A 57671-nucleotide genomic window follows, 5' to 3' on the forward strand; every position below is an offset into this window, starting at 1 on the left:
TTTGACTGGAAAGAATATGAAAAATGGAGAACAATTGAATTACTTAAAAAGATTAAATCCGGTAAAATTGAAATTGTTTTGGCAACTCGAAAATTAAGAGAATTATATCTTGAACAAGAAGAAAAAATTAAAAGACCATTTCTGACAATTGGTCTTGCAATTGGTTATGAAAGCGTACTTGATAATTGTCCAATAGAAACTGAATATAATCAATGGAATTCTGACGCTTTGAAAAAACAACTTGAACCTGTCGAATGGTATCAAAACCGAATTTTAGAAGACGTTGAACAAGAACTAAACGAATTACTAAACCCCGAAATAAAAATTATTGACCTTGGAAAAATTGTGAGTATTAAAGATTTTCACGACACTTTTTCGGAAAGACTTTACTTCCCTGAATTTTATGGAAATAATTGGGATGCTTTTTGGGATTCGATAATTGGAATCGTTGAAATGCCAAAAAAATTGACCTTAACGAATTGGGGAAAATTCGAAAAAACATTTAAAAAAGATTCGAAAATTTTGAAAGAAATTATAAAGGATTATAACAATCAAAATACTGAAAATAAAAAAATAACTGTTGGTAACACCGTATAAAATTAATTGCTGGTTTTAGCCAATTTACGAAAGTCCTCGCGGACTTTCTATCTGTGATTTATTTGCTAACTTTAGTGCTTAAAACACGCAACTAATCTTATACAACAACGTTGTACAAAATTATGAAAAAGCTACTTCTGATAATTTTCCTAATTCCGATTTTAATTATTGCTCAAGAAAAAAAGGATGCTGAAGCACAAAATAATTGGTATAAGAAGGCTGAAATGGAATTAAATGAACGTCAAATAAATAGAGCTTTTTCTTCTTACAGGTTTGCATATGAATTGCTTCCTGAAAGTAAAACAGGAAAAAAATCTTTGAAATTATCTGACTCTTTAAAATCTACTTTAAGGAAAAAGTTAATTAGAAATATAGAAGGAAATTGGAAAATAAAGATATTAAGTAAAATAAAAAGTGAGAAAGATAAAAAACACTATGAAAAACTTGGAAAATTTTTACGTATAACTAAAGATTCTATTTTTTATTACACAAGTAAACAAAATTTAAAAGCAAACGATCCTAATATCAGTTTGAAAATAAAATTTTGTGAATTAATGAATTATTTCCCAAGTTATTCTGACTTTTTACATTCAAATAATGAAATTTGGAATTATAATATTGATTCTACAAAAAGCAATTTAACAATTCTAAATTATGGAAAAATAGATAATGGTGGAGAAAGTAGAACTGGAAATATTAGTCATCCTTCTGGATATACATACAATCGAATAAAATAAAAAAACTTTGTACAACACCGTGTATAATTAATTGCTGCTTTTAGCTCACTTGGAAAATCCTTCGGATTTTCGCCGTTCGTGATTTATTTAGTAGATTAGTTGCTTAAACGCGCAACTAATCATAACACAAACACGTTGGCATTAATATGAGAAAATCGCTAAAAAAAGAGCTTTTAGTTTTTGAAAAAAATTAAGTTTTTTAAACTGAATGTCGCTATAAGCTGGATTTGAACGAAAATTTTTAGTGTTGTTTAAGTGAGAAATTATTTCATCTCTTTTGTTAATTGAATTTGAGTTTTTTTGAACATAATATAGATTTTAAAAATGAATAATAATATTAAAGATTACGTAGTGAATTGGCTGAAAGAATATGATGACATAACTATGAATGGACTTCAGAGTCACGAAGAATTTAAAGAAATTTCATCTGGAAACTTCTCTTGGACGGTTTCAGGAAAAAATGGAGAAGAAACGAACATTGTAATGATGAATGATATTTCAAGAAAATGTATTGATAGTTTCATAGATTTAATAGATAATGATATTATTAAAATAAAACCGACAACTTTATTTATTGCAATGATTGACGGAAATGTATTTAAAGTTCCTGTAGCAAAAAGTATTAGGAATTATAAAACACCACGTTGGATTCCTATGCTGATTGAAAAAGGTAAAAACTTTAAAAAATACTAATGCCAACACCATATATAATTTATTGCTGGCTTTTTGTTTACTTTCGAAAATCCTCGCGGATTTTCTTGGTTAGTTTTTATTTATTAAATTCATTGCTTAACCACGCAACAAACCATATATAAACACGTTGGGCACAAGCTGAAAAACAGAATGGCGAAAAAAATCGGACTTTTAATTTTAATAATTTTTCTATCGATAATTTTCGCTTCGATTTACGGATTTTTACACAACCAAATTTCCTACTCAATCTCAACTGAATATTTTACAGAATTTAAATTTGAACAATTTTGGTCAGTTAAATATACTCTTGACTTTCCTCGTATGAGTGCAGGATTAATCGGAATTGCCTCAACTTGGTGGTTTGGACTTTTAATAGGACTGATAATTGGAATCGTTGGACTTTTTCAACCGACTGCTAAAATTATGTGGAAAAGCTCTTTCGGAGCAATAATTCGGATTTTGGGAATCGCAATCGGAATTGGAATCGCGGGAATTTTGGTTGGTCAGTTTTTAATCTCAAACTTAAATGCTAATTGGAATCTTCCAGCGGAATTGAATGACCGAAAAAGTTTTTTGACTGCTGGAACAATGCATAATTTTAGCTATCTTGGTGGAGTAATCGGACTGATATACGGAATAATATATCAACTAAAAATAAAAAAAGCCAATGCCCAACAAAGAACTGAGCTAAAAAACAACTATTTTCTTCGTTAAATCTATTCAATATTATTTTAGACTCAAAATGCTTTTACTTGGTATTTTGAGCTTTATTTTTTTTTAAACTTATTTATTTAGACAATACAGAAACATAAGTTTCATCATATGCTAATCCAGATTTGGCAATTGCAAAACTCTGTTTTAACAACTTATTAGAAACCGCAATTAAAGCTAATTTCTTACTCTTACCTTTGTTTACAATTCGCTCATAAATTTCTCTACAACCTTTATTATGCTTACAAGCTGTAAATGAACACAAAAACAAAAGATTGCGTAGCTTTCTATTACCCACCTTACTAATTCTTGCTCTACCCCTCACACTACTTCGAGACTCTCTTATTGTTGGTGTGATTCCTACATAACTACAAAGTTGAGCCGCTGTTTCAAACTTTTCAAAACCACCTGTCACAACGATTAAAAATAATGCTGTCTTTAATCCTATTCCTGGAATACTGGTTAAAAGTGTTAATTGAGCTTGTTGTTCTTGCTTTACTAAAGTAAGTAACTTTTCTTCTATGCCTTTAATCTCTCTTTCTAAATGTTTTTTAACACGAATTAAAGAGCGATAGACCCATTTTGATGGAACCCCTAACACTTCTTCTCCATGAATTTTATTCTTGGTAGCTGTTCGTTTTTTTATTAAACTATCTAACCACCTAAAGAGCTGTAAACATTCACTTTGAACATCTGTAAGAGCATTGTATAATGGAACTTCATTTATCATTCCATAATCACAAATTGCTTTGGCATCACTTTTATCTGTTTTAACTTTTGCCAATTTCATTTGAATAAAACGCTTTATTGATAATGGATTTACAACAGAGACAATAACACTTTGCTTGTATAAAAATTGAGCTAACCTGTAATGATAATAACCTGTGGCTTCCATAATTACTAATGAGTTTTTAGGAAGATTTTTTAGAAAAAATTAAATCCGGAGGCATCATTTTTAAATTGATTATGACCACTTGTACTTCCATAAACATCAAACACATCTTTGCTAATGTCAACTCCAAAAATTTCCTTATATTTATTCATAAGAACTGATTTATGAAAGAATAACCTACCATGACTCACAACAACTTGAAAACGAGATCTAGGTCTCACAGAACTGAACGTGGTTTATAGTAGAAAAGAGAGAGGATTACCAATGTTGTCGAAGTCGAAAGCTTCACCGTATATATTAACCTTAATTCTCTCTTTTATTCTTTCTGATTAGATATCAAATTTATTAAAAGACAAACTTAAGCCGTATATAATTTATTGCTAGTACAAGCCTACTTACGAAAATCCTCGCGGATTTTCTATTCGGTTTTTATTTGCTAAATTAGGTGCTTAAACCACGCAACAAACCATATACAAACACGTTGCAAGTAATAGCGGAAATCACTCAAACTAAAAAAATGTGATTTAAAATTCTAATTTTAGAAAGCGGAAAAAAGCAGATTAAAAAAATATGAAAAACATAATTTACATTTTATTTTTAATAGTTGGAATTTCTACTTATGGTCAAAATACTTCCTTCGAAGATAAATATAAAGTAGAATTTAAATTTGTTCAAGAAGAGACTAAGGAACTTTTACCAGGATCAATAATTGAAATATTTTCTGGAAATGAGAGAATTGATGTCGGAATTTCAGACTTTTCCGAAATCAATACTTCTATCTTAAAAAAAGGAAAATAAAGCATAATAAAATTAGTATAATAGTTTACGGAATTAAATGTAAAGTACATAAGCAAAAACTCATTTTAAAGAATAATTTGAAAAAAACTATTTTCCTAAAATATGGAGAAACTGAATATGTTAATCGTAAAGATTTAGGAAAGTTTATTAAAAAATTGAATTTCCCAGAACCTGAACCTTTTTTGTGTGGAACAATAGATTGAAAAAACTAAAACTTGCAACAACGTGTATAAAAAATTGTTTACTTTTAGCTTAATCAAAAGTTAGTCTGTATTTGCAAACTTCAATTTTTCCTGCGGAAAATTTGCCGTTCACAAACACACAACTTTTCATAACACAAAGACGTTGGCAACAAGCTGAAAAAAACATCAGAACTTTCAACGAAACACAAAAATATAATTAATAATTGAAACAAATAAAGAATAAAACTGAACGAATACACTCATTGGATTCTTTGCGTGCGATAATGATGCTTTTAGGATTAGTTTTGCATTCTGCGTTAACCTACAACGTGACAAATCACGGAAATGCTTGGGAAATAAAAGACCCTGAATCGAATTATATTTTGACTGACTTTATTGTGCTTTTAATTCACTCATTCAGAATGCCTATTTTCTTTCTTGTTGCAGGCTTTTTTGGCTCTATGTTATTTTATGAAAGAGGTGTTATACAAATGTTCAAAAATCGGATATCGAGAATAGTTTTTCCTTTTATTGTTTTTCTATTTATACTATCACCAATAATATATTTTTCTTTCAGTTATACTATTGCTGTCTTTGAAAATCAAGAAAATCCATTCGTAAATTCTACACAATTATTTTCAAACATCTTTGTTTTTATACCTAAAGGAACTTCTCATTTGTGGTTTTTATATTATCTGATATATGTAACTTTAATTACGTCTTTACTTGGTTTGTTATTAAAAAATCAAAAAAAATAAGCAACAAAATAACTAACATCTTTAATTGGATAATTAAAAGGTCAATTACACGTTTAGCATTCTTTTCAAGTTTCACATTTTTAATATTGACCTATTTGGAAACTTCAATGGTGAATGCCTCAACCTCCTTAATACCTGACTTAAATACATTTGTATTTTACTTTTTCTTTTATATCGTAGGCTGGATACTATTTAAATCAAAAGGTCTATTGAATAGTTTTATGAAATATGATTGGCAATTCGTAGCCTTTGCAGTTTTTCTAATAATTACTCAAGGCTTACTAATTCAATATTCTGGAATGGAGTTAAAACCAAATTCGAATTCTGCAATTTTGATTTCATTCAATTCGATAATAGTTTGGTTATTCATTTTTGGAATAACTGGATTATTTATTCGATATGGTAGTAAACACTCGAAAAGAATGCGCTACATTTCTGATTCTTCATATTGGGTTTATTTAATTCACTTACCATTAACCGCAATCATTCCAGCATTTATTTGGGAATTTCCACTACCAGCTTTAGTTAAATTTATAATCGTACTTTCCTTAACCACTTTAATTTGTTTTGCGACTTATCATTATTTAGTGAGGAATACTTTTATTGGAAAATTTCTAAATGGAAAAAAATATCCGAAAAAGATAAAAGAAACGCCTGTTGCCAACAAAGAACTGAGCTAAAAAACAACTATTTTCTTCGTTAAATCTATTCAATATTATTTTAGACTCAAAATGCTTTTACTTGGTATTTTGAGCTTTATTTTTTTTAAACTTATTTATTTAGACAATACAGAAACATAAGTTTCATCATATGCTAATCCAGATTTGGCAATTGCAAAACTCTGTTTTAACAACTTATTAGAAACCGCAATTAAAGCTAATTTCTTACTCTTACCTTTGTTTACAATTCGCTCATAAATTTCTCTACAACCTTTATTATGCTTACAAGCTGTAAATGAACACAAAAACAAAAGATTGCGTAGCTTTCTATTACCCACCTTACTAATTCTTGCTCTACCCCTCACACTACTTCCAGACTCTCTTATTGTTGGTGTGATTCCTACATAACTACAAAGTTGAGCCGCTGTTTCAAACTTTTCAAAACCACCTGTCACAACGATTAAAAATAATGCTGTCTTTAATCCTATTCCTGGAATACTGGTTAAAAGTGTTAATTGAGCTTGTTGTTCTTGCTTTACTAAAGTAAGTAACTTTTCTTCTATGCCTTTAATCTCTCTTTCTAAATGTTTTTTAACACGAATTAAAGAGCGATAGACCCATTTTGATGGAACCCCTAACACTTCTTCTCCATGAATTTTATTCTTGGTAGCTGTTCGTTTTTTTATTAAACTATCTAACCACCTAAAGAGCTGTAAACATTCACTTTGAACATCTGTAAGAGCATTGTATAATGGAACTTCATTTATCATTCCATAATCACAAATTGCTTTGGCATCACTTTTATCTGTTTTAACTTTTGCCAATTTCATTTGAATAAAACGCTTTATTGATAATGGATTTACAACAGAGACAATAACACTTTGCTTGTATAAAAATTGAGCTAACCTGTAATGATAATAACCTGTGGCTTCCATAATTACTAATGAGTTTTTAGGAAGATTTTTTAGAAAAAATTAAATCCAGAGGCATCATTTTTAAATTGATTATGACCACTTGTACTTCCATAAACATCAAACACATCTTTGCTAATGTCAACTCCAAAAATTTCCTTATATTTATTCATAAGAACTGATTTATGAAAGAATAACCTACCATGACTCACAACAACTTGAAAACGAGATCTAGGTCTCACAGAACTGAACGTGGTTTATAGTAGAAAAGAGAGAGGATTACCAATGTTGTCGAAGTCGAAAGCTTCACCGTATATATTAACCTTAATTCTCTCTTTTATTCTTTCTGATTAGATATCAAATTTATTAAAAGACAAACTTAAGCCGTGTATAAAAAATTGCTATTTTTAGCTTAATAAAAGTTTGTTGCTTTTTTGCAATCTTATATTTTCCTGCGGAAAATAACGATGGCACAAAATCGCAACTTTTCATAACACAAACACGTTGTAGGTAATTACCAAAGAAATATGAAAAAGAAATATTTAATAATTTTATTACTAATTACAATAAAATTATTTTCACAAAAAGCAACTGACGCACATTTAAAATATACTCTTACATTAAATGTCGGAAATTCAGCAAATAATGAATTATTAAAAACTTTATATGAAGACGTTAAAAATAAAGAAGATAGTTTATTGGTTGAAAAAAATTCTAAAGGGCTTTTAGAAGTAACGAAAAAATTAAATAAATTATCTTCGGAAACTGATATTTACATTTATCCTGATTCTGTATTTATAAAAACTATTGATAGTGATATTATATTTATTCCTGAAAAATTCAAGAAAAATAGAATTTTATATAAAGAAAATAAAACTTACAAAAGTAGTTTTGAAATAACTGAAAAATTAAGACAAATATGGAAAACGGAGTATAAAATAGAAATAAATAAAAACGAGAAAAAATCTATAAATGAAATTGAAGGTTATAAAGTAACTATCACAGAAATAAGACAATCATCAATTGGTGAACTTATAGATGTAAACGAAATTTATGTCAATGATAAAATTAAAATTCCTTTTAATTATTACGAAATACTTGATTTAAAGAAAAAAATTGATCTAAGTGGTTTGATTTTAGAAGTAAAATCTTATGACAAAGAAAGCCCGAGTTTGTTTAATCATTACATATTGAAAAGTTATAATCTTGAAAAACAAGATAAAAATTTAATAAAACAAAAGGAATAAAAAACTACCTACAACACCGTGTATAATTAATTGCTACTTTTAGCTCACTTGGAAAATCCTTCGGATTTTCGCCGTTCGTGATTTATTTAGTAGGTTAGTTGCTCAAACACGCAACTAATCATAACACAAACACGTTGGCAAACATTATGAAAAAGATTCTGCAAACAATTTTAGTTCTAACTTCAATATTGACTTTTTCTCAAGAAAAGTTAAATGGAAAATATTGCTCTATTCCACTTGGAGAATCTGATGTTGTCTGCATTGATTTTAAAGATAATATTCATTTTGAATATACTGTTTCTGGTTGTTTAGGTATCTCTCAAATTGGAACTGGAATTTTTGAATTAAAAAATGAAATTTTAAAACTAACATTCGACAAAAAAGAACAACTAACGAAACATAAAGTAAAAATTATTGAAATAAAATCAAGATCTGAAAAGACAGTAGAATTTGAATTTATAATCAATGATGAGAAAAATTTGCCTGTTTTTGCTAACGTAATTGAAAAAAACTATGATAGAGGATTTGAAGTTTATGAAGAGAGAAATAAAATTAAGGTTGAGAAAAAAACTCTAAAATAAAATACGAAATTCGCTCATTAGGTTATGGAACTGTTCAATTAGAATTGAATCATAATTCAAATAAAAAAATTGAAATAACAATGTTTCCTGATCAACCTGAAGTCATTTCTGAAAAAGTGTACGAATGGAAATGGTCAGAACATAATGAACAAGAATTTAAAACTGGACCAAAATCTTGGAATAAATTTAGGAAAATAAAAGAGTAACGATTTGCCAACACCGTGTAATAAAAATTGCTTAATTTTAGCTTAAACAAAAATTGCTGCTTTTTTATTCACTTTCTATTTTCCTGCGGAAAATAGCCGTTCACTTTAAACGCAACTTTCCATAACACAAACACGTTGGCAACCATTACCAATCATGTAAAATCCTGAAATAGGTTGACTAAAAATTAAACAACTTTAGTTAAACTATGAGCACAAAAACAAAACAACCCTGCCGAAAAAAGAACTACAATAAAGTCGGTTTCGAACTCAAATTATTCATCATTGACCAAATTCATAATGGACGGATTTCTGTAAATTATGCAGCTAAAAAATACGATATTTCTAGAGCAACTATTCAGTACTGGATAAAAAAATATAGTACCTTAGATCAAAAGAAATTAGGTATGAGTAAACAAGACGAAATTAAAAAACTCAAAGAAAAAATTGAGGAACTGGAATTTGTAAAAGACTTCCAACAAGATATAATTGCAGACATGGAAATCATTACTGGAGTCGATATGTCAAAAAAGTCATTGCCCAAAACATTAGCAGAAGAGATTCAGAAAAAGAAACAAAACCGTTTAAAAGAAAATGGTTAACTCAATGTTTTGGGATTACTAAACAAGCTTTTTATAAACGCTTAAAATCATACAAAATAAAGCAAAACAACGAACGTATTTTAATCCAATTAGTTAAAAAATGTCGTGACAAAATTGGACAGAAATTAGGCGCTAAAAAACTATATCATGAATTGAAAAACGACATCAAAAAACAAGGAATTAAAATAGGGAGAGATAAGTTTTACACATTCTTAAGAAACCATAAACTATTGATCTCTAGAACTAAAAACTATCATACAACCACTAATTCTAATCATCATTTTTATAAATACAAAAACCTAATTACTAATAAAACCCCTACAAGAGCTGAACAACTTTGGGTAACAGACATAACCTATATTAAAACTCAAAAAGGACATAGTTATTTGGCTTTAGTTACAGATGCCTATTCTAAACAAATAATGGGATATAAACTAGATTCACATATGAAAACATCTCTTTGTATAGATGCTTTAAAAATGGCGCTTAAAAACCGTAAATACCCAAATCAAAAATTAATACATCACTCAGATAGAGGCTTACAATATTGCAATCCAACTTACGCTGGTTTTGCTGAATCAAATGGATTAAAAATGAGTATGACTGAAAAACATGACCCTTATGAAAATGCTATTGCGGAAAGAATTAATAGAACTTTAAAATATGAATATGGTTTGAAAACAATAATAAAAAACACTAAATTAGCACAAAAGATTACTAAAAGAGCCGTTTATATTTACAACAACCTAAGACCACATCTAAGTCTCGATTTATACACTCCTAAACATGTGCATATAAATCAAAATATTGAATATAAATCGTATCGAAAAAATAAAAATAATCTGGAATTATTAACCTTTTAAACATCAAAAAAAGGTCAACCTATTTCAGGACAATACAAACTAATGCCAAGAAAGTGCATAATTAATTTATAGTTTTAGCTAACTTGGAAAATCCTTCGGACTTTCGCCGTTCGTGATTTATTTAGTAGATTAGTTACTTAATTTACATAACCAACAATACATAAAGACCTTGTTGTAACTAAAAAACAATAATGAAAACACCTTTTAAGTTATTACTATTACTCTTTCTTACTACTTTAAGCACGAAATCTTTTTCGCAGAAAATAATTAAAGATTACGAACCTGTAAAAAATGATAGCCTAAAAATTGGAATAGGAGAAAATGACTTTTTACCCTTTATTCAAAAAGGATATACTCTAATGCTTCCCGAAAATAAAAAGATAAAAGGTGTACTTATTTTCTTAGAAGATTCAAAATACAACAAAAAGAATTTTAGTTCTAAGCAGATATATAATCAAGCATCTATAAGTAATTTTGGGGTATTATCAATTTCTACCGAAATACCTCTAGATTTTTATTTTTCTAAATCTTCGATTAAATCTACTCATAATTTAATTCAAAAAATTTTTAAAAAATTCAATCTCCCTAATGAAAATATTTTCTTTTTGGGTGCAGGTTTAGTTGGTCATAGAGCAATGAAATATATTGAATTTATCAATAAAGAAGATTCCGATTTTAAGATTAACATTAAAGGTGTGGTTATTTGTGATTTTACATTAGATTGGATAAGAAAATGGCAACAACATAAACGAGACATTAAAATAAATCGAATCAATCTTTGGGAGCCGACTTTTATGAATTTTATGTTGGAAACCTACCTGAAAGGTACACCCAAAACTGCTCAAGATAATTATCATAATTTCTCGACTTATAGTTACTCTAATCAAAATAATGAAAATATTAATTTTTATAAAAATTATGCTGTAAGAGCCTATATCGAGCCAAAAATAAAGTACAGACTTAAAAAATATTACAGAACTTTATATGAAAATAATGCTACTGACATTGTTGGATTTTTAGCCGAATTAGAACTTGCAGGAAATAAAAATACAGAATTAGTTATTTTGCAGCCTGAATATAATCAATCTGAAAATCGAAATACACAGACTACTTGGAATAAAATAGATAAATATGAATTAATGAATTGGATCAATAAACAAACGGAAAAATAACTTTGTAAACATCATACATAATTGATTCCTATTTTTAGATTTTATTAATTTTTCTATAAACCTTAAAACTTGGCAAAACTCTAGCTTTACTCACTATTTTAGAACTTGAGTTAGCTTAATATTAAATACAGAAGTACAACTCTTGAACGTTAAAATAACCTGATTAAGAATTAATTCACAAATCAGAAAGAGAAGTATAATTTTACAATTCATTATAAAATACCGACTCTATTAACAGAATCAGAGAAATTTATAATAAGCACAATGATACAAAACTAATCAAAACAGAATTGTATTGAGTATCAATAAAAACATATCTAACCGATAGATTTTTATACTTTACAGAAATACAAAAAAATACAATAACCATTTTTTTCTTCTTTTATTTAATAACTTTGAGCCTGCAAATATGCTATGTTAGTTAAAGTAAATCTCATTTTTAATTAAACAACTGAGTATAAATAATGGAAAATAAAAAATATAAGAAATTATCAAATTGGTATAGAAAACTTCAAATTAGCAAATCACCACAAATGAATTTAGTTTGGGGTTTCTTCTTGTACACTTTAACCGGATTTATTCTACTGTCTATTCCATTATTTCACAAAACTGATATCGCTTTTTTAGATAATTTATTTATTTCTACTTCTGCTATTTCTACTACAGGTCTCGGTAACTGTTAGTATTTTTGATTCCTATAATTTTTTTGGCCAATTTATAATTATGGGATTGATACAAATTGGCGGAATTGGATATATGACATTAACAACATATTATTTAATATTTACCACAAAAAAATAACCCACTGGCACAGTAAGTTAATAGGTACAGAATTTACGTTACCTAATACAATTCAAATTAAAGATTTCATCAAAAGTGTTATAATTTTTACTTTGGTGATGGAAATTATTGGAGCAATTCTTTTTTACTTTGCCTTTACTAATGCCGGAATGGATAATTTAAAGGCTGTTTGGTTTTCGATTTTTCATAGTGTCTCTACATTTTGTACAGCTGGTTTTGGCTTATTTAATAATGGCTTCGAAAGCTACCAAGACAATACTTTTATCAATACAATTATTTCTATATTAGCTATCTCTGGTTCGTTGGGCTTTATTGTTATTACAGATCTTTGGTATCGAATAAGTGGTAAATCAAAAGAAATTTCGTTTACGACTAAAATTATTATTTACGGCTTTTTATTTTTACTGATATTAGGTACTTTACTAATTTACTCTTCAGAATCTTTATCTATTTTAGGATCAAGTAGCACACTAATGACATCTTTTTTTCAAGCAATGTCTGCAATGACAACAGTTGGTTTTAACACGATAGCTATTGGTGAATTTTCTTTACCAATACTACTACTTATAACTTTTCTGATGTATATTGGCGCCTCACCTTCAGGAACAGCTGGCGGTATGAAAATTACAACTTTAACAGCAATGTTAGCAATATTAAAAAGTAGATTATTTGGTCAAACAAAAATTACATTTTTAAATAGATTAATTCCTTTTGAAAGAATATATGTTGCTACCTCAACTTTTATGTTATATACCAGTTTAATTTTCTTGTTTTCATTTTTACTTTCTTACTTTGAAAAATTTTCTTTTGAAAGCATCTTATTTGAAGTTGCATCTGCTTTAGGAACCGTAGGTTTAAGTACGGGTATAACCGGAGATTTATCTAATATTGGAAAAATATTGATTATTATTTTGATGTTTATTGGACGTGTTGGTGTATTAACTTTTGGTTTTGCATTATTACAACAAAAAAATAAGGGAATTAAAAAAATTAAACTTGATGATTTAGCTGTTTAAAAAGTTAGAACCTACCTTATCAGTAAATCCTCATCTAAGTATTACATCTTACTGTGCTACAGTAGCTAAGACGTAATATAAAAAACTACTTAGGTAGGTTCTCTTTAATTAAGGTTGTTGCTTATTCGAAGAAAATAAACACCAAATATCCGTCAACTATCTGTATTACACCTTTAAATCCCCGGACTTTTATAGTTATCCCAAAGGTTATTAATTGTTTAAATATTTCCGCTAATTCAATATGTGAGTACACCTTTATACTATGATTCTCTTTTTTGAAGTATTTAGCATTTTTAAATAACAAACCTAATTTCTTAAAACACAAAAAACACTAAAGCTTTCCCTAGCATAAACAATTATATTGCATAAGAATTTTAAATCAAACCAAAATCTTTAGCTATTGCAACCAAATGTGTAGGATTATTGGCATTAAAATGTTCTTTTAAAAACTTTAATCTTTTTTCTATAGCACTTGTACTTGAAGGTGTTATTCCTTTTTCTTTTAATTTTTCACTAATAACCTCCTGTAAAAAACCTAGCGAAAGGTATTTGATCAAAGAGAGATCATAATCTGTAATTTCTACAGCTTTTTTAGGATGAATTGCAGCATGTAACTCGAGAAATGTAAAACTCACTAGAAGTAAAAGATTTATAAATTGCTTTTTTTAATTCTTTTAATCCGTTTCTATTTTTCCAAATATAACTTTGGATCTTTAAATTTTTATATAAATTTTGTATTGTGTACGGTTTATCTTCTACAGAAAAAACTATAATTTTTAAATCAATAAATTCTTCTCTAATTTTGGTTATCAATTCTTCTCCGGATTTTAATTGTTGAGGTGTACCATCGTTTTCAAAAGATAAATCTGAAATAATTAAACCGTAAGGTTCTCCTTTTAAAAAAGCGCTTTTAATTTTTAAAAAAGCTTCATCACAATAAGAAATATAATCTACATGATGAATTCCTATTTCATCTAAAGCAATTTTAATACCGCTATTTATAACATCAAAATCTTCTACAACTAAAACTTTTTTAAACATTTTTAACTTTTAAAATGAATACTAACTTTTAATCCTTTACCTGGTTTGTTTTCAAAATTAATAGTTCCGTTAATAGTTTTTATACGGGTTTCCATATTTTTAAGTCCATTTTTATGAACAATATTCTCTTTTTCAAAACCAATTCCGTTATCAAAATAAATCATTTCTATTCTACTATTCTTTTTTGTAAAAGTCAACATTACCAAACTAGCTTTACTATGCTTCTTCATATTTACAAAAAGTTCATTAAATATTCTGTAAACCACAATTTGCTTTTCAGCAGCTAGGTTGTTTAGATGAATGTCAGATAACCCTTTTATAATAATCTTACAATCATTTGTATTATAACTTGCTACTAAATGTCTAAAATAACTTTCGAATTTATCTCCAGTTTTAATAGCATTATTTTCATGTGAAATGGAACGTGTTTGATGGTAGATTTTATCTAAATCATCTATAATCTCTAATGTATTGATCTTTGGATTCTGAACTTTTACAAGCGTATTAAAAACATCATTACCCAATTCATCATGTAATCTCTTTGCTATTCTTGTTTCAGTATTATAACTCTCTTGTAAAACTCTTTTTTTATGTAATTGTTTACGTCTGTATAATAAAAATAACAGACCAGAAATTAAAAGAATTCCGATAATTATACTATTCTTCTTTTGGCTATTCTCTTTTTCTACTTTTAATTCATTTTCAATTGCTAGGTTTCTAAACTTTTCTTTTAGTTTTTCTTCTTCGTCGTAATTATATTTAATTTTAGCAAACCTAAACTGTCTTTTAGTCTCTGCTTCTTGTAAACTATCTCTTAAATTAATACTTTCTTTATAATATGTAATAGCCTTTTCAGGCGGCTGTCTTTCTACAATCTTATCTATAGCTTCTAAAACATCTTGAATGCTTTTTACTTTTCTTGAAATTTTATACATTTCTATAGCATATTGCAATGATTTTTTTCTGTTTTTTTCTTGAAAATAATCGGATAAATGACTGTAATTTGCTATTAAACCATAATTATCTTTAAGCTGAAGTTTTTTAGAATTAGCAAACAACAATTCTTTTAATACATTTACATCTGAATTTTCTAACCACTTTACATATGCTAAATTATCTATAACTCTTGTCTTTGTTTTTTGACTTGTAATAGTGTCTTGCAACAACTCTTCAAAAATTAAAATCGATTTTTTATAATTCTTTAACTCTTTGTGTGCAATCGCTAAATTATTTCGAAACCTAATTTTAGAGCTTTTTCTTGTGGTAATTTTCAAAGCAGAAATATAGTAAGCAATAGCTTCGTTATAAAATGATCTTTTTTTAGCATTAATGGCTAAACAATTTAAACTAGAAGCCATTGTTTTTGGTTCTTTTCCATTAAAAAACTTTAAAGATTCTACAGCCAAAGAATCACTTAAAGAATAGCTTCCAAAATTTGATTCTATTATTGCTAAATTAGATAAGCTTTTCCCAACAGATACACTATCCTTTAATTTTAAAAACTCATTTTTAGATTTAGCATAGAAAAAATAAGAACTATCCTGTGCGTTTTTTTGTACTGATAAATCCCTAGCTTATAATAAACTTTTCCTTTTAGATTTATATCATTTTCTACACTAGGCAGTCTCAACATTTTTTTTGAATAAAATATTGCACTGTCTATTTTGTTTAATTTACTCGATAAATAGCTGATATTATTGTACATCAAATACTTATCAGTTGAATTTAACTTATTATCAGAAATAAATATTTTTGAATTTTCTAATCTTTTGGCATTACTCGATTTTTTATAATCTGCACTTTTAAAGAATTCTTTTGCTAGGGATTTTTGTTTTGAATCATTCTCTAATTTATCATCTTGTTTTTCACATGATAAAAATGAAAATAAAACAAAAAAGAGGAATGCTACTTTTACTTGTTTCATTCCTCTAATGTACTATAATTTCTTAAAGTCACTATCTTACATTAGTTGGGTTTTCATCTTCACTTGGATCTTGTTCATCTTCTCCTCCTATTGATAAAATTTCATTTTCAATTGAACTATTTTCTATGTTTTCATCTAAATCTGCACAAAAAGTAAAAAACACTTTTTCACTTCATGTAACTTATTTTAAATGGAAAAAAATTGCAGATAATTTTACAAACAAACAAACAAACTGTGCACGTTTTGCGGTATAGTAAAGCAAATAAAAGTAAAAAAATTAAGCACAAAAAAAAGCTTCATATTTCTATGAAGCTTATACTTAGTAGCGGGAACTGGACTCGAACCAGTGACCTTCGGGTTATGAGCCCGACGAGCTACCTACTGCTCTATCCCGCGTTGTGATTTCAGAAAAACGACTTAGCTTTAAACTTTCGACTCATAAATTCGACACGTTATTTCCGGGTTGCAAATATACAACATATTTAAAGTACTAACCAAATTTTTATTGAAAAAATTTTAATCTTTTTTTAATCCTCTAAATTCTAATCCGATATAAAATCTATTTATCTTTGCATTATGACACATAAAGCAGGTTTTGTAAACATCATAGGAAATCCTAACGTAGGAAAATCGACATTAATGAATGCTTTGGTAGGAGAAAAACTATCAATAATTACTCCGAAAGCTCAAACGACTAGACATCGTATTTTGGGCATTGTAAATGATGAGGAGCATCAAATTGTATTTTCTGACACGCCAGGTATCTTAAAACCAGCTTATGAGCTTCAATCTTCGATGATGGATTTTGTGAAATCTGCTTTTGAGGATGCCGATATTTTAATCTACATGGTAGAAATTGGCGAAAAAGAATTGAAAAACGAAGCTTTCTTCAATAAGATAATCCATAGTGAAATTCCTGTTATTCTTTTATTAAACAAAATTGATAAATCATCTCAAGAAGATGTCGAAGAAAAAATAAAATACTGGCGAGAGAAAGTACCCAATGCAGAAGTTTTTGTAATTTCTGCATTAGAAAGGTTTAATGTTGCTGCCGTTTTTAATAAAATTAAAGAACTTTTACCAGAAGGACCTCCTTTTTATCCGAAAGACCAATTAACTGACAAACCAGAACGTTTTTTTGTAAATGAAAAAATTAGAGAAAAGATTTTAATTCATTATAAGAAAGAAATTCCGTATTCTGTAGAAGTAGAAACAGAAGAGTTTATAGAAGAAGAAAATATTGTTAGAATAAGATCTGTAATTATGGTCGAGAGAGAAACTCAAAAAGGAATAATTATAGGTCATAAAGGTTCTGCCATTAAAAGAGTTGGTGCAGAAGCTAGAAAAGATCTAGAAAAGTTTTTTATGAAAAAGGTTTTTATAGAACTTTACGTTAAGGTTAATAAAAACTGGCGTAGCGATAAAACGCAATTAAAACGCTTTGGTTACAATCAAAAATAATATTACATTTAATTTACATTAGACAACTATCTTACAACCCTAATAAACAATTATTTTACAAATAAATGTAAAATCTAATGTTTACTTATATTTCATTTAACACGATTTTTAGTTTTTGAGTTCATTTTTGCAAAAACTAAAATCAAACAATGAAAACATTACAAAAAATTACTTTATTCTCTTTATTAGCTTTTACTTTTAGTTGTAAAGACGATGTTAATCCTGTTATCACTCCTGTAGATACATCAGTTAATTTTACTCATAAAACTACCATCAAAGTAGGTGGTGAAGGTGCATCAGAAATTACAGCTTATGACAAAATCTCGAAAAAACTTTTTACTGTAAACGTAGATTTAAACGAGATTTCTATTCATGATATTTCAAATTTAGACACACCTGTAAAAGAAAACTCTATAAGTTTAAATGCTTACGGTGCACCTAATAGTGTTGCTATTTTTGAAGGAAAATTAGCAATTGCAGTAGAAGATAACGTAAAACAAAATCCTGGGAAAATATTACTTTACAATACAGTAGACAATTCTTTATTAAAACAATATACTGTAGGTTCTTTGCCGGATATGGTAACTTTTTCACCGAGACGGAAAGATGATTGTTTCTGCAAATGAAGGTGAACCAAATGATGACTATACAGTAGACCCGAAGGAAGTATAAGTATCATTAACCTAGAAAACGATGCTGTTACAACTTTAAATTTTAATGCTTTTAACGCACAAGAAGCTTCTTTAGAAAGTGAAGGTTTTAGAGTTTTTGGACCAAATGCAGATTTAGCGAAAGATGTAGAACTAGAATATGTAGCAATTTCAGAAGATTCTAAAACTGCTTGGGTTTCTTTACAAGAAAACAACGGAATTGCTAAAGTTAACTTACAAACAAAAACAATCGAAGCCATTTATCCTTTAGGTTTTAAAGATTACTCTTTAGCAAAAAACACTTTAGACGCAAGTGATAAAGACGACGTAAAAGAATTAAAATCTTGGCCAGTGAAAGGTATTTACATGCCAGATGCTATTGTATATGTTAAAATTAACGGAGTAGAATACATTATTTCTGCAAATGAAGGTGATGCAAGAGATTACGATGGATTTAGCGAAGAAGTTAGAATGGACGATTTAACTTTAGACGAAACTGTATTTGATTATGATAAAGATTATTTAAATGAAATGAATCTTGGTCGTTTAAAAACTACTACAACTTTAGGTGATGCAAATAACGATGGTAAAGTTGAAGAACTATATAGTTATGGTGCAAGATCTTTTAGTATTTGGTCTGATAACGGTAATTTGGTATACGATTCTGGAAACAGCATCGCAACTCAAACTTTAGCATTAACTACAGATAGATTTAATGATAACGATAAAAGAAGTGATGATAAAGGTGCAGAACCAGAAAGTGTAGAAGTTTTAAACATAGGCGATCAACGTTATATTTTATTTGTTGGTTTAGAAAGAAACGATCAAGTTATGGTGTATGATATTACAAACCCAAATGCTCCAGAGTTTTTACAAATACTTTCTAATGCTGATGATGAAGCGCCAGAAGGATTATTAGTTATAAAATCAGAAGATAGCCCAAACGGTAAAGACTTATTAGTAGTTTCTAATGAAGATAGCGGAACTGTTACTATTTATCAGAACAACTAATTACTACTTTTAATTAAAATAAAACCAGCAATTTAACTTGCTGGTTTTTTGTTTTTTAAAGACTTCTTTTTTAGTATCTTTCTTACAACCTTAAATTGTATCTTTGCAAAAAATTAGAATTCAAAATGAATAGTATTGTTGCCATTGTAGGAAGACCAAATGTAGGAAAGTCGACACTTTTTAATAGACTTGTACAAAGAAGAGAAGCAATTGTAGATTCTGTAAGTGGAGTTACACGTGATAGACATTATGGAAAATCTGACTGGAACGGAAAAGAATTTTCTGTTATAGATACAGGTGGTTATACTATTGGTTCTGATGATATTTTTGAAGAAGAAATTAGAAAACAAGTAGCTTTAGCTATAGAAGAAGCAGATATTATTGTTTTTGTTGTAGATGTAGAAGAAGGTATAACACCTATGGATGCTGAAGTTGCAAAACTTTTACGTAAAGTTAAAAAACCAATTTTCTTAACAGTTAACAAAGTAGACAATGCAATGCGAGATGCAGATGCTGTTGAATTTTACAACTTAGGTTTAGGAGATTACCATACAATTTCTTCTATTAACGGTAGTGGTACCGGAGACATTTTAGATGCAATTACAGAAAAAATGCCCGAACCAGAAGAAGTTGATTTAGAAAAAGAAGAGTTACCAAGATTTGCCGTAGTTGGTAGACCAAACGCAGGTAAATCGTCATTTATAAATGCCTTAATTGGTAAAGACAGAAATATAGTTACCAATATTGCAGGTACAACTAGAGATTCTATAGATACAAAATATAATAGATTTGGTTTCGATTTTAATCTTGTAGATACTGCCGGAATTAGAAAAAATCTAAAGTTAAAGAAGATTTAGAGTTTTACTCTGTAATGAGAGCTGTAAGATCTATCGAATATTCTGATGTAATTGTTTTAGTTGTAGATGCTACTCGTGGTTTCGAAGGGCAAGATCAAAATATTTTCCAGTTAGCAGAAAAAAACAGAAAAGGTGTGGTAATCTTAATTAATAAATGGGATTTAATTGAGAAAGAAACCAATACAATGAGAGATTTTGAAGCAATGGTTAGAAAACAAATCGAACCATTTACAGATGTACCAATTGTATTTATTTCTGCATTAACAAAACAACGTTTATTTAAAGCAATAGAAACGGCTGTAGAAGTTTTTGAAAAACGTAAATTTAAAATACCTACAAGTAAACTAAACGATGCCATGTTAGACATTGTTAAAAGTTACCAGCCACCAGCAATTAAAGGAAAGTTTGTAAAAATAAAGTACTGTATGCAGTTGCCAACTCCTACTCCGCAATTTGCATTCTTTTGTAATTTACCGCAGTATGTAAGAGATCCTTATAAAAGATTCTTAGAAAATAAACTAAGAGATTTATATGATTTTTCTGGTGTACCAATTACAATTTATTTCAGACAAAAATAATAAAACACTTTATTTAAGACTTAAAAATAATTTAGCAATAAATTATAAAGGACTACTTAGCTATTTTTTTATATCTTTAAGAGTAAAACCTTGAAAGTTATTGTTGCTATAAACGACCAAATAGGCACAATTTTGTAAATTTGCACCCTAAATTTAAAAGATGAAAATCATAAAATCTAACATAGAAACCGAAGTAGAATTACCGCTACAGCTAAACATTTCTTTTAGAAAGGTTTATGATCTTTATGAAAAATACACGCATGAATCTTATAAAGGGCATCCGTTTTACAGTTCTGCTTTAGAAATGGTAAAGCTGTTTAAGCAGCATCCAGAATTAAATGATGGTTTTTCAGATTATTCTCTTTTAGATAAATATGAAGAAGAAATAGAGTTAGTATTAAATCCTTTATTTCCGAACCTTTACTTTTAAATGAAATTAAAGCAGCAAGTATACCGTTTTCATTTACTTCCTTTAAATTTACAGATCGTTTTAAAAACATTTTAGACAACGCTGGCGAAGATTACGAACTTTCTGTTAGAAATTTTCAAGACGAAAGCATGTACATTCTAGCATGTACTTTTATTCTAAGTTTTGTTTATGGATATAAAATCGATTTAAAAAGACCTTTTTATTTTGATATTCCGAGATAGAACTTCGGTACAATGAAATATTATAGAGCAGCTTTTAATGGTGACTTTTCTGAAATTACACCAACAAAAATTGCACCTAAAATTACAAAAGAAGATTACAGAGAATTATTAAATAATTTTGATAACATAGATATTTGGAAAGAGAAATTTCCACCAAATAGTTATATTTTTAAAGGGTTTGGGCTTATCAATCTTTTTGATGTTACATCAGAAGAAATGTTGTCTTCTATAAAAGCAAATTTATTAGCAAGTGATGATAGTTTAATCTTTAAACTTCAAAACAACTTAAGAGATTTTTATGCTATTAAAGATTTAAAATTAGGCTACTCTATTTTCGACAATTTAAACGACAAGTTGTGCGAAACTATCGTAAACAAATCAAATAGCATCATTTTAAATAATAAAGAAGAAATTAATTGTTCTTCAAATTACTTTTGTGAAGAAGTAATGCAAAAGGTTTTTGTAAATCATGAAACTTTTATCATTTCTGATATCGAAGAATATGGTAAAGCTACAGATAAAAATCCTTTTTATCATAATTTATATGATGGCGGAATTCAAAGTATTATTTTAATACCAATTAAAGCTACCAAAAGTGGCGACTTGGCATTATTAGAAATTGCGTCGCCAAATGCTTACGATTTAAACTCGGTAAACATTAACAAATTAAAAGATATTATTCCTGTTTTTGAAGCTGCGGTAAAAAGAACATCAGAAGAAAGACAAAATGTTTTAGAAGCTACAATTCAAGAAAACTATACTTCTATTCACGAATCTGTTAAATGGCGTTTTTATGAAGCTGCAGAAAAATATCACACAGAATTTCAAACTAACGACAATGCAAAGTTAGACGAAATTGTGTTTAAAGATGTGTATCCGTTGTTTGGTCAAAGTGATATTAAAGGTTCCTCTGATGCAAGAAATACAGCAATTAAAGAAGATTTAATTACACAATTATCTTTGGCAATTTCTGTTTTAAAAGACGCTTGTAAAAAGGAAAAATTACCAATTTACAACGAGTTGATGTATAGAGTATCAACCTTTTTAAAAGATGTTAAACAAGATTTAAATGCTGGTGACGAGGTTAATATTTTAGATTTTTTACAAAGAGAAATATATCCTGTTTTTAATCACATTAAAGAATTAGATAAAAATTTAGCCAAAAAAGTAGATATTTACATGAACCGTTTAGATGAAGATTTAAATGTGGTTTATGAAAAAAGAAAAGACTACGAAAAAAGTGTAAATCTTATCAACGAAAAATTAGCTAAATATATCGATAAAAAACAAAAGGATGCTCAAAAAATGTATCCTCATTATTTTGAAAGATATAAAACCGATGGTGTAGAGTTTAACATGTATATTGGTGAATCAATCACTAAAAAGAATTCTTTCGACAATATTTATCTATACAATTTGCGTTTATGGCAACTGCAAACAATGTGCGAAATGGAAAATATTGCATATACTTTGGTAGATACAATGCCACATAACTTAAGAGTTGCGTCTTTAATTTTAGTTCACAGTAATCCTATGGCTATTAAGTTTAGGATGGATGAAAAACAATTTGATGTTGATGGTGCTTATAATATTAGATACGAAATAATTAAGAAAAGAATAGATAAAGCAAATATTAAAAATACAGAAGAAAGGGTTACACAGCCTGGTAAAATTGCAATTATATATTCTCAAGATAAAGATGCTTTAGAATATATTAAATACATAAACTTTTTACAATCTAGAAAACAATTAGGTAAAATTGAATTTTTAGAATTAGAAGATTTACAAGGTGTTTACGGTTTAAAAGCATTAAGAGTAGAGGTTATTTATCAAAAAGATTTTGATGAAAAGAAAACCATAACTCTTAACGACTTAATAAGACAAATAGAATCTTAAGCAACAACTGTTTGATATCTAAACGAAATTGCAAAAGCTAAAACACTTACAATAATACCTACCATAAAAACAGTGTAGGTTAATCTTAATATTTTATATTTTCTATTTAAAACCAATCCTAAAAAGTATAAATCTTTTGTAAGCGAGCCGTATAAATAATCTCTGTCGGTCATCATTTCTGAAATCCCCCACTCGAAATCGTCCAATTTCATTTGGTGAAAATTTCCGAAGAACAATAAATTCACCTTTTTATTTGCAACATCTTGCTTTGTAAACTTACCCTCTGTTACGTTTGGTCTTGTAGCTATAATTGATAAAACTATAGAAACAACTGTAAAAGCTATAAAAATAATTGTAGGTATTAACAAGTGCGAGTTAGAAGGATTGTCTAATTTTGGCAATAAACTAGAAAGTGCCAAAGAAACGATAATAGCATTTACAGAAAGTAAAATATTCGCCTTTGTATCTGCAATATCACTTAAGGTAATATGATTTCTTAGTGCAACTCGAAACATAGTTTCTACTCCTCTTTCGGGTACTTCACTTTTATTTTTCTTTAAATCTAAAGCAACTTTTTTCTGCTTAAATTTTTTACTTTCTTTTTTTAATTTCTTTTTATTCTTTAATAGTTTAGCTATATTTTTTCTTTCCCCTCACTCCAATTACGTAAAGCAAAATCTGTATAATATCTATGTTTTTGTGTTAAAAACGCAAGATTAAGATTAATCCATTCAGGGTTGGTATATTTTTTCTCTAAAGAAAGTTCCCATTCTCTTCGAAGTAAAGAAGTATAATCTATAAAATCTTTAGATGCTAAATGTGCACAATCTGCATCTCTAATAATTTCTTCTAAAATATTTTTAGGTACAGAGTTCATTTCGGTTGCTAAAATAACTTCAGAAACAACTTGTATTCTTTTCTCATCAAAGTTATTTTCTTTTAAAAATTTTGCAGCAATTTTTATACTTTTTTGTTCATGATTATCAGAACCCTCTACATAACCTATATCATGAAACCAAGCTGCAATAACTAAGTTTTCTAGAGCAATGTTATCTAACTTTAAACTTTCTGCAATTTCTTTTACGCTTTCTACTACTCTTTGTGTGTGCGCAAGATTATGATACACAAAATTAGAGTGTATATTTTTACTTAAAAAACTAAAAACAAATTTTTCTACTTCTATAATTAATGCGCTCATGGTAAAATTTTAAACAAAAATAAACAATTAAAAATGGTTTTCTCTAATTGATTTTTGTTGTAAATTTAAGTATTGATTTTAGCATATACAAAAATTGTGAATTTGTAAGCTATTGCTACATTTTTCGTCTATATAAAGACAATTAATAATTAAAAAATAGATTAAAATGCTTACTTGGAAAGATATTATAAATTTTACAGTAAAAGGAAATCCAACCCCGAGAGAAACGTGTAGAAAAATCTGAGGCAGAGTGGAAAGAAATACTAAGTTCTGAACAATATAGAATTACAAGATTAAAAGGGACTGAAAGACCGCATACAGGCGAATTATGTTCTACATACGAAGAAGGAAAATACAATTGTGTTTGTTGCAATACACCATTATTTGATTCTACAATAAAATTTGAGTCGAGTTCGGGTGGCCTAGTTTTACGCAACCTATTACAACAAATGCTATAAAATATCACAAAGATGTTTCTTTTGGCATGGTAAGAGTAGAAGTTTTATGCAATACTTGCGATGCACATTTAGGCCATATTTTTCCTGACGGACGTGAACCAAGCGGTTTACGCTATTGTATTAATTCTGAATCTATGCAATTAGAAAAAGAAAATTCTTAAAAAATGAGTACAAACTTACAAGTTGCAACGGTTGGTGGCGGTTGTTTTTGGTGCACAGAAGCTGTGTTTCAAGAAGTAAAAGGTGTCGAAAAAGTAGTTTCTGGTTATGCTGGCGGAAATGTACCAGGAGAACCAACTTATAGAGAAATTTGTTCGGATTAACTGGTCATGCAGAAGTAATTCAAATTACTTACAATCCAGATATTATTACTTACCAAGATATTTTGGTCATTTTTATGACAACACACGATCCTACAACATTAAATAGACAAGGTGCCGATAGAGGTACACAATATAGATCGGTTATATTCTATCATGATGATAATCAAAAAGCATTGGCTTCTGAAGTTCTTAAACAAATTCAGTCTTATTATGATGATAAGATAGTTACAGAATTAAGTGCTTTACCAATTTTTTACAAAGCTACAGAAGAACATCAAAATTATTATAGAAACAATACAACACAAGGTTATTGTAGTTTTGTAATAGAACCAAAGCTTGCCAAATTAAGACAGTTACACGCAGACAAATTAGCATAAAAAACACAATGATTTCTAGATGAAAAATCTTACTATTAAAAGTGAATTTACTGACAATCTACCAGCGGATAAAATTTTAGAAAACACAAGAAGACAAGTAGAAAATGCAGCTTATTCTTATGTAAATCCTAAACATACTTCCAATCCAAAAGTTGTGCATACTTCAAAAGAAATGGCATCAGAACTAGGTATTTTAGAAAAAGATTTAAATACAGATTTTTTTAGAGATATTGTTACGGGTAATCAAATTTATCCGAATACAAAACCTTTTGCAATGTGTTATGCTGGTCATCAATTTGGTAATTGGGCAGGACAATTAGGAGACGGTAGAGCAATCAATTTATTTGAAATTGAACATCAGAATAAAAACTGGAAAGTTCAATTAAAAGGTGCCGGAGAAACACCATATTCTAGAACTGCAGATGGTTTGGCTGTACTTAGATCTTCTATTAGAGAGTATTTATGCAGCGAAGCAATGCATCATTTAGGTATTGCAACCACAAGAGCACTCTCTTTAAGTGTTACTGGCGATAGCGTTTTAAGAGACATTATGTACAATGGTAATGCGGCTTATGAAAAAGGAGCTATCGTTGCTAGAGTTTCACCTTCTTTTTTAAGGTTTGGTAGTTTTGAAATTTTTGCTGCAAGAAACGATTTAAAAAATTTAAAAAAATTAGTAGATTACACCATAAATAACCATTTTTCTTATTTAGGAAAACCATCTAAAGAAAATTATATTAAGCTGTTCGAAGAAGTTTCGAAAAGAACTCTAGATATGATTATAAATTGGCAAAGAGTTGGTTTTGTGCATGGCGTTATGAATACAGATAACATGTCTATTCTTGGTTTAACTATAGATTATGGGCCTTATGGTTGGTTAGAAGGTTTCGATTTTAGCTGGACGCCAAATACTACAGATAGAGAAAATAGACGTTACCGTTTTGGTAATCAACCAAATATTGGTCTATGGAATTTGTATCAACTTGCAAATGCTTTATATCCTATAATTGAAGAAGTAGCACCATTAAATGCTATTTTAGAAAAATATAAAATTGACTTTGAAAAGAAATCATTAAAAATGATGAAGAGTAAATTGGGGCTTTTTGTTTCTGATGAAGATGACATTCAATTGATTCAAGAATTAGAAGATAATTTACAATTAGTAGAATCTGATATGACCATTTTCTTTAGAAATCTAAGTGATTTTTCTGATAAAATTTCAGGTATCGATCTGATTAAAGATGCTTTTTATGATTTAGAAAGTATTTCTATGGATGTAAAAAAACGCTGGAATATTTGGTTTAATAAATACGCAGATAGACTTAAAATAGAGCGAGTTTCATCCGAAGAAAGAAAAGAAAATATGGATTTGGTAAATCCTAAATATGTTTTACGAAATTACATGGCGCAATTAGCAATTGATGCCGCAGATAATGAAGATTATAATTTAATAGACGAATTATTCACAGTACTTAAACAACCATATGCAGATCAACCAAAGTACAATAAATGGTTTGCAAAAAGACCAGATTGGGCAAATAACAAAATTGGTTGTTCTATGCTATCCTGCAGTTCTTAAAAGAAACAACCCTTTACTTTTTTAAGATACATTTTGTAAAAAACCTTTATATTTAAACTAAAATATTAAAGTATTTAAATGCTACACGAACTTAAAAACATATTTAAACAAGCAATTATAAACCAAAAAAATAACATTAAAAATGTATTGGTTACTGTAGTAGATTTAAATGGTTCTTCTTACAGAAAACCCGGAGTTCGTATGTTAATTTCTAGCAATAATACTTCTGTTGGTGCTGTAAGTGGTGGTTGTGTAGAAAAAGAAATTATTAGAAGAGCACAAAGTGTTTTTAATGATAATATTGCAAAAATAATTACTTATGATGGCAGATATAGATTAGGTTGCGAAGGTGTTTTATACATTTTGATAGAACCTTTAGACATAACCAAACACTTTAGAACTTTATTTTTAAACGCAATTGAAAACAGAGAATCTATTAAAATCGATTCTTATTTTATAACAGAAGATGAAGCTAAAGGAAATTACGGTTCTGTAATTACATACAACAATCAACAACAAGTTGCTATCTCTAATTCTTTTGATATTAAGCAAACAAAAGATAAGAAAGTTTTTTCTCAAGAATTAAAACCTTTATTTAAATTAATAATAATTGGTGGCGAACATGATGCGGTAAAACTCTGTGAAATTGCTGCTAATTTAGGTTGGCAAATAGAAGTTTACACATATATAAAAGATTCGAAATCTAAAGTAGATTTTCCAGGGTCTTTTAGCGTAAAAGGCACAACACCGAAACCATAACTTTTAGTTCTACTGAAGAAAATACAGCCATTGTATTAATGAATCATAGTTTTGTACAAGATTTAAAATATTTAGTAAAACTTAGTAAATATAAACCTCAATATATTGGTATAATTGGTGCACCCAAAAGAAGAGAAAAACTTTTTAACCAACTTTTTGAGTATGTACCCGATTTAGAAGAAGAGTTTTTAGATACTATTTTTACACCTGCAGGTTTACATATTGGAGCAACTACGCCAGAGGAAATTGCAATTTCTATTATTGCAGAAATTTTAACTGTCGTTAGAAAAAAGAACCGTTCTCATTAAAAAAATTATCAAAAAATATTAATAATTAATAATAATGAAAATTGCAGTTTTAGTTTTAGCAGCAGGAAAATCATCAAGAATGAAAACTCCGAAACAATTGGTTACTATTGGTACTAATTTTCTAATTGAAACTGTTTTATCCAAAGCAAAATCTATAGAAGCAAATGCAGTTTACTGTGTTTTAGGTGCAAATGCAGAAATTATTTTAAAAGAAATTTCTAGTTCTGATGTGCATTTTTTTTATAATAAAGATTTTGAAAAAGGACTAAGTAAAAGTATTTCTTTTGGAATATCAGAAATAGAAAAACAATATCAAAATTACGACGGAATCTTAGTACTTTTAGGAGACCAACCTGCTGTAGAAAAAGAATATTTAAATAGCATGATTGCTTTATTTAGTAAAAGTAACAGTAAAATTATTGCTTCTAATTATGGAAACAAATTAGGTGTTCCTGCTTTATTTTCAAAAAAATATTTTAAAGATTTAAAAAATATTTATGGAGATATTGGCGCTAAAGAAATTTTAAACAACAATAGCGAAGTAATTTCGATGCCTAAAAAAAGTAACTTCTTAGATATAGATACAGAAAAAGACTATCAAGACTTTAAAAATTCAATTTTAAAATAGCTATTTTTGTAAGATGAACTTCATCAAACAAATACTTACTTTACTTGTATTATCACTATTAATTTCTGCTTGCGCAACCATTAAAATGCAAGTTGCAGAAAACCATAGTTATATTTCTAAAAAAGACTCGTCTAAAGTTTTACATTCTTTTTATTTAATAGGAGATGCTGGTAATTCTGCTTTAAATAAAAAAGATTCTGCACTCTCTTATTTAGAGCAAGAAATTAAAAATGCTAAGAAAAATTCTACATTAATATTTTTAGGCGATAATGTTTATCAAAGAGGAATTCCGAAAGAAAATTCTAAAAACTATAAGTTAGCAGAACACAGATTAAAAGTTCAAACAGATATTGGTAAAAAATTTCCTGGTAGAACATTTTTTATTCCGGGTAATCACGATTGGTATAGCGGTTTAGATGGTTTAAAAAGACAAGAAAAATTAGTAGAAAAAGCACTTGGAAAAAACTCTTTTTACCGAGAAAAAGGTTGTCCGCTAGAAAAAGTTGAAATAAATGACGACATAAATGTTATTGTTGTAGATACGCATTGGTTTGTTACAAACTGGGACAATCACCCAGGAATTAACGATGATTGCGAAATTAAAACCAGAGAAAAATTCTTCGAAGAATTTGAAGGTTTATTAAAAAAATCGCAAGGAAAAACTACAATCGTTGCTTTACACCATCCAATGTTTACAAACGGTCCGCATGGTGGTTACTACTCTTTTAAAAGTCATATGAAGCCTTTGCCTATTTTTGGTTCTGCTTTAAATATTCTAAGAAAAACATCCGGAGTTACAAATACAGATCAACAAAATGAAAAATACAATTTATTAAGAAAACGTATTATTAGTTTAGCGCAACAGAGTGAAAAAGTAATGTTTATTTCTGGTCATGAACATAGTATACAATATATTGTGCAAGACAACATACCACAAATTGTAAGCGGTTCAGGTTCTAAATTAACAGCAACCAAAAACGTAAATGGTGGTGTTTTTTCTTACGGAACTCAAGGTTTTGCTAGATTAGATGTTTATGAAGACGGCGCATCTACAGTTCATTTTTACACGGCAAAAGATCGCAAAATTGTTTTTGAAGCGAATGTATTTAAAAAAGATAGCATTGTAGAATTTACAGATTTCCCTAACATGGATGTTTCAGAAAAAAAGCGGGAATTTACACCGATAAAGAAACAAATAAAGGGAAATTCTATAATTTCTTATGGGGAAAAAGATACCGAAAATACTTTGGTCAGAAAATAATGGCCCCAACTGTAAGTTTAGACACTTTATACGGCGGATTAAAACCCGTTAGAAAAGGTGGCGGACATCAATCTAAATCTTTACGATTAGAAGATAAAGACGGTAAAGAATATGTAATGCGAGCATTAAGAAAAAATGCTGTGCAATATCTGCAAGCTGTTGCTTTTAAAAATCAATATGTAGAAGGGCAATTTAACAACACTTTTACAGAAGACTTGTTATTAGATGTTTTTACAGGATCGCATCCGTATGCGCCTTTTACTATTGATAAATTGGCAGAAGCAATTAACGTATATCATACCAAACCAATTTTATTTTACGTACCAAAGCAAGAGACTTTAAAAGAGTTTAATGCTGGTTTTGGTGATGAATTGTACATGATAGAGGCAAGAACTGCAGACGGTCATGGTGATAAAAAATACTTTGGTTTTTCTGATGAAATAATAAGTACAGACGATTTAAGAAAAAATCTAGCGAAAGACGAAAAATATGTTTTAGATGAAGGTTCTTATATAAGAGCACGTTTGTTTGATATGTTAATTGGAGATTGGGATAGACATCAAGATCAATGGCGATGGGCAACTTTTGAAAAAGATAATAAAGTAATTTACCGACCTGTACCAAGAGATCGCGATCAAGCTTTTTCTGTTTTTAGTGATGGATTTTTAATGAACACAATTACAAGTATTATTCCTGCTTTAAAAGGGATGCGATCTTACGAAGAAGATATCAAAAATCCGGCCCATTTTAGTTTATCTGCATATCCTTTAGATATGAGGTTAATTAGAGAATCTAACAAAGCAGATTGGGATAGAGAAGTACAAATAATTCAAAATCAAATTACAGATGAAGTTATAGAAAGTGCGTTTTCTAAATTCCCGAAAGAAGTTAGAGGAAATGCAATAGACGACATCAAAAGAAAACTAAAAGGGCGAAGAAAAAATCTACAAAAAATATCGGATAAGTATTTTAGTCACTTAAATAAATTTCAAGTAGTAACAGGTACTCATAAAGATGATTGGTTTGAAATAAACAGATTTGTAAACGGAGATACAGAAATTATAGGTTATAGAATAAAAGACGGTAAGAAAGCAGATATTTTTCATAAAAGGAGATATAAAAAAGATGTTACAAAAGATATTTGGATATATGGTTTAGATGATGATGACAGGTTTGTTGTTAGCGGTCCATCCGGCATTGATCCAATAAAAATTAAATTAATCGGAGGATTAAACAACGATATTTACGACATAAAAACTAAAAAGTTTATTAAGGTTTATGATTATAAAACTAAAAAAAACACCTTTATAACTAAGAATATCAATAAAAAAATCACAGACGATTATAAGACCAACACATACGATTATAAAAAATTAAGAAGTAAAAGTAATTTAGTTTCTCCTGCAATTGGTTACAATCCGGATGACGGAGTTAAACTAGGGATTAAAAATACACGTTTGGTAAATGGTTTCGAAAGAAATCCGTTTACAAGAAAACACGTTATAGAAGGTTATTATGTATTTGCAACACAAGGTTTAGAAATAAAATATAACGGCGAGTTTGCCAATATTTTAGACCGTTTTAACTTAGGATTTAATGCAGAATTTAACAGTCCTAATTATGCTACTAACTTTTTTGGATTTGGTAACAATTCTATAAACTTAGAACCAAACGGAACTGTAAATAGAGATTATAATCGAGTAAAAATTAGAAAACTACAAGCAGGTGCATTTTTAAAATGGAGAGGTGATTTGGGTGCAAAATTTACAGCTTCTGCAAGTTTTCAAAGTTTTGACATTGAAAGAACTTCAGGTAGATTTTTAGAAACACAATATGCGGCTGGTAACGATTTGTTTAAAGCTCAAAACTTTATAAACACAGAAGCTGGTTACTATTACCAACACTCAGACAATCCTGCATTTCCTACTTTAGGTGTAGAATTTAATGCTCTTATAGGCTTTACAGGTAATTTAAGTAATAAAAGTAATTTTTCATACGCTACCACTTCTTTAGGAATTACGCATAAATTAATTCCGAATGGTAAACTTGTATTGGCTTCAAAAGTAGACGGACATTTTATTTTTGGCAACGATTTTCAATTTTATCAAGGAGCCTCTATTGGAGGTAATGAAGGTATGAGAGCCTATAGAAACGAGCGATTTACAGGTAAAAATGCTTTTTACCACACATCAGATCTTAGGTATAATATAAGTAATTTAAGAACTGCTATTTTACCTATTAATATTGGTATTTATTACTGGTTTTGATTATGGTAAAGTGTGGGGAACCCCAACTTCTTTAACAGTGCAACCAAACCCATCTTCTAAACCGAATACTTCTTTTGGAGGCGGATTATTTTTAAACGCTGCAGATATGTTAACCACAAGTATTGGGGTTTTTGATGGTAACGAAGGCTCTAGAATAACTTTTAGTTTAGGTTTCGATTTTTAAATTATGATATACACAGCAATTTTATTTGGAAGTTTTTTTGGATTATTAGCAATAATATTTGGAGCTTTTGGGGCGCATTTATTAAAAAAGAAATTATCCGAAGAACAATTACAAAGCTTTGAAACAGGTGTAAAATACCAAATGTATCACGCCATTGTTTTACTATTTTTAGGATTTAAACTAAACAGCGAATTGACTATAGATAATTACATAGTTTACGCTTTTATAATTGGTGTAATTTTATTTTCATTTTCTATTTATGGCTTGGTAATTTCTTCAGCTAAAAATAAAAAAATGAAATTCTTAGGACCAATTACTCCTTTAGGAGGATTGTTTTTATGCTTAGGTTGGGCATTAATATTTTATAAATTTAGTTTACTCTATTTTATCTAAAGCTTTAATTCGTATAAATTACCACCTGTACCGTGGGCTTTTTCATCTGAAATAAGTAACGTGTTATTGTCTTTAAAAGTTATACTTTCTTTTTGAGATCGATGAGTTAAATCTATCTTTTTCACATCTCCGAGAAGAAACTTATCTCCTTTAAAATTAGAAAATATTAAGATATTTCTTTGAGATAAAACTGCAACTTTTTTTCCGTTAGGCGAAATATCCGCAGAAGTAATCCAGCATTCTAAATCTTTACAGTTTTCATAATCATCTACTATTTCTGCTGTGTAAGTTCCTTTTTTAGCTGGTAATTTATAAAGAGTAGTTTTACCATAATTACCTTTTACTCTACTTTTTGTTAGAATATATAAGTTCTTATTATAGTAAAAAAAAGCTTCTGTATCAAAGTAGCGATCTTTCTTTTTTGGTGGGAATTTATTTTGATTTGGATATTCAAACTCTATTTCATCTACCTCTGCATTTTTTTCGTCCAATTCATTTTGTTCAACTATTATAATCGATAAATTTTTTCTTTTGTTTAAATTATTTCCAAAATCTCCAATGTAAATAGTTCCATTTTCATCCGAAGCTAAATCTTCCCAATCGTGATTTTTAGCTTTAATATAAATTTCTTTTTTAATTTTTCCTTTAGCGTTTAAGCCAAACAAAGTTGGTTTATTTCCACCATCATTTATCATCCAAATTAAATCTGATTTCGGCACTATTTCTGTACCGAAACTTCACTTAAAGTTTTTGGTAAATCTGAAATTATATTTAATTGCCCAAAATTCTGACAACTCATCAAAATTAAAAAACTAAATATCGAAACTATTTTCTTCATTTACTTTTGCTTTTAGAATTATTGAAAATAATAAAACACTTAAATTTTTTAAATAAAAATTAAGTGTTCTGTTTTGTAAGTATCTAAATTATGATACCTAAAATAATCTTTAGTAGCTAATTACCAACTTCCTCCTGCTCCACCGCCACTAAAGCCACCGCCACCGAAACCGCCTCCAAAGCCGCCTCCGCCAAAACTTCCACCACCGAGAAGAACCGCCAAAACCGCCTCCAAAGCTTCCGCCACCTCTACCGGCATTGCTTAATATAATGGTATCAAAAATTGTATCGGCTAAAGAACCTCTTCTATGCCTGTTGCCACCACCTCTATTATTTTTATTACCTCTTGAGATTATAATAAAAAAGATGATGACAATTAGGATAAAGAAAAAAATTCCTGGATCAAAACCTTTCGATTTGTTTTTTCGAGTTCCTTTATATTCTCCGTTTAGTAATTGAAAAATAGTATCAGAACCTTTGTCTAATCCTTCGTAAAAATTCCCTCTTTTAAACTCCGGTATTATTACATTTCTTGTAATTTCGCCAACAATACCAGCGGTTAAAATTGGTTCGATACCATAACCTGGTGCTATCCAAATTTTACGGTCTTTTTCGGCAAGTAAAATTAATATACCGTTGTCTTCTTTTTCTTGACCAATTCCCCATTTTTGAGCCCATTTAGGAGCCAAGATACCAATACTTTCATTTTTTGTTGACTCTATTACAATAACAACAATTTGTGTTGATGTTGAATCTGAATAACGTACTAGTTTATTTTCTAAATTCGTTTTCACGGCTAGCAGTTAATAAGTTTACATAATCGTAAACACTTGTTTGTTCTTTTGGGATTTACGGTATGGTAAATTGCCCAAATGAAATTTGAGTTACAAAAAATAAAAGAAGAAAACTGATGTTTTTAAATGCTTTCAAGAAATTGATTATTTAGAAATTTCGTTAGGTAATTCGTTAATATCATCTGTTTGCCAAGGAAAATGACTTTGCAATTCTAAACCAGCTTTTAAAATACCATCTACAAGTCCTTGCTTAAAGTTTCCTTTTTTAAATTGATTTTGAATTACATCTTTTGTAGTATCCCGAAATTTTTAGGCACAACATCATTAATACCTTTATCACCGTAAATAACAAATTTATGATCTTTAACTGCCACATAAATTAATACAGCGTTGGCATCTTTGGTGTTATCCATTTTTAAGAGATGAAACACTTCTAGCGCTCTTTTGTAATGTTCTTTATCTGAAGTAGCTTCGATATGAACACGTATTTCACCGAAGTATTTGACTCTGCAGTTCTAATAGCAGAAATAATTTCTTTTTCTTCTGCTGGTGTAAGAAATTCTTCTACTTTAGACATCTTTTATTTTTTACTAAAATCTACTTTAACTGGTTTTTCTGCACCTGCTTCTGCTTGAAAATATGGTTTCCCTTCAAAATTAAACCAACCTGCTAAAATTGAATTAGGAAATTTCTTAACGTGATTGTTATAAGGTTTTATTTTCTCATTAAAACGAGTTCTTGCAGTTAGAATTTGGTTTTCTGTACTTGCCAATTCATCTTGTAATTTTAAAAAGTTCTCATTCGCTTTTAACTCTGGATATCTTTCTACAGTTACCAATAAACTTTTTAAAGCACCACTTAAACCTCCTTGTACTTTATTAAATTGTGCCAATTGTTCCGGTGTTATGTTAGATGGATCGATATTTACAGAAGTTGCTTTTGCTCTTGCTTCGATTACCTCTACCAATGTACCTCTTTCATAATCTGCTGCACCTTGCACAGTGTTTACTAAGTTACCAATTAAATCGTTTCTTCTTTGGTAAGACGTTTCTACATTTGCCCAAGATTCTGAAACACTTTCGTTTAATTCTATTGCTGTATTATTAAAACCTACACCCCATTTATAAACACCAAGTACTATTACTACTATAACAATTACTGGTACTAACCATTTTTTCATAATTTCTGTTTTTTAAGTTTTTTAGTTGATTTTTAATCGATTTCTACAAATTTACCTAATATTCTTAAGAATATAAAGCAGTTATTTGCTTTATCTAATTGTTAGACACGTAAAAGTTAAAAGTGTTACAACTGATTTTTAATTTTAATCAATTCTGCTTTTACACTTTCTAATCTGCTAATAATTTCGTGATTGTAAATTGTAGAATCTGGATTCTTTTTTAATTTTTGTTTTGCACCTTCTAGAGTAAATCCTCTTTCTTTTACTAAATTAAAAATTAGTTTAAAATTACTAATATCATCCGCAGTAAAAAGTCGATTACCTTTTGCGTTTTTTTGGGTTTAATAATATCGAATTCTTTTTCCCAAAAACGAATTAAAGACGTATTTACATCAAATGCCTTGGCAACTTCACCTATTTTGTAGTAACGCTTTTCTGGTAAATCTATATGCATTTTATAGCGATTTTAATCGTAAGATTGTCCTTCTTCTTCTGCCGCTTTTTGCATTGCAGCAAACTCTTCCGGCGTTAAATCTCCGTAGTAAAAATTAATAGGATTTACAGCTCTATCATTTTTATGAACTTCGTAATGCAAGTGAGCAGAAACAGATCTACCTGTATTACCAACATAACCAATTAAATCACCCCGTTTTACCTTTTGTCCTTTTCTTGCTTTCATTTTGCTCATGTGAGCATAAATGGTTTTATAACCATAACCATGATCTATATAAATAACTTTACCAAAAGTAGCACTTCTTTCTGCTCTAATAACTTTACCGTTACCGAAGCGTATATTGGTGTACCAACTGGCGCAGTAAAATCCATTCCTTTATGAAATTTACGAATCTTTAAAATAGGATGCATTCTCCATTTATAACCGAGACGCCATTACGGTTAAATCTACTAACTTTACAGGTAAAATTGCTGGTATTGCTGCCAACATTTTCTCTTTTTCTTTTGCTAAAACAACAATTTCATCTAAAGATTTAGATTGCACTACAAGCTGTTTCGATAAAATATCTACGTTTTTAGTTAAATCTGTTATTAGTTTAGAGTTGTCGTAACCTTGTAAACTTTTATATCTGTTTACACCACCAAAACCTGCTTTTCTTTGTTCTTCTGGTATTGGGTTTGCTTCAAAATAAACTCTATAAATATTGTTATCTCTTTCTTGTAACTGGGCTAAAATTGTAGAACTTTCTTCTACTCTTTTAGATAATAATTCTAAATTTAACTGTAAATTTTCGTTTTCTCTATTTAAGGCTCTTTCATTTGGCGACATGATAAATTGGCTAAACACTATAAAACCTATAAATCCGTTTAATAAAATAGCTAAAAAAACAAATATTGTTTTCTTGTAGTAATCACTTTTCTTAACAGCAATTTTTCTGTAAGAAAGTGTATCTGCATCGTAATAATATTTTACTTTTGCCATAATTGTAAATGTACTATTTTTGTTTTCTTAAATTTGATTTTAGTTAAAATTTCACTTTTAAGAACTCGCTAATTTACAAAATGTTTTACAACTGCTTTTTAAAACAGTTGTTTTATAGATATATTAACATATAATAACCAATCTAGAAACTTCTTTCTTTATGAAATCTCAAGATATTCGTGCTACATTTTTAAACTTTTTTAAAGATAAATCTCATCTTATTGTGCCGTCTGCACCCATGGTAACTAAAGACGACCCAACTTTAATGTTTGTAAATTCGGAATGGCACCTTTTAAAGAGTATTTCTTGGGTAATGGCTCGCCTAAAAGTACAAGAATTACAGATTCGCAAAAATGTTTAAGGGTTTACGGTAAGCATAATGATTTAGAAGAAGTTGGTTACGACACCTATCATCACACATTATTTGAAATGTTGGGTAATTGGTCTTTTGGAGATTATTTTAAGAAAGAAGCTATCGCTTGGGCTTGGGAATTATTAACCGAAGTTTATAAAATTGATAAAGACATTTTATATGTTACCGTTTTTGAAGGCTCTGACGATAAAGACAATTTAAAATTAGATACCGAAGCCTACGATATTTGGAAACAATATATAGATGAAGACAGAATTTTAAAAGGAAATAAAAAAGATAACTTTTGGGAAATGGGAGAACAAGGACCTTGCGGACCTTGCTCTGAAATTCATGTAGATATTCGTTCTGCAGAAGAGAAAGCAAAAGTTGATGGTAGAACTTTAATAAATGAAGATCATCCGCATGTTGTAGAAATATGGAACTTAGTTTTTATGCAGTTCAATAGAAAAGCAAACGGAACCTTAGAAGAATTACCAAACAAACATATAGATACCGGTATGGGATTTGAGCGTTTATGCATGGTTTTGCAAAATGTACAATCTAACTACGACACAGATGTTTTTAAACCAATTATTAGCGAAATTGGGACTATTACAAATACAACTTACGGAAAAAACGAAAAACAAGACATTGCAACTCGTGTAATTTCAGATCATGTTAGAGCGGTTGCTTTTTCAATAGCAGATGGCCAATTACCAAGTAACACAGGTGCAGGTTATGTTATTCGTAGAATTTTAAGAAGAGCTATTAGATACGGATTTACGTTTTTAAATAAAAAAGATCCTTTTATTTATAGACTTGTAGAAGTTTTAAGCAATAAAATGGGAGAAGCTTTTCCGGAAATTAAAGCCCAAAAACAATTAATAGAAAATGTAATTAGAGAAGAAGAAGCCTCTTTCTTAAAAACTCTAGACAAAGGATTGCTTTTATTAGACGGAATTATTGATGCTTCTAAATCCAAAGAAATTTACGGTGAAAAAGTATTCGAATTGTATGATACTTTTGGATTTCCTATTGATTTAACTGCTTTAATTTTATCTGAAAAAGGCTATACTTTAGATGAAAACGGTTTTAAAGAAGAACTTCAGAAACAAAAAAATAGATCTAGAGCTGCAAGTGAAAGCTCAACAGAAGATTGGGTAGTTTTAATTGATGACAAAGAAGAAGAATTTATTGGTTACGATTATTTAGAAGCTGATGTAAAGCTAACTAAGTATAGAAAAGTAACCTCTAAAAAAGATGGCGAAATGTTTCAATTAGTCTTCAATTTAACACCTTTTTATCCTGAAGGCGGAGGACAAGTTGGTGATAAAGGATATTTAGAAGATACACACGGTGATGTTGTTTATATTTTAGATACTAAAAAAGAAAACAACTTAATTATACATTTTACCAAAAATTTACCAAAGCATTTAAACGAGAGTTTTAAAGCTGTTGTAGATAAAAAACAACGCTACAGAACAGAATGTAATCATACAGCAACACATTTATTGCATCAAGCTTTAAGAGAAGTTTTAGGAACACATGTAGAGCAAAAAGGTTCTGCTGTGCATTCTAAATATTTACGTTTCGATTTTTCTCACTTTTCTAAGTTAACTGCGGATGAGTTACGCGATGTAGAAGATTTTGTTAATGCACGTATTTACGGTAAACTACCTTTAGTAGAAAAAGGAATATACCAATGCAACAAGCTTTAGATGATGGTGCAATGGCATTGTTTGGAGAAAAATATGGTGATACTGTTAGAGCAATTAAATTTGGTAAATCTGTAGAATTATGTGGTGGTACACATGTACAAAACACCGGAGACATATGGCATTTCAAAATTAAATCTGAAGGCGCTGTTGCCTCCGGAATTAGAAGAATAGAAGCAATTACTAATGATGCTGTTAAAGATTTCTATTCTGAAAATAACAAAACTTTATTCGAAATTAAAGACTTACTTAACAACGCTAAAGAACCCGTAAAAGCAGTTTTAAAATTACAAGAAGATAATGCGTCGCTTCAAAAACAAATAGAGCAACTATTAAAAGAAAAAGCGCAAAATTTATCAAGAGAAATTAAGAATAATCTTCAAGAAATTAATGGAGTGCAATTTTTAGCTACAAAAGTAGATTTAGATGCAAACGGAATTAAAAACTTAGCTTTTAGCTTAGGTAAAGATCTAGATAATTTATTTTTATTGTTTGCTACTGCTCCTTCTAAAGACAAAGCGATGTTAACTTGTTACATTTCTAAAGAATTGGCAAAAGAACGTGGTTACGATGCTGGTAAGGTTGTTAGAGAATTAGGTAAATTAATTCATGGTGGCGGTGGTGGCCAAAACTTTTTTGCAACTGCTGGTGGTAAAAACCCAGGTGGAATACCGAAAGCATTAGACAAAGCAAAAGATTATTTAGTATAAATGATTTTTCAGACACAAATACCAATCAAAAGAGAAGATAACAATCTTATTTCTTATCATTCTAAAACACTTTTAATTGGTTCTTGTTTTTCAGAAAACATTGGTAATAAACTTGCTTTTTATAAGTTTCAAACACAGCAAAATCCATTTGGTATTTTATTTCATCCGAAGGCAATAGAAAATTTAATTTCTAGAGCTATCAACAGTAAATTCTATACCGAAAAAGAATTAGTTTACAACAACGAAAGGTGGCATTGTTTTGATGCACACTCAAGTTTAAGTGCTTCGGATAAGAAAACGCTTTTATACAACTTAAATTTAGCTTTAAAAAACACTAAAAGTTATTTAGAAAATGCATCTCATATTCTTATAACATTAGGTACTTCTTGGGTATATCGTTATTTAGAAAATGATTGTATTGTAGCAAATTGTCATAAAATTCCGCAGAAAAAATTTTCTAAAGATTTACTTTCTGTTGATGAAATTACCTCAACTTTAAAAAAGATAACTTCTCTAATAAAATCAATTAATAAAAATGCTAACATTATTTTTACAGTTTCACCGGTTAGACATTTAAAAGATGGTTTTATAGAAAACAACAGAAGTAAAGCGCATTTAATTAGTGCGGTTCATGCTACCGTAAATTCTGATATGAATTCATATTATTTCCCTTCCTATGAAATTGTAGTAGATGAATTGAGAGATTATCGTTTTTATAATGAAGATATGATTCATCCGAATAACATTGCAATAAATTATATTTGGGAAAAATTCACAGCAACTTGGTTTTCTGAAGATTCTAAACCAATTATGAAAGATGTTGAAACAATTCAGCGAGGAATTGCACACAGACCTTTTAATGAAGCTTCTGAAGAACATCAAAAGTTTTTAAAAAACTTGCAATTAAAAAAAGCACAGTTAACTAAAAAACTTCCTTTTATTAAATTTTAAAAAAGCTTACCGAAAACTATGCTCGATAAGCTTTTAATTAATTAAAATAATCCAATTCTTACTCTTGGCACACCAACTCTTACACTTGTTCGTGTTCTATATCTTGGTTGACTTCTATACTCGTAACTGTAATAATATCTTGTGTGATTGTGATAATAATAACCATGATGACAATGTGAATCACAGTGATTGTGATGTTCTGCATAAGCATCTCTTTTACCTTGCATATAGGCATCATACGCTTCTTTGTCTTTTTTCTTTAACTCTTTTTCGTAGGCTTTTTGTTCTTTCCGAATTGTTTTTCATCTTTTTTAGATTTAGCCTCATATTGTTGTTCGAATTTGGCATCTTCCTTTGCTCTTTTTTGATAATAAGCAGATTTAGACAGTTCTTTTTGTTCTAATTGCTGTTCTTTTTGTTCTTGAGCATTTAAAAATCCGATTGTAAAAAGAGCGATAAATGTTGCTATTAATTTGATTGTTTTCATAATTTAAAAATTTATAAATTCTAATACATAATTTCTATTATCTATTAGTAAAACAACTCAATTGTAATTTACCCTACCTTTTTTGAAGATTTAAATTATATATATTTGAAGTTAAGAAAAAATATTAAAGAAAATAAAGCGCACAAAAAAGAAACTTAATTTAGTACATTAATATTTTGTACCTTTAAGTCTTAGGTAAAATAATTACTGAAAGTATGATTAGAAAAATTATTACAGGTTTAGTTTCACGGTGCTCTGGTTGGTATTTTTGTTTCTGCAATTATACAACCAACTACAAGCGAATTAATAGAATTATTTTTAACTAAGATTACCGCCACAGCAATAATTACTGGTGGTTTGGGCGGAATTTATGCACACTTATCTAAATCTAAATTACAAGTCTTTTTTGTACTAATTCTAATAGGTATTATTACTTTCGTTTTAAAACGCTTAATTACAGGTCAAAACTTAGATGCTTTAACTATGGGAGCATTTGTAGGTGCAATGCTTGGTGGTATTTTTGCAATTATTAGAAAAATAAAACACACTTACATAATTTACTTGAAATTACGTAAGCGTAGAAGAAAAGGGTTTGACAAATAGGTTTTTATAGCTCTTTTGCTACATTTTGCCAAGGTCCGCCATTTATAACATCAACTCCGTTTTGAGCTAAAAACTGAGCAGCTTGCCCACTTCTACCTCCACTTCTACAAACTGTAATTACAGGTTTGTTCCATGATTTTATTTGTTCTATTTCTAACGGAATTAAATTTAAAACAATGTGTTTAGAAGACTCTATATGTCCTTCATTCCATTCTTCTAAAGTTCTAACATCTAAAATTACGGCATCGTTTTGTAAATATTCTTTAATTTCTGCACTCATATCATTTCTTTTAAACATGCTAAATAAGCCCATGTTATGTTGTTATTTTGATTAATGACACAAAGCTAAACCATTTTCTATCAATTTTGTGTAACTATTATTACTTTTTAAAACCTCTAAAGATTTTAGAATCTTTTCTTGAATATCTAATTTATATGCTTTTGCTAATTCATATAGCTCTAAAAGCAATAACCAATCATTTTTGTAATTATTTAAAAGGTCATTATAAATAGATTCAATTTTTTGTTCTGTTACATTTTTTGTATTTCTAATTTCTCTAACACTATCGTATAAACCATATAATCTTTTCTGATTATCAGAATACTTAATTTTATGTGTTTTTGTTTTAGAAACTTCACTTGTATCTTCAAAAGAATTGATATCTGCTGCACCAGCATAAGCCGATACAACTTCTTTACCCACAGCCATGTCGTAAACACCCCATTCAGGTTGAAATAAAACCTTATCATTATGGGTAACTGTAGAGTTTTCAAAAGAAATTATCAATATTTTTCCTTTTAAATCTCTTGTACCTGTAATTACATTTCCTATTACTTTTAAACCGCCTTCAAACTCTAAAGTAATTGTTTTACCTTCATAAATTTGGTAAGCTTCTAAATCTCTAGGACTCATATTTTCGATAGGAATATTAATTCCTTTTAACTTACCTATTGGGCTACCAAAACCATCTGCATGCGTTTCGATACCATGACCAATCAACTCTTTATCTCTGTTAGACAAAGCAGTTGGCCCTGTTGTTTGAAAATAAATTGGCTTGTTATTTTCGTCTGCAATAACATTTGTAAAAACGCCGAAACTTGAATACCCGTACTAAGCTCAATCGTTCCAAGGTTTTTAGATTCTATCAATTTTCTTAAACCAGATAAACCTCCTTTTCTAATTGCCATTTTATTGGCAAATTGTTCTAAAACTAAACTTAAATGAGCAAAATCTGGAGTTACAAAAAGTTGTGGTTGTGGTTTTGTAATATCAAAATTTATATTAGCAGCTTCTATAGAATATGGTTTTTTAACCACTTCTTCTTTCATACACCATGCACTTTCACCTATAGAAGAAAGTAAACCAGCTCCATAAATTTTAGGATTTTCTAAAGATCCAATCAATCCGTACTCAACAGTCCACCAGTGTAAGTTTCTTATCTGTGCCATTTCAGATAATTCACCCATATTTTCTTGCAGATACTCTACTTTTTCTTGCGCTTCTGTAATTTCTTTTTCTGTAGAATTTGGATCTTCTTTCAAAATAGACAACAAACGAATTGCTTCATACATTTCATAATCTTTAGCAGAAGAAATTGCTTTACATCCTATCTCTCCAAATCTTCTTAAATACTCAGCATATTCTGGATTTGCAATAATTGGAGCATGACCAGCTGCTTCATGAATAATGTCCGGCGCAGGCGTATATTCTATATGATTTATAGTTCTCATGTCTGATGCAATTACCAAAACATTGTATGCCTGAAATTCCATAAAAGCATTTGGCGGAATAAATCCGTCTACAGAAACTGCAGCCCAACCAATATCTTTTAAAATACGATTCATACCTTCCATGTGTGGTATAACTTCTGTAGAAATTCCTGTTTTATCTAAACCTTTTATGTAAGAATTATGTGCAACTTTACTTAAATAATCAACATTAATTCTCATTACATAGCGCCAAACGGCTTGGTTCTGTGCTGTATATTCTTCATAAGGCTGCTTAACTACAAACTTATGTAAGTGTTTTGGTAACTTTTTTGTGACATCATTCAATTGAAACTGCATATTCTTCTATTTATTGAATTATTCTTACAAAATTACGGATTAAAATAGTAATTCTTTATTTCTATTTCATGAAAATTTCTTTTTTTAATCTGAATAATATTACAATTGAAAAAAAGCAAGAATAATACTAGTAATTTTACGGTATCGGTTTCGTAAAAACTTAATAAGAAGACAAAAAACTTTCTTATTTTTACTGTATAATTTTAGAAAAATGGACAAGAAAGTAATCTTAATGATTTTAGATGGTTGGGGAATAACTCAAGACCCAAAAGTATCTGCAATATACAACGCAAAAACACCTTACATTAATAGTTTGTATGACAAATATCCGCATGCAGAATTAAGAACAGACGGCTTGCATGTTGGTTTGCCAGAAGGTCAAATGGGTAATTCTGAAGTTGGACATATGAATTTGGGTGCAGGTAGAATTGTATATCAAAATTTAGCTAGAATTAACAAAGCTGTAGAAGAAAAAACTTTAGGTAAAGAAAAAGTACTTTTAGACACTTTTAACTTTGCAAAAGAAAACAATAAAGACGTGCATTTACTTGGTTTGGTTTCTAACGGAGGAATTCATGCACATATTAATCATTTAAAAGGAATTTTAGATGTCGCTAAAGAAAATCAAGTAGAAAATGTTTACTTACATGCATTTACAGATGGTAGAGATTGTGATCCTAAATCAGGTACGTTTTTTATAAATGATATTCAAGAATACATGAAAGAAAGTACAGGAGAATTGGCTTCTGTAACTGGGCGTTATTATGCTATGGATAGAGACAACAGGTGGGAACGTGTAAAAGAAGCTTATGATGGTGTTGTAAACGGAATTGGTAAAAAAACAACAGAAGTTCTTGCTGAAATGAATGCAAATTATGAGGCTGGTATTACAGATGAATTTCATACACCAATAATTGCTACAGACAATAGCGGTAATCCGAAAGCAAAAATTAAAGAAGGAGATGTTGTCTTGTTTTTTAACTATAGAACAGATCGAGGAAGAGAATTAACAAATGCGCTATCGCAGAATGATTTTCCGGAATTCGGAATGAAAAAATTAGACTTATACTATACAACCATTACTTTATATGACGAAAGCTTTAAAGGAATAAATGTAATTTATAATAACGATAATATTAAAAACACATTGGGTGAAGTTTTGTCTAAAGCTGGTAAAAAACAAATTAGAATTGCCGAAACAGAAAAGTATCCACATGTAACTTTTTCTTCTCTGGTGGCCAAGAAGCTCCTTTTGAAGGTGAATCTAGAATTTTAAGAAACTCACCTAAGGTAGCTACTTACGATTTAAAACCAGAAATGTCTGCTTATGAATTAAAAGATGCTTTGTGTGAAGATTTAGAAAAAGGTGAAGTAGATTTTGTTTGCTTAAATTTTGCAAACGGAGATATGGTTGGCCATACAGGTATTATGGAAGCAGCAATAAAAGCTTGTGAAGCTGTAGATGCTTGTGCAAAAGAAGTTATAGAAACTGGTTTAGAAAATGATTATTCTATTTTATTAATTGCAGATCATGGTAATTGTGAAACAATGATGAATCCTGATGGTTCACCTCACACAGCGCACACTACTAATCCTGTACCTTTTGTTTTAATTGATAAAGAGATAAAGTCTATAAAAAGCGGTATATTGGGAGACGTAGCACCTACAATTTTAGAATTAATGGGTGTAGCACAACCGAAGAAATGACACAAAACTCTTTATTATAGAATCGTAAACAAATACAATGAAAAAAATTTTACTCTTATTTTTGTAATTGCATTAAGTTCTTGCAGTGCACAACAAGAAATTACAGCTAAAAAAACAATAAAGGCAATTTAATTGGCTTTGCAAACAAAGAATCTTTCAATCAAGCACCTTACAGTGCTTGGTTTACAAAAAATTATGACTCTTACAAACCGGACGCAGCAACTATAGAAGCTTTAAAAAGTGCTTTAAAAGGATATAAAATTAAAGGTTTTATGGGCACTTGGTGTGGCGATAGTAAAAGAGAAACACCGCGTTTTTTAAAATATTAGAAATGGCAAATTTCAACCTTAAAAATGTAGAGCTTATCACCGTTAATCGTTCTAAAAGAACACCGGACAATTTACAAGAAGGCTTTAATATTATAAGAGTACCAACATTTATTTTTTATAAAAATGATAAGGAGGTTGGGCGTTATGTAGAATATGCAAGACAAACTCTAGAAAAAGATATTCTTAAAATAGTTACAAACAAACCATATAAACATTCTTACGACAGAAGTAAATAAATGAAAAACAATAATTTAATTATTGCTGTAGATTTTGACGGTACAATTGTAGAAGACGGTTATCCTAAAATAGGAAAAACACAACTTTTTGCTTTCGAAACCTTAAGAAAACTTCAAGCAGAAGGTTTTAGGTTAATCTTATGGACATATAGAAGTGGCTCTAGATTAACTGAAGCCGTGGCTTTTTGTAAAGAAAACGGAATTGAATTTTATGCTGTTAACAAAAGTTATCCGGAAGAAATTTATGACGAAAAATACAGTAGAAAAATTAACGCCGACATATTTATAGACGATAGAAATGTGGGTGGTTTTATTGGTTGGACACAAGTTTACAAGCAAATTTTTAACCACGAACCGAGAACCTAAAAAGAAAAAAGGTTTTTTCTCTTTTTTCAAATAACAAAATCAGTCTACAAATTACTTAAATTATACTAACTTTGTGGTTCAATTTTTTTAACATGATAAAGATTAAAACCAAAGAAGAAATAGAAATTATGCGCGAAAGTGCATTAGTAGTTTCTAAAACATTAGGTATGCTTGCCAAAGAAGTTAAGCCTGGTGTTTCAACTTTATATTTAGATAAATTAGCAGAAGAATTTATTAGAGCAGAAGGTGCAATTCCTGGTTTTTTAGGGTTATATGATTTTCCGAACACGCTTTGTATGAGTCCGAACTCTCAAGTTGTTCATGGTATTCCAAATAAAGATCCTTTAAAAGAAGGCGATATTATTTCTATAGATTGTGGTGCAATAAAAAATGGTTTTTATGGCGATCATGCATACACTTTTGCTGTAGGCGAAATAGAACCAGCAACCAAAAAATTATTAGACGTAACTAGAGAGAGTTTGTATGTTGGTATAAGAGAGTTTAAAGTTGGTAACAGAGTTGGCGATGTTGGTTATGCGATTCAGAAATTTACTGAAGACCATGGTTATGGTGTTGTTAGAGAACTTGTTGGTCATGGTTTGGGTAGAGAAATGCACGAAGACCCAGAAATGCCAAATTACGGAAAAAGAGGACGAGGAAAAAAGTTTGTAGAAGGAATGGTTGTAGCTATAGAACCAATGACAAATTTAGGAACTCAAAAGATAAGACAACATTCTGATGGTTGGACAATTACTACTTTAGATGACAAACCATCTGCTCATTTTGAACACGATGTTGCAATTCTAAACGGAAAACCGAATTGCTTTCTACATTTAAATATGTACACGAAGCTTTAGGAATTGAAACTACAGAAGAAGACGAATTTAGACAGTAAATAAACGTTAATGTCTATATTTAAAACCATACTTAACACCATACCTAGACCTTGGTTAATTAAAGCAAGCTATCTAGTTAGACCAACTATAGCTTGGTATTTAAAAGGTGATAATTTTACAGATCCTATTGATGGTAGAAGTTTTAAAAAATTTCTACCTTACGGATATGGAAACCAGAGAGAAAATGCACTTTCTCCTTCTACACTTTCTTTAGAAAGACATCGTTTAATGTGGCTTTTTCTTAAAGATGAAACTAATTTCTTTACCTCAACAAAAAAAATAAACGTTTTACATATTGCACCAGAACAATGTTTTTTAGATATCTTTAGAAAACAAGAAAATCTAAATTATTTAACATCAGATTTAGAATCTCCAATTGCCGATGTAAAAGCAGATATTTGTGATTTACCTTTTAAAAATAACGAATTTGATGTTGTTTTTTGTAATCATGTTTTAGAACACATTCCTGATGACACTAAAGCGATGCAAGAACTGTATAGAGTTTTAAAACCTGGTGGTTTTGGTATTTTTCAAATTCCGCAAGATTTATCAAGAGAAAAAACTTTTGAAGACGATACTATAACAGACAAAAAAGAACGTGCAAAAATATTTGGTCAATACGATCATGTAAGAGTTTACGGAAGAGATTATTTTGATAAACTGCGTGCAATTGGTTTTAAGGTTGATGAAGTTGATTATACAAAAAAAATCGCTCCGGAAAAACTAGAACGATTTTGTTTAATGAAGAACGAAATTCTTCCCGTATGTTATAAATAATTGAGATTACTGAAATTTCCTTAAATATTACGGTAATTTTTCTAGTTTTTTATCTCCGTTTATAATTACTCCATTTTTAAGAATCTGATAAACACCATCTTCTACTTTAAATACTTTAGAATCTCCTTTATAATTTGCTTTACTATCTTTTGCGTTTGATACTTTTGTTCCGTTTTGATTTACCCAAGAAATAGTATCTCCTTTTACAGCTTGCGCTTTGTTATCATGAAAAGAACCAATATAATCGTACTTAGAATCAGCATACAACATTGTACCATCTACAGAACATAAAAAAGCTTTAACATTATAATCTCCTTCTACATATAGCGGGTAAATTCCGCCACCTAAATGACCTCCAAACAAATACCAATCTTTATCTACTTTTACTTCACCATCTTTATTATATTTTCTTAAAACATCGTTCTTTTTTAAATCTTTCATTAAATCTTCTTTATTAGAGATTTTAACAATTTTACCTTGATTTAAGTCAAAAACTAAAGGTTCATATGAGTTGTTTGGATATGTAATTAACCTTCCGTTTTCTCTTGGCAACATTACCTTACCAAAATGTGTAGAAAGCGCGTTAAAGTCAGATGGATTTGGTAATAAAATACCTGTACCGCTATTTGTATTAAAACTATAAATTTTAGTTGCCTCTTTAGATTTATTCAGTAATAAAAAATACCCCGCAAAATTAATTGCATTTGTGTATTCTTTGGCTTCTAAAATTATTTCTGCTTTATCATTTATAACTCCAAACTTACCTTCTTTAGAAAACAATGCATAATTGTTAGCGTTAAAATTGTAAACACTATCTACTTTTAAAGCCATATCCATAGAAGTCTTTTTCCAAATAAATTTTAAAGAATCTATTCTTTTAAGTTCTTTAGATTTCCTAATTCTCTCTTCTTCTAATATTCTTTCTCTTTCTATTTGCTCTTTCAATTCTTCATCAATAGTAACAAATAGTTCTAATTGCTGCTGATAAGTTTCAGATTTTTTATTTTTAGCTAGTAAAAAATATTGTTTCGAATATTTTTGAGCTTGTCTGTAATTTTTTAATTCGTAGTATATTCTTGCTCCTAGGTCTGCAACAGAAGGTTTTGTTACGGTATCCATGTATTTCATGGCTTTTTCAAAAAGATCTAGTGCTTCTTTATAATCTATACTTTCTTCAATAGCAGTATTGGCTCTATTTATATATACGTTGGCAATTTCTGAATTGTTTTGGGCATAAAAGCTACAAAAAAAGTAGCAAAAAAATAGATAACAATTGTTTTTTCATAGTAAATGTTGGGTATTGAGAACTTTAGAGTGCAATATAAAAAAAAATAGTCATTTTTAAGCCGAAAAACACTACCTACTTGTAGGTATAATTGGTGTATTCTTCTAGATTTCCGTTTTCATTTGTATATAATAAAATTGCTTTAATTTTACTGTTCTTCTTTAAGAAATTTTTTGTTTTTTCTAATCCCATTGCCATAAATGCGGTGGCATACGCATCTACATCTGCACAATCTAAATCTGCAATTACAGATGCACTTAATAAATTACTTTCTTGTGCGTAACCAGTTTTAGGATTAACAGTATGTACAAACTTTTTACCAGATTCTGATATTCTAAACTTTCTATAGTTACGAGATGTTGCCATCGATTTATTAGATAGATTTAGTGTTTTAAAACCAGAACCATCTGCATTTATTGGATCTACTAATTTTACCAACCATGGTTTATCTGCCTCTTTAAAACCTTTTGTTCTAATCTCTCCGCCAATTTCTACTAAATAACTTTTTACATTTTTACTTTCTAAAAAACGAGCAACTACATCTATACCAAAACCTTTTGCAATTGAATTAAAATCTAAATAAATTCCGGGGTATTCTTTCTGAATTGTCGCGTTTTCTAATTGTAATTTATCAAAACCTACAAACTGCATTTCCTTGGCAACCTCTGCCTCTGTTAGATCTAATTTTGTTTTCTTTGGCCCAAAACCCCAAGCGTTTACCAAATTACCAACTGTTGGATCGAAGTAACCATTAGTTTCTTTAAAAATTCTTTTAGACTTTTTAAAAACCTCTATAAAATAAGGATCTAATTCTACATTTTCCTCATCTCTATTTACTCTAGAAATTTCTGAATCTGAAATATAAGTAGATAAAGAATTATTCATTTTAAGAAATAAACTATCAATATTTTCTTTATAATTTTCATCTGTATTTAAGTAGGTAATTTTGTATGTTGTTCCAAATACGGCTCCTTTAAAAGTGTAATTTTTCTTTATAGTTTCTTTAGAACAAGAAGAAAAGCATAAAGCACAAATTAGTAGTATAACAAATGGGTAATTTTTCATAATAAAAGTTTAATAAAAACAAAAATAGTCTATAATTTTTCACAAAAAATTGTTAATCGCACTTTTTGTTCTTTGATTTTATTAAATTTGTTCGAATAATAAATTATTAAGCAGAAAAAATGAAGAAAATATCTTTAATCTTATTATCTACAATTTTAGTTAGTTCTTGTGTTTCTAAGAAAGAATTTGTAGCGTTACAAGCAGAGAAAACGAAAGCAGAAGAGGAATTATTAGCTGTAAAAACTAATTTACAAAAATGTTTAATTGAAAAGGAAAAAGAAGAAGGGAAAATTTTTGCTTTAACAGAACAGGTTAAATATTTAAAAGACGATAAGAAAACGGCTTTAAAACAAGTTGAAAATTTAACTGTTTTAACGCAATCTTCTTCAGATAATATTAAGACTGTTATTGCTCAATTAAGTGAAAAAGACAAGTATATTAATGGTGTAAGAAAAGCGATGACTCAAAAAGACTCATTAAACTTAGCTATAAAATATCACTTAACTAGAAACTTAACAGAAGGTATTCAAGATAAAGACATCGAGGTTAACGTAGAAAAAACAGTTGTATTTATTTCTATTTCTGATAAATTATTATTTAAGAGTGGTAGTTATAACGTAACTGATGGTGCTTACACAGTTTTAGAAAAAATTGCTAAAGTTGTAAACGATCAGCCGCAAATGGAAGTGATGATTGAAGGTCATACAGATTCTACACCAATAAAAAGAGATTTAATTCAAGACAACTGGGATTTATCTGCTTTAAGAGCAACTTCTATTACTAGAATATTACAATATAAGTATGGTGTAAAACCACAAAGATTAATTGCTGCAGGTAGAAGTCAGTACATTCCTTTAGTACCAAACAACTCAGCAGAAAACAAATCAAAAAACAGAAGAACAAAAATTATTATCATGCCTAAATTAAATCAATTCTTTGATTTATTAGAGCAAGATGCTAAATAATACATCGTTCTTTTAACATATTAAAACCACTCAATTTCTGAGTGGTTTTTTATTTTATCAAATTTAAAAAAATAGAAAAATGGAAAATTTATCAAACAAAAAAGCAATAATTACCGGCGGAAGCAGAGGCTTGGGTAAAGCAACAGCATTGGCTTTAGCAAAAGAAGGCGTAGATATTGCAATTACAGGAAGAAATGAATCTGTATTAAAAGAAACTGTAAAAGAAATTGAAAAAATTGGTGTAAAAGCTACTTATGCCGCTTTTGATGTTGGTAATTATAAAGAAGTTCAAAAAGCAATAAAATTACTGATAGAGCAATTAAACGGCGTAGATATTTTAATAAATAATGCAGGTATTGCTGCTTTTGGTTCTTTTACAGAAATGGATGTACAAACTTGGGAACAAATCATACAAACCAATGTTATGGGAATGTATTATGTTACTAAAGAAGTTTTACCTTATTTAATAGAAAAGAATATAGGAGACATTATAAATGTAGCTTCTACAGCTGGATTAAACGGTAATGCTAACGTTTCTGCTTATTCTGCATCTAAATTTGCCGTAATTGGTATGTCTGAATCTTTAATGAAAGAAGTAAGAAAAAACAACATAAGAGTTTGCACATTAACACCTAGTACTATTGCTTCGGATATGTCTGTAGAATTAGGTATTGCAGATAAAGACTCGGAAGATAGTGTTTTACAACCAGAAGATTTTGCTGAATTAATTGTGGGCGGATTAAAATTACCAAAAAGAGCAATGCTAAAAAGTGCTGCTTTATGGTCTACAAACCCGTAAGTAAAAATCTTCTTATTCATAAAAAACGCTACATTAATTGTGGCGTTTTTTATTGTGAATAATACATTTATCTATTCTAATACTTTTACAAAATTATCGAAAGCAACATAGTAAGGTTGGTCTTTAAAAACAGGACTTTCTACACTTTCTGCATTTGCAATTCCTACACCAGCAAACCAAACTTTAGCATTTTGTTTTCTTGCATGGTTTTTAAAAGTTTCCATCCATAAAACATCGTATTCGTTAGGGTTTTGAAGATTTTTTGTAGCTTTTACTAATACAAAAATTGTGGGTTCTCCTTTTTTAAATAATACAAATTGAGGATGTCTTTTTAATTGACTATTAATCGCTTGAAACTCATAGCCCATTTCTTGTAATTTTTCGCCAACAATATTCATGGCCAAATTGTGCAATTCTTGCGCTGTTAAAACTTGCATTATTTTTTCTTGTTACGTTTGTTGTAATTTTTATCTCCTCTTGTTTTAGGCTTTTTATATTTTTTAGCAATTTCTCTTCTGTAAGAACCACCTAAATTTACCTTCTTGTTCTTTTCGCTTTTTTCATGAAATGCTGGTCCCGGAACATATTCTAAACCTGTTCTGTTTTTAGAAATACCTTGGTCTTCTCTTGGGCGCTCGTCTTCTGTTAACAATTTAGAAATTTCTACTTCTTCTGGTAATTCTAAAACCGGAATAGTATAATCCATTAAAGCTTCTATTTGCTCTTTAGCTTCTTGCTCTTTATCCGTAGAAAACAATAACGTTTTACCCGCTTTTTCTGCACGACCAGTTCTACCAATTCTGTGCATATAATTTTTCGAAAATCTGGGGTATCAAAATTAATTACATGAGAAACATTATCAAAATCTAAACCACGTGCCATTACATCTGTTGCTAATAATATTCTATTATTACCTTCGTCGAACTGCCTTATCGAACGTATTCTGTAATTCTGAGTTTTATTAGAGTGAATAACACACATTTCATCGTTAAAAACCTCTTCTAAATGCTTAAAAAGTAAATCTGCAGTTCTTTTAAAACCTACAAATATTAATACTTTATTGTACGTTTCTTTATCTCTTAAAAGATGATGCAATAAATTAACTTTAGTAAAAAAGTTAGGTATATTGTAAGAAACTTGTTCGATATTATCTAATGGTGTCCCGCTTACTGCAACAGATATTTTAGTGGGATTTTTAAAGAAATCGTAAATTAAAGCATCTACATCTTCTGTCATTGTAGCAGAAAACAATATGTTTTGTCTTCTTTCGGTATCACATCAAAAATGTTCATCAATTGAAAACGAAAACCTAAATCTAACATTACATCTACCTCATCAATCACCAATTTCTGAATAGATTTTAACTTTAAAGCATTACTTAAAGCCAAATCATACAATCTACCAGGTGTTGCAACAATAATATCTTGCCCTTGTAAAATTGCTTGTTTTTGCGTGTTAATATTTGTACCACCATAAACTCCTAAAACACGTGTATTTATGTATTTAGATAGTTTTTCTATTTCTTCTACAACTTGCAAAACCAATTCTCTTGTTGGTACCAAAACCAAGATTCTAGGATGTTGTTGTTTCGAAAATTTTAAATCTCTAAGAATTGGCAACATATAAGCAAAAGTTTTACCTGTACCTGTTTGCGCAATACCTACAACATCTTTACCAGATCTAACCACAGAAAATGCTTGTTCTTGAATTGGTGTTGGTGTTGTAAACCCCAAATCGTCTATTGCATATTGTAATTGATTTGATAAATCTAAATCTTCAAAAGTCATCTTATAAAATTTTATGCAAAGGTACGTTTTATAAAATGTTTTACAACAAGTCTTAAGCGTTGTATTAATTTGTAATTTTGCTAAAAATTATCAGAAATAATAATGATTACAGATACGCACACGCATTTATATTCTAGTCAGTTTAACGAAGATCAAAAAGAAATGATTCAACGCGCAAAAGATGTGGGCGTTTCGAGGTTTTTATACCTGCAATAGATTCTAGTTATACAGAAAGTATGTTAAAGTTAGAAGAAGAATATCCTTTAGATGTTTACTTAATGATGGGCCTTCATCCTACTTCTGTAAAAGAAAATTATTTAGAAGAATTGCAACATGTTAAAGAATGGATTGATAAAAAAGATTTCTACGCAATAGGAGAAATTGGTATCGATTTGTATTGGGATAAAAGCTTTTTAAAACAACAACAAGAAGCTTTTAGAACTCAAATTAAGTGGGCAAAAGAAAAAAACTACCTATTGTTATTCATTGTAGAGATGCTTTTGATGAAATTTTCGAAATTTTAGAGGAAGAAAAAGGTGATGATTTAAGAGGGATTTTTCATTGTTTTACAGGTACAAAAGAACAAGCAGATAAAGCAATTTCTTACAATATGAAATTAGGTATTGGCGGTGTTGCTACTTTTAAAAATGGTAAAATTGATAAATTTTTAAATGAAATTGATTTACAACACATCGTTTTAGAAACAGATGCGCCCTATTTAGCACCAACTCCTTACCGAGGTAAAAGAAACGAAAGTGCTTATATTACAAATGTTATTGATAAATTAGTAGATATCTATGGAGTTTCATTTAAAGAAATTTCTGAAATAACAACTCAAAACTCTAAAGCCATATTTGGTGTCTAATGTTAAAAACAGAAACCACATACTATAAAACACCAATTGGTATTGCTAAAATTATTGGAGATACAAACGGCATACAATCTGTTTCTGTCTTAAAAGATGATGAAATTTCACAGGAATTACTGCACCAAAAAACACCAGAATGTTTACAAGATTGTGTTTTACAGCTGCAAGAGTATTTTAATGGCAAAAGAGCTAGTTTTAATTTAACTGTTAACCCAAAAGGAACCAGTTTTCAGAAAAAGGTATGGAAAAGTTTATTAGATATTCCGTACGGTAAAACCGAACTTACTTACAACAAAGTAAATTTTTAGGCGATGTAAAAGCTATTAGAGCTGTTGCTTCTGCAAATGGTAAAAACCCTTTATGGATTGTAATTCCTTGTCATCGTGTAATTGGTTCGGATGGTTCTTTAACAGGTTACGCTGGCGGAATTTGGAGAAAAAAATGGTTATTGGCACACGAAAACCCAGTAAAACAGCAATCGTTATTTTAATTTCTTTGTAAGATATTAAAAATCTTATTTTTACGTTAACAACGTATAGTTTGTAAATGTTTAAAAAAATCTCTTTTTTTCTTTTTATTGATTGGGTACTTTATCCAAGCACAAACTATTCCTACCAATTATAGATCTATAAAATTTAATATTAAAAACGATTCTATAAAATTTGATTCGATTGCAATTAACCCGCAAAAGTTTAAAGTTTTAAATAAAGATCTAAAGGTAATTGATACTATTCATTATAAAGTTGATTTTAACAAAGCACTTTTAATTTTAGACTCTAAAAAATACTCAGAAATTACTATTAAATACTTTAGATATCCTACATTTTTAACCAAAGTATACACAAATTACAATGATAGTTTAATTGTACCAAACAGCACTTATACAGGCAAACTTTACAGTTTAACAACTAATAAAAAACCATCAGAAATTAAACTTTTCGATGGTTTGCAAACCAAAGGTTTTATATCTAGAGGTATTACATCTGGTAACAACCAAAATACGGTTACAAATGCTGCGTTAGATTTAGAAATTTACGGTAAATTATCAGAAAGAGTAACTTTAAGAGCTAATATTTGGGATACCAACATTCCGATTCAAGAAAACGGTTATTCTCAAAAAATAAGTGATTTTGATAGAATATTTATAGAAATGTTTACTGATGATTGGCGCGTAAAAGCCGGAGATTTATCCTTAAGCAATAATCAAAGTTTCTTTGCTCCTTTTACAAAACAAGTTTACGGTTTAGAAGTTGAAGCCAATGTTTCTGATAATTTAAAAGTTGGTGCTTACGGTGCAATTGTTCGAGGAAAATTTACAACATTTTCTATTGTTGGTAATGAAGGAAATCAAGGTCCTTATAAGGTTATTGGCGCAAATAACGAATCGAATATTCTTATAATTGCAGGTAGCGAAAGGGTTTATGTAAACGGAATTAAGATTGAAAGAGGCCAAAATAAAGATTATGAAATTGACTATAATTTAGGTGAAATTACTTTTAACACCACGTATCCTATTACTAATGATATGAGGATTACAATAGATTTTCAATATTCTGATAGAAATTACACCCGTTTTATTACTTATGAATCTGTTGATTATAAAACCGAAAAATTAAAAATTAATAGTTTTTTTACAGCGAAAACGATGCTAAAAATCAACCTTTACAACAAGTTTTAACAGATAATCAAAAAGAAATATTAGCAAATGCAGGTAATAATGAAGATTTAATGTTTGCTGAAAGTGCTTATTTAGACACTTATGATGAAAATAAAATTCTATATAGAAAAGTTATAAATGGTGCTGTAGAAAATTTTGAATATTCTGATGATGAAAATGAAGAATTGTATTTTGTTACGTTTACCAATGTTGGTGCAAATAATGGAGATTATGCTATAGAAAGCACTACAGCTAATGGTACAATTTATAATTATGTAGGCGTAAATCAAGGTGATTTTGCACCAATAACAAGATTAATTCCGCCAACAAAATCGCAAATATTTGTTTTAAAGTCAGATTATGATTCTACTAATAAAACAAAAATAACTTCAGAAATTGCTGTCAGTAATAATGATGCAAATTTATTTTCTAATTTAGATAACGACGAAAATACAGGTTTGGCTGCTAAAATTGGTTGGGAACAAATTTTAATAGATCGCGATTGGCAATTAACAAGTAAATTTAATCATGAATACGCACATCAAAACTTTAAAACGTTACAACGTTGGGAATCTA

The 57671-nt window shown here is 29.2% G+C and carries 52 protein-coding genes, 1 tRNA gene and 16 pseudogenes (2 of these 69 running past the window's edge); 44 read left to right on the plus strand and 25 right to left on the minus strand.

Annotated features, from left to right (window positions below; all coding sequences use genetic code 11):
- The 4 genes from ACZ1HD_RS14290 to ACZ1HD_RS14305 all read left to right on the plus strand — a co-directional run.
- A protein-coding gene (locus ACZ1HD_RS14290) for a barstar family protein (protein WP_472687834.1) crosses the window boundary here: on the plus strand, window positions 1-597 show its 3' portion. Its footprint begins 141 nt before the window's first position; 597 of the gene's 738 nt are visible here — the last part of the coding sequence; the start codon falls outside the window, past its left edge; the stop codon is at window positions 595-597.
- A 122-nt stretch (window positions 598-719) separates the two neighbouring features.
- On the plus strand, window positions 720-1334 hold the full coding sequence (locus ACZ1HD_RS14295) for a hypothetical protein (protein ID WP_340932522.1): 615 nt from the start codon (window positions 720-722) through the stop codon (window positions 1332-1334).
- 351 nt (window positions 1335-1685) lie between these two features.
- The gene (locus ACZ1HD_RS14300) at window positions 1686-2027 is read left to right on the plus strand and encodes a hypothetical protein (RefSeq protein ID WP_472687835.1); all 342 of its coding nucleotides are present in this window, start codon (window positions 1686-1688) and stop codon (window positions 2025-2027) included.
- A gap of 150 nt (window positions 2028-2177) precedes the next feature.
- The gene (locus ACZ1HD_RS14305; RefSeq protein ID WP_472687836.1) at window positions 2178-2741 is read left to right on the plus strand and encodes a hypothetical protein; all 564 of its coding nucleotides are present in this window, start codon (window positions 2178-2180) and stop codon (window positions 2739-2741) included.
- Between the two features lie 73 nt (window positions 2742-2814).
- Here the strand turns inward: ACZ1HD_RS14305 and ACZ1HD_RS14310 are convergent.
- Window positions 2815-3782 (minus strand): annotated as a pseudogene (locus ACZ1HD_RS14310) (IS110 family RNA-guided transposase).
- Window positions 3783-4200: 418 nt separating this feature from the next.
- On the opposite strand from ACZ1HD_RS14310, the gene ACZ1HD_RS14315 reads away from it, so the two are divergent.
- The 3 genes from ACZ1HD_RS14315 to ACZ1HD_RS14325 all read left to right on the plus strand — a co-directional run bounded on the left by ACZ1HD_RS14315 (window position 4201) and on the right by ACZ1HD_RS14325 (window position 6048).
- Window positions 4201-4428, plus strand: coding sequence for a hypothetical protein (locus tag ACZ1HD_RS14315; protein WP_472687837.1), 228 nt, complete (start codon window positions 4201-4203; stop codon window positions 4426-4428).
- A gap of 406 nt (window positions 4429-4834) precedes the next feature.
- Window positions 4835-5368 (plus strand): acyltransferase family protein, encoded by a 534-nt coding sequence (locus tag ACZ1HD_RS14320; protein WP_472687838.1) that lies wholly within the window; start codon window positions 4835-4837, stop codon window positions 5366-5368.
- The gene (locus ACZ1HD_RS14325; protein ID WP_472687839.1) at window positions 5290-6048 is read left to right on the plus strand and encodes an acyltransferase family protein; all 759 of its coding nucleotides are present in this window, start codon (window positions 5290-5292) and stop codon (window positions 6046-6048) included. Before ACZ1HD_RS14320 ends, ACZ1HD_RS14325 begins: the two co-directional genes overlap by 79 nt.
- Before the next feature lie 95 nt (window positions 6049-6143).
- On the opposite strand, the pseudogene ACZ1HD_RS14330 reads toward ACZ1HD_RS14325, so the two are convergent.
- Window positions 6144-7111, minus strand: a pseudogene (locus tag ACZ1HD_RS14330) (IS110 family RNA-guided transposase).
- Between the two features lie 354 nt (window positions 7112-7465).
- On the opposite strand from ACZ1HD_RS14330, the gene ACZ1HD_RS14335 reads away from it, so the two are divergent.
- The 8 genes from ACZ1HD_RS14335 to ACZ1HD_RS14370 all read left to right on the plus strand — a co-directional run bounded on the left by ACZ1HD_RS14335 (window position 7466) and on the right by ACZ1HD_RS14370 (window position 13423).
- Window positions 7466-8185, plus strand: a complete 720-nt coding sequence (locus tag ACZ1HD_RS14335) for a hypothetical protein (RefSeq protein ID WP_472687840.1) — start codon at window positions 7466-7468, stop codon at window positions 8183-8185.
- 134 nt (window positions 8186-8319) lie between these two features.
- Complete coding sequence (locus tag ACZ1HD_RS14340) at window positions 8320-8766, plus strand: hypothetical protein (RefSeq protein WP_472687841.1); 447 nt, start codon at window positions 8320-8322, stop codon at window positions 8764-8766.
- A gap of 80 nt (window positions 8767-8846) precedes the next feature.
- Window positions 8847-8972 carry a hypothetical protein gene (locus ACZ1HD_RS14345; protein ID WP_472687842.1) on the plus strand — a complete coding sequence of 42 codons (126 nt, stop codon included), beginning with the start codon at window positions 8847-8849 and terminating at the stop codon, window positions 8970-8972.
- 206 nt (window positions 8973-9178) lie between these two features.
- Window positions 9179-9571: a transposase gene (locus ACZ1HD_RS14350; protein WP_472687780.1), complete on the plus strand. Its 393-nt coding sequence runs from the start codon at window positions 9179-9181 to the stop codon at window positions 9569-9571.
- 14 nt (window positions 9572-9585) lie between these two features.
- Window positions 9586-10434: an IS3 family transposase gene (locus tag ACZ1HD_RS14355; RefSeq protein ID WP_472689365.1), complete on the plus strand. Its 849-nt coding sequence runs from the start codon at window positions 9586-9588 to the stop codon at window positions 10432-10434.
- A gap of 191 nt (window positions 10435-10625) precedes the next feature.
- Window positions 10626-11606, plus strand: a complete 981-nt coding sequence (locus ACZ1HD_RS14360) for a hypothetical protein (RefSeq protein ID WP_375241370.1) — start codon at window positions 10626-10628, stop codon at window positions 11604-11606.
- 464 nt (window positions 11607-12070) lie between these two features.
- The gene (locus ACZ1HD_RS14365) at window positions 12071-12289 is read left to right on the plus strand and encodes a hypothetical protein (protein ID WP_472687843.1); all 219 of its coding nucleotides are present in this window, start codon (window positions 12071-12073) and stop codon (window positions 12287-12289) included.
- A 216-nt stretch (window positions 12290-12505) separates the two neighbouring features.
- Window positions 12506-13423, plus strand: a complete 918-nt coding sequence (locus tag ACZ1HD_RS14370; protein ID WP_472687844.1) for a TrkH family potassium uptake protein — start codon at window positions 12506-12508, stop codon at window positions 13421-13423.
- Window positions 13424-13797: 374 nt separating this feature from the next.
- Here the strand turns inward: ACZ1HD_RS14370 and ACZ1HD_RS14375 are convergent, their stop codons facing one another.
- The 6 genes from ACZ1HD_RS14375 to ACZ1HD_RS14400 form a co-directional block, all read right to left on the minus strand.
- Entirely contained in the window at window positions 13798-14058 is a 261-nt protein-coding gene (locus ACZ1HD_RS14375) for a hypothetical protein (protein WP_472687845.1), read from the minus strand.
- A complete protein-coding gene (locus tag ACZ1HD_RS14380; protein WP_472687846.1) occupies window positions 14015-14464 on the minus strand; it encodes a hypothetical protein in 450 nt (149 codons plus the stop codon). The genes ACZ1HD_RS14375 and ACZ1HD_RS14380 overlap by 44 nt, the downstream gene beginning before the upstream one ends.
- A gap of 2 nt (window positions 14465-14466) precedes the next feature.
- Window positions 14467-15870 (minus strand): ATP-binding protein, encoded by a 1404-nt coding sequence (locus ACZ1HD_RS14385; RefSeq protein WP_472687847.1) that lies wholly within the window; start codon window positions 15868-15870, stop codon window positions 14467-14469.
- A gap of 89 nt (window positions 15871-15959) precedes the next feature.
- Window positions 15960-16388, minus strand: coding sequence for a hypothetical protein (locus ACZ1HD_RS14390; RefSeq protein ID WP_472687848.1), 429 nt, complete (start codon window positions 16386-16388; stop codon window positions 15960-15962).
- A gap of 31 nt (window positions 16389-16419) precedes the next feature.
- Window positions 16420-16551, minus strand: a complete 132-nt coding sequence (locus ACZ1HD_RS14395) for a hypothetical protein (protein ID WP_472687849.1) — start codon at window positions 16549-16551, stop codon at window positions 16420-16422.
- 160 nt (window positions 16552-16711) lie between these two features.
- Window positions 16712-16784: transfer RNA gene (locus ACZ1HD_RS14400), tRNA-Met, on the minus strand.
- 180 nt (window positions 16785-16964) lie between these two features.
- On the opposite strand from ACZ1HD_RS14400, the gene era reads away from it, so the two are divergent.
- The 5 genes and pseudogenes from era (at window position 16965) to ACZ1HD_RS14425 (ending at window position 23492) form a co-directional block, all read left to right on the plus strand.
- The gene (gene era, locus ACZ1HD_RS14405; protein WP_077810144.1) at window positions 16965-17849 is read left to right on the plus strand and encodes a GTPase Era; all 885 of its coding nucleotides are present in this window, start codon (window positions 16965-16967) and stop codon (window positions 17847-17849) included.
- A 149-nt stretch (window positions 17850-17998) separates the two neighbouring features.
- Window positions 17999-19510 (plus strand): annotated as a pseudogene (locus ACZ1HD_RS14410) (choice-of-anchor I family protein).
- 125 nt (window positions 19511-19635) lie between these two features.
- Window positions 19636-20945, plus strand: a pseudogene (gene der, locus ACZ1HD_RS14415) (ribosome biogenesis GTPase Der).
- A 160-nt stretch (window positions 20946-21105) separates the two neighbouring features.
- Complete coding sequence (locus ACZ1HD_RS14420; RefSeq protein WP_472687850.1) at window positions 21106-21375, plus strand: hypothetical protein; 270 nt, start codon at window positions 21106-21108, stop codon at window positions 21373-21375.
- A 233-nt stretch (window positions 21376-21608) separates the two neighbouring features.
- Entirely contained in the window at window positions 21609-23492 is a 1884-nt protein-coding gene (locus ACZ1HD_RS14425) for a GAF domain-containing protein (RefSeq protein WP_472687851.1), read from the plus strand.
- Here ACZ1HD_RS14425 and ACZ1HD_RS14430 read toward each other — a convergent pair.
- Both ACZ1HD_RS14430 and ACZ1HD_RS14435 read right to left on the minus strand, forming a co-directional pair.
- Window positions 23489-24007 carry a Pycsar system effector family protein gene (locus ACZ1HD_RS14430; RefSeq protein WP_472687852.1) on the minus strand — a complete coding sequence of 173 codons (519 nt, stop codon included), beginning with the start codon at window positions 24005-24007 and terminating at the stop codon, window positions 23489-23491. The genes ACZ1HD_RS14425 and ACZ1HD_RS14430 overlap by 4 nt on opposite strands.
- Before the next feature lie 119 nt (window positions 24008-24126).
- Entirely contained in the window at window positions 24127-24690 is a 564-nt protein-coding gene (locus ACZ1HD_RS14435) for an HD domain-containing protein (protein WP_472687853.1), read from the minus strand.
- Window positions 24691-24856: 166 nt separating this feature from the next.
- On the opposite strand from ACZ1HD_RS14435, the pseudogene msrB reads away from it, so the two are divergent.
- The 10 genes and pseudogenes from msrB to ACZ1HD_RS14485 all read left to right on the plus strand — a co-directional run bounded on the left by msrB (window position 24857) and on the right by ACZ1HD_RS14485 (window position 33227).
- Window positions 24857-25309, plus strand: a pseudogene (gene msrB, locus ACZ1HD_RS14440) (peptide-methionine (R)-S-oxide reductase MsrB).
- 3 nt (window positions 25310-25312) lie between these two features.
- Window positions 25313-25848 (plus strand): annotated as a pseudogene (msrA, locus tag ACZ1HD_RS14445) (peptide-methionine (S)-S-oxide reductase MsrA).
- A gap of 19 nt (window positions 25849-25867) precedes the next feature.
- Entirely contained in the window at window positions 25868-27427 is a 1560-nt protein-coding gene (locus tag ACZ1HD_RS14450; RefSeq protein ID WP_472687854.1) for a protein adenylyltransferase SelO, read from the plus strand.
- Between the two features lie 78 nt (window positions 27428-27505).
- A complete protein-coding gene (locus ACZ1HD_RS14455) occupies window positions 27506-28186 on the plus strand; it encodes an XdhC family protein (RefSeq protein ID WP_472687855.1) in 681 nt (226 codons plus the stop codon).
- Between the two features lie 38 nt (window positions 28187-28224).
- Window positions 28225-28494, plus strand: coding sequence for an XdhC family protein (locus tag ACZ1HD_RS14460; protein WP_472687856.1), 270 nt, complete (start codon window positions 28225-28227; stop codon window positions 28492-28494).
- A 34-nt stretch (window positions 28495-28528) separates the two neighbouring features.
- Entirely contained in the window at window positions 28529-29122 is a 594-nt protein-coding gene (locus ACZ1HD_RS14465) for a nucleotidyltransferase family protein (RefSeq protein WP_472687857.1), read from the plus strand.
- Between the two features lie 85 nt (window positions 29123-29207).
- Window positions 29208-30383, plus strand: a complete 1176-nt coding sequence (locus ACZ1HD_RS14470; RefSeq protein ID WP_472687858.1) for a metallophosphoesterase — start codon at window positions 29208-29210, stop codon at window positions 30381-30383.
- On the plus strand, window positions 30383-32650 hold the full coding sequence (locus ACZ1HD_RS14475) for a hypothetical protein (protein WP_472687859.1): 2268 nt from the start codon (window positions 30383-30385) through the stop codon (window positions 32648-32650). The genes ACZ1HD_RS14470 and ACZ1HD_RS14475 overlap by 1 nt, the downstream gene beginning before the upstream one ends.
- Window positions 32628-32834, plus strand: coding sequence for a hypothetical protein (locus ACZ1HD_RS14480; protein ID WP_472687860.1), 207 nt, complete (start codon window positions 32628-32630; stop codon window positions 32832-32834). Before ACZ1HD_RS14475 ends, ACZ1HD_RS14480 begins: the two co-directional genes overlap by 23 nt.
- 3 nt (window positions 32835-32837) lie before the next feature.
- Complete coding sequence (locus ACZ1HD_RS14485; protein ID WP_340932476.1) at window positions 32838-33227, plus strand: DUF423 domain-containing protein; 390 nt, start codon at window positions 32838-32840, stop codon at window positions 33225-33227.
- Here ACZ1HD_RS14485 and ACZ1HD_RS14490 read toward each other — a convergent pair.
- The 6 genes and pseudogenes from ACZ1HD_RS14490 to ACZ1HD_RS14515 form a co-directional block, all read right to left on the minus strand.
- Window positions 33224-33946, minus strand: coding sequence for a hypothetical protein (locus tag ACZ1HD_RS14490; RefSeq protein WP_472687861.1), 723 nt, complete (start codon window positions 33944-33946; stop codon window positions 33224-33226). The two genes, ACZ1HD_RS14485 and ACZ1HD_RS14490, sit on opposite strands and share 4 nt — an antisense overlap.
- A 267-nt stretch (window positions 33947-34213) precedes the next feature.
- Window positions 34214-34858, minus strand: a complete 645-nt coding sequence (locus tag ACZ1HD_RS14495) for a TPM domain-containing protein (protein WP_472687862.1) — start codon at window positions 34856-34858, stop codon at window positions 34214-34216.
- Between the two features lie 144 nt (window positions 34859-35002).
- A pseudogene (locus ACZ1HD_RS14500) lies at window positions 35003-35435 on the minus strand (TPM domain-containing protein).
- A gap of 3 nt (window positions 35436-35438) precedes the next feature.
- Window positions 35439-36038 (minus strand): LemA family protein, encoded by a 600-nt coding sequence (locus ACZ1HD_RS14505; RefSeq protein WP_472687863.1) that lies wholly within the window; start codon window positions 36036-36038, stop codon window positions 35439-35441.
- A 125-nt stretch (window positions 36039-36163) separates the two neighbouring features.
- Window positions 36164-36492, minus strand: a pseudogene (locus tag ACZ1HD_RS14510) (MerR family transcriptional regulator).
- A 12-nt stretch (window positions 36493-36504) separates the two neighbouring features.
- Window positions 36505-37473 (minus strand): annotated as a pseudogene (locus ACZ1HD_RS14515) (M23 family metallopeptidase).
- Between the two features lie 160 nt (window positions 37474-37633).
- On the opposite strand from ACZ1HD_RS14515, the pseudogene alaS reads away from it, so the two are divergent.
- Window positions 37634-40250: pseudogene (gene alaS / locus ACZ1HD_RS14520) on the plus strand (alanine--tRNA ligase).
- Window positions 40251-41201, plus strand: coding sequence for a GSCFA domain-containing protein (locus ACZ1HD_RS14525; protein WP_472687864.1), 951 nt, complete (start codon window positions 40251-40253; stop codon window positions 41199-41201).
- A gap of 41 nt (window positions 41202-41242) precedes the next feature.
- Here ACZ1HD_RS14525 and ACZ1HD_RS14530 read toward each other — a convergent pair whose 3' ends face one another.
- Both ACZ1HD_RS14530 and ACZ1HD_RS14535 read right to left on the minus strand, forming a co-directional pair.
- Complete coding sequence (locus ACZ1HD_RS14530; protein WP_472687865.1) at window positions 41243-41428, minus strand: hypothetical protein; 186 nt, start codon at window positions 41426-41428, stop codon at window positions 41243-41245.
- A 32-nt stretch (window positions 41429-41460) separates the two neighbouring features.
- Entirely contained in the window at window positions 41461-41688 is a 228-nt protein-coding gene (locus ACZ1HD_RS14535) for a hypothetical protein (protein ID WP_472687866.1), read from the minus strand.
- 357 nt (window positions 41689-42045) lie between these two features.
- Here ACZ1HD_RS14535 and ACZ1HD_RS14540 point away from each other — a divergent pair, with 357 nt between their 5' ends.
- The gene (locus ACZ1HD_RS14540; protein ID WP_472687867.1) at window positions 42046-42291 is read left to right on the plus strand and encodes a hypothetical protein; all 246 of its coding nucleotides are present in this window, start codon (window positions 42046-42048) and stop codon (window positions 42289-42291) included.
- A 4-nt stretch (window positions 42292-42295) separates the two neighbouring features.
- Here the strand turns inward: ACZ1HD_RS14540 and ACZ1HD_RS14545 are convergent, their stop codons facing one another.
- Genes ACZ1HD_RS14545 through ACZ1HD_RS14555 form a run of 3 tightly spaced genes read right to left on the minus strand, consistent with a single transcriptional unit; the run spans window position 42296 to window position 44346 of the window.
- Entirely contained in the window at window positions 42296-42604 is a 309-nt protein-coding gene (locus ACZ1HD_RS14545; RefSeq protein ID WP_472687868.1) for a rhodanese-like domain-containing protein, read from the minus strand.
- An 18-nt stretch (window positions 42605-42622) separates the two neighbouring features.
- A complete protein-coding gene (locus ACZ1HD_RS14550; RefSeq protein WP_472687869.1) occupies window positions 42623-43312 on the minus strand; it encodes a hypothetical protein in 690 nt (229 codons plus the stop codon).
- Complete coding sequence (locus ACZ1HD_RS14555; RefSeq protein ID WP_472687870.1) at window positions 43288-44346, minus strand: aromatic amino acid hydroxylase; 1059 nt, start codon at window positions 44344-44346, stop codon at window positions 43288-43290. The genes ACZ1HD_RS14550 and ACZ1HD_RS14555 overlap by 25 nt, the downstream gene beginning before the upstream one ends.
- Before the next feature lie 244 nt (window positions 44347-44590).
- On the opposite strand from ACZ1HD_RS14555, the pseudogene gpmI reads away from it, so the two are divergent.
- From gpmI to ACZ1HD_RS14580, 5 genes and pseudogenes are all read left to right on the plus strand, one after another.
- Window positions 44591-46065 (plus strand): annotated as a pseudogene (gene gpmI, locus ACZ1HD_RS14560) (2,3-bisphosphoglycerate-independent phosphoglycerate mutase).
- A 331-nt stretch (window positions 46066-46396) separates the two neighbouring features.
- The gene (locus ACZ1HD_RS14565) at window positions 46397-46630 is read left to right on the plus strand and encodes a hypothetical protein (RefSeq protein WP_472687871.1); all 234 of its coding nucleotides are present in this window, start codon (window positions 46397-46399) and stop codon (window positions 46628-46630) included.
- Window positions 46631-47030: pseudogene (locus ACZ1HD_RS14570) on the plus strand (BT0820 family HAD-type phosphatase).
- Between the two features lie 58 nt (window positions 47031-47088).
- Window positions 47089-47891 (plus strand): annotated as a pseudogene (map, locus tag ACZ1HD_RS14575) (type I methionyl aminopeptidase).
- A 10-nt stretch (window positions 47892-47901) separates the two neighbouring features.
- Window positions 47902-48669: a methyltransferase domain-containing protein gene (locus tag ACZ1HD_RS14580; RefSeq protein WP_340932442.1), complete on the plus strand. Its 768-nt coding sequence runs from the start codon at window positions 47902-47904 to the stop codon at window positions 48667-48669.
- A gap of 27 nt (window positions 48670-48696) precedes the next feature.
- On the opposite strand, the gene ACZ1HD_RS14585 is transcribed toward ACZ1HD_RS14580, so the two are convergent.
- Both ACZ1HD_RS14585 and ACZ1HD_RS14590 read right to left on the minus strand, forming a co-directional pair.
- Window positions 48697-49788 carry a hypothetical protein gene (locus tag ACZ1HD_RS14585; protein ID WP_472687872.1) on the minus strand — a complete coding sequence of 364 codons (1092 nt, stop codon included), beginning with the start codon at window positions 49786-49788 and terminating at the stop codon, window positions 48697-48699.
- Between the two features lie 241 nt (window positions 49789-50029).
- A complete protein-coding gene (locus ACZ1HD_RS14590; protein WP_472687873.1) occupies window positions 50030-51019 on the minus strand; it encodes an FAD:protein FMN transferase in 990 nt (329 codons plus the stop codon).
- A gap of 119 nt (window positions 51020-51138) precedes the next feature.
- On the opposite strand from ACZ1HD_RS14590, the gene ACZ1HD_RS14595 reads away from it, so the two are divergent.
- Window positions 51139-51984: an OmpA/MotB family protein gene (locus ACZ1HD_RS14595; protein ID WP_079737375.1), complete on the plus strand. Its 846-nt coding sequence runs from the start codon at window positions 51139-51141 to the stop codon at window positions 51982-51984.
- Window positions 51985-52063: 79 nt separating this feature from the next.
- Window positions 52064-52783 carry a 3-ketoacyl-ACP reductase gene (locus ACZ1HD_RS14600; RefSeq protein WP_472687874.1) on the plus strand — a complete coding sequence of 240 codons (720 nt, stop codon included), beginning with the start codon at window positions 52064-52066 and terminating at the stop codon, window positions 52781-52783.
- Window positions 52784-52854: 71 nt separating this feature from the next.
- On the opposite strand, the gene ACZ1HD_RS14605 is transcribed toward ACZ1HD_RS14600, so the two are convergent.
- On the minus strand, window positions 52855-53220 hold the full coding sequence (locus tag ACZ1HD_RS14605) for a Na(+)-translocating NADH-quinone reductase subunit F (RefSeq protein ID WP_077810192.1): 366 nt from the start codon (window positions 53218-53220) through the stop codon (window positions 52855-52857).
- A pseudogene (locus tag ACZ1HD_RS14610) lies at window positions 53220-54570 on the minus strand (DEAD/DEAH box helicase). The gene ACZ1HD_RS14605 and the pseudogene ACZ1HD_RS14610 overlap by 1 nt, the downstream one beginning before the upstream one ends.
- 102 nt (window positions 54571-54672) lie before the next feature.
- Between ACZ1HD_RS14610 and ACZ1HD_RS14615 the strand changes: the two are divergent.
- The 4 genes and pseudogenes from ACZ1HD_RS14615 to ACZ1HD_RS14630 form a co-directional block, all read left to right on the plus strand.
- Window positions 54673-55435 (plus strand): annotated as a pseudogene (locus tag ACZ1HD_RS14615) (TatD family hydrolase).
- Window positions 55435-55928, plus strand: a pseudogene (locus ACZ1HD_RS14620) (methylated-DNA--[protein]-cysteine S-methyltransferase). Before ACZ1HD_RS14615 ends, ACZ1HD_RS14620 begins: the two co-directional pseudogenes overlap by 1 nt.
- An 87-nt stretch (window positions 55929-56015) precedes the next feature.
- Window positions 56016-57116 carry a hypothetical protein gene (locus ACZ1HD_RS14625; protein WP_472687875.1) on the plus strand — a complete coding sequence of 367 codons (1101 nt, stop codon included), beginning with the start codon at window positions 56016-56018 and terminating at the stop codon, window positions 57114-57116.
- A 50-nt stretch (window positions 57117-57166) separates the two neighbouring features.
- A protein-coding gene (locus tag ACZ1HD_RS14630) for a hypothetical protein (RefSeq protein WP_472687876.1) crosses the window boundary here: on the plus strand, window positions 57167-57671 show its 5' end (the start). The gene runs 821 nt beyond the window's last position; the window shows 505 of its 1326 coding nt (coding positions 1-505); its start codon is at window positions 57167-57169; its stop codon lies off the right edge, out of view.

Source organism: Polaribacter sp. HA6-7 (assembly GCF_055693625.1).

What these genes read in the sequence shown, in the direction of transcription:
- ACZ1HD_RS14295 (WP_340932522.1), top strand. Translation starts at nt 720, where the DNA reads ATGAAAAAGCTACTTCTGATAATTTTCCTAATTCCGATTTTAATTATT.
- ACZ1HD_RS14305 (WP_472687836.1), top strand. Translation starts at nt 2,178, where the DNA reads ATGGCGAAAAAAATCGGACTTTTAATTTTAATAATTTTTCTATCGATA.
- ACZ1HD_RS14315 (WP_472687837.1), top strand. Translation starts at nt 4,201, where the DNA reads ATGAAAAACATAATTTACATTTTATTTTTAATAGTTGGAATTTCTACT.
- ACZ1HD_RS14335 (WP_472687840.1), top strand. Translation starts at nt 7,466, where the DNA reads ATGAAAAAGAAATATTTAATAATTTTATTACTAATTACAATAAAATTA.
- ACZ1HD_RS14345 (WP_472687842.1), top strand. Translation starts at nt 8,847, where the DNA reads ATGTTTCCTGATCAACCTGAAGTCATTTCTGAAAAAGTGTACGAATGG.
- ACZ1HD_RS14350 (WP_472687780.1), top strand. Translation starts at nt 9,179, where the DNA reads ATGAGCACAAAAACAAAACAACCCTGCCGAAAAAAGAACTACAATAAA.
- ACZ1HD_RS14360 (WP_375241370.1), top strand. Translation starts at nt 10,626, where the DNA reads ATGAAAACACCTTTTAAGTTATTACTATTACTCTTTCTTACTACTTTA.
- ACZ1HD_RS14365 (WP_472687843.1), top strand. Translation starts at nt 12,071, where the DNA reads ATGGAAAATAAAAAATATAAGAAATTATCAAATTGGTATAGAAAACTT.
- ACZ1HD_RS14370 (WP_472687844.1), top strand. Translation starts at nt 12,506, where the DNA reads ATGGAAATTATTGGAGCAATTCTTTTTTACTTTGCCTTTACTAATGCC.
- ACZ1HD_RS14380 (WP_472687846.1), bottom strand. Translation starts at nt 14,464, where the DNA reads ATGTTTAAAAAAGTTTTAGTTGTAGAAGATTTTGATGTTATAAATAGC.
- ACZ1HD_RS14390 (WP_472687848.1), bottom strand. Translation starts at nt 16,388, where the DNA reads ATGAAACAAGTAAAAGTAGCATTCCTCTTTTTTGTTTTATTTTCATTT.
- era (WP_077810144.1), top strand. Translation starts at nt 16,965, where the DNA reads ATGACACATAAAGCAGGTTTTGTAAACATCATAGGAAATCCTAACGTA.
- ACZ1HD_RS14420 (WP_472687850.1), top strand. Translation starts at nt 21,106, where the DNA reads ATGAAAATCATAAAATCTAACATAGAAACCGAAGTAGAATTACCGCTA.
- ACZ1HD_RS14425 (WP_472687851.1), top strand. Translation starts at nt 21,609, where the DNA reads ATGAAATATTATAGAGCAGCTTTTAATGGTGACTTTTCTGAAATTACA.
- ACZ1HD_RS14430 (WP_472687852.1), bottom strand. Translation starts at nt 24,007, where the DNA reads ATGTTTCGAGTTGCACTAAGAAATCATATTACCTTAAGTGATATTGCA.
- ACZ1HD_RS14435 (WP_472687853.1), bottom strand. Translation starts at nt 24,690, where the DNA reads ATGAGCGCATTAATTATAGAAGTAGAAAAATTTGTTTTTAGTTTTTTA.
- ACZ1HD_RS14450 (WP_472687854.1), top strand. Translation starts at nt 25,868, where the DNA reads ATGAAAAATCTTACTATTAAAAGTGAATTTACTGACAATCTACCAGCG.
- ACZ1HD_RS14455 (WP_472687855.1), top strand. Translation starts at nt 27,506, where the DNA reads ATGCTACACGAACTTAAAAACATATTTAAACAAGCAATTATAAACCAA.
- ACZ1HD_RS14460 (WP_472687856.1), top strand. Translation starts at nt 28,225, where the DNA reads ATGAATCATAGTTTTGTACAAGATTTAAAATATTTAGTAAAACTTAGT.
- ACZ1HD_RS14465 (WP_472687857.1), top strand. Translation starts at nt 28,529, where the DNA reads ATGAAAATTGCAGTTTTAGTTTTAGCAGCAGGAAAATCATCAAGAATG.
- ACZ1HD_RS14470 (WP_472687858.1), top strand. Translation starts at nt 29,208, where the DNA reads ATGCAAGTTGCAGAAAACCATAGTTATATTTCTAAAAAAGACTCGTCT.
- ACZ1HD_RS14475 (WP_472687859.1), top strand. Translation starts at nt 30,383, where the DNA reads ATGGCCCCAACTGTAAGTTTAGACACTTTATACGGCGGATTAAAACCC.
- ACZ1HD_RS14485 (WP_340932476.1), top strand. Translation starts at nt 32,838, where the DNA reads ATGATATACACAGCAATTTTATTTGGAAGTTTTTTTGGATTATTAGCA.
- ACZ1HD_RS14505 (WP_472687863.1), bottom strand. Translation starts at nt 36,038, where the DNA reads ATGAAAAAATGGTTAGTACCAGTAATTGTTATAGTAGTAATAGTACTT.
- ACZ1HD_RS14525 (WP_472687864.1), top strand. Translation starts at nt 40,251, where the DNA reads ATGATTTTTCAGACACAAATACCAATCAAAAGAGAAGATAACAATCTT.
- ACZ1HD_RS14530 (WP_472687865.1), bottom strand. Translation starts at nt 41,428, where the DNA reads ATGCAAGGTAAAAGAGATGCTTATGCAGAACATCACAATCACTGTGAT.
- ACZ1HD_RS14535 (WP_472687866.1), bottom strand. Translation starts at nt 41,688, where the DNA reads ATGAAAACAATCAAATTAATAGCAACATTTATCGCTCTTTTTACAATC.
- ACZ1HD_RS14545 (WP_472687868.1), bottom strand. Translation starts at nt 42,604, where the DNA reads ATGGGCTTATTTAGCATGTTTAAAAGAAATGATATGAGTGCAGAAATT.
- ACZ1HD_RS14565 (WP_472687871.1), top strand. Translation starts at nt 46,397, where the DNA reads ATGGCAAATTTCAACCTTAAAAATGTAGAGCTTATCACCGTTAATCGT.
- ACZ1HD_RS14580 (WP_340932442.1), top strand. Translation starts at nt 47,902, where the DNA reads ATGTCTATATTTAAAACCATACTTAACACCATACCTAGACCTTGGTTA.
- ACZ1HD_RS14585 (WP_472687872.1), bottom strand. Translation starts at nt 49,788, where the DNA reads ATGGATACCGTAACAAAACCTTCTGTTGCAGACCTAGGAGCAAGAATA.
- ACZ1HD_RS14590 (WP_472687873.1), bottom strand. Translation starts at nt 51,019, where the DNA reads ATGAAAAATTACCCATTTGTTATACTACTAATTTGTGCTTTATGCTTT.
- ACZ1HD_RS14595 (WP_079737375.1), top strand. Translation starts at nt 51,139, where the DNA reads ATGAAGAAAATATCTTTAATCTTATTATCTACAATTTTAGTTAGTTCT.
- ACZ1HD_RS14600 (WP_472687874.1), top strand. Translation starts at nt 52,064, where the DNA reads ATGGAAAATTTATCAAACAAAAAAGCAATAATTACCGGCGGAAGCAGA.
- ACZ1HD_RS14605 (WP_077810192.1), bottom strand. Translation starts at nt 53,220, where the DNA reads ATGCAAGTTTTAACAGCGCAAGAATTGCACAATTTGGCCATGAATATT.